At 67.0% G+C, this 57,671-nt stretch carries 41 protein-coding genes and 1 pseudogene; 22 read left to right on the top strand and 20 right to left on the bottom strand.

What is annotated here, in order from left to right; translation table 11 throughout:
* Positions 1-295 precede the first annotated feature (295 nt).
* From GLA29479_RS14910 to GLA29479_RS14900, 3 genes are all read left to right on the top strand, one after another.
* Complete coding sequence (locus tag GLA29479_RS14910; protein ID WP_057918896.1) at positions 296-796, top strand: disulfide bond formation protein B; 501 nt, start codon at positions 296-298, stop codon at positions 794-796.
* A gap of 60 nt (positions 797-856) precedes the next feature.
* Positions 857-2,245 carry a class II 3-deoxy-7-phosphoheptulonate synthase gene (locus GLA29479_RS14905; protein WP_031373809.1) on the top strand — a complete coding sequence of 463 codons (1,389 nt, stop codon included), beginning with the start codon at positions 857-859 and terminating at the stop codon, positions 2,243-2,245.
* Positions 2,246-3,299: 1,054 nt separating this feature from the next.
* Entirely contained in the window at positions 3,300-4,169 is an 870-nt protein-coding gene (locus GLA29479_RS14900) for an alpha/beta fold hydrolase (protein WP_169795671.1), read from the top strand.
* A 71-nt stretch (positions 4,170-4,240) separates the two neighbouring features.
* On the opposite strand, the gene GLA29479_RS14895 is transcribed toward GLA29479_RS14900, so the two are convergent.
* The 8 genes from GLA29479_RS14895 to typA all read right to left on the bottom strand — a co-directional run bounded on the left by GLA29479_RS14895 (position 4,241) and on the right by typA (position 12,307).
* The gene (locus tag GLA29479_RS14895; protein ID WP_082638707.1) at positions 4,241-5,875 is read right to left on the bottom strand and encodes an amidase; all 1,635 of its coding nucleotides are present in this window, start codon (positions 5,873-5,875) and stop codon (positions 4,241-4,243) included.
* Positions 5,876-6,023: 148 nt separating this feature from the next.
* Complete coding sequence (gene pqqE, locus GLA29479_RS14890; RefSeq protein WP_169795670.1) at positions 6,024-7,190, bottom strand: pyrroloquinoline quinone biosynthesis protein PqqE; 1,167 nt, start codon at positions 7,188-7,190, stop codon at positions 6,024-6,026.
* On the bottom strand, positions 7,187-7,483 hold the full coding sequence (gene pqqD, locus GLA29479_RS25770) for a pyrroloquinoline quinone biosynthesis peptide chaperone PqqD (protein WP_057918893.1): 297 nt from the start codon (positions 7,481-7,483) through the stop codon (positions 7,187-7,189). Before pqqD ends, pqqE begins: the two co-directional genes overlap by 4 nt.
* Positions 7,480-8,292, bottom strand: coding sequence for a pyrroloquinoline-quinone synthase PqqC (gene pqqC, locus GLA29479_RS14880; protein WP_057972062.1), 813 nt, complete (start codon positions 8,290-8,292; stop codon positions 7,480-7,482). The genes pqqD and pqqC overlap by 4 nt, the downstream gene beginning before the upstream one ends.
* A 13-nt stretch (positions 8,293-8,305) precedes the next feature.
* The gene (gene pqqB, locus GLA29479_RS14875) at positions 8,306-9,238 is read right to left on the bottom strand and encodes a pyrroloquinoline quinone biosynthesis protein PqqB (protein ID WP_057973213.1); all 933 of its coding nucleotides are present in this window, start codon (positions 9,236-9,238) and stop codon (positions 8,306-8,308) included.
* A gap of 65 nt (positions 9,239-9,303) precedes the next feature.
* Positions 9,304-9,387: a pyrroloquinoline quinone precursor peptide PqqA gene (gene pqqA / locus GLA29479_RS26135; protein WP_036111709.1), complete on the bottom strand. Its 84-nt coding sequence runs from the start codon at positions 9,385-9,387 to the stop codon at positions 9,304-9,306.
* 253 nt (positions 9,388-9,640) lie between these two features.
* Positions 9,641-10,114: a DUF2127 domain-containing protein gene (locus GLA29479_RS14865; RefSeq protein WP_057918892.1), complete on the bottom strand. Its 474-nt coding sequence runs from the start codon at positions 10,112-10,114 to the stop codon at positions 9,641-9,643.
* Positions 10,115-10,477: 363 nt separating this feature from the next.
* Positions 10,478-12,307: a translational GTPase TypA gene (gene typA, locus GLA29479_RS14860; protein WP_057918891.1), complete on the bottom strand. Its 1,830-nt coding sequence runs from the start codon at positions 12,305-12,307 to the stop codon at positions 10,478-10,480.
* A gap of 329 nt (positions 12,308-12,636) precedes the next feature.
* Here typA and GLA29479_RS14855 point away from each other — a divergent pair, with 329 nt between their 5' ends.
* The 5 genes from GLA29479_RS14855 (at position 12,637) to GLA29479_RS14835 (ending at position 17,265) form a co-directional block, all read left to right on the top strand.
* Positions 12,637-13,143 (top strand): peptidylprolyl isomerase, encoded by a 507-nt coding sequence (locus GLA29479_RS14855; RefSeq protein ID WP_031373212.1) that lies wholly within the window; start codon positions 12,637-12,639, stop codon positions 13,141-13,143.
* A 403-nt stretch (positions 13,144-13,546) separates the two neighbouring features.
* Complete coding sequence (locus tag GLA29479_RS14850) at positions 13,547-14,752, top strand: pyridoxal phosphate-dependent aminotransferase (protein WP_057972061.1); 1,206 nt, start codon at positions 13,547-13,549, stop codon at positions 14,750-14,752.
* A gap of 44 nt (positions 14,753-14,796) precedes the next feature.
* On the top strand, positions 14,797-15,174 hold the full coding sequence (locus GLA29479_RS14845) for a glutaredoxin family protein (RefSeq protein WP_031373214.1): 378 nt from the start codon (positions 14,797-14,799) through the stop codon (positions 15,172-15,174).
* 117 nt (positions 15,175-15,291) lie between these two features.
* Positions 15,292-16,278 carry a malate dehydrogenase gene (locus tag GLA29479_RS14840; RefSeq protein ID WP_057918889.1) on the top strand — a complete coding sequence of 329 codons (987 nt, stop codon included), beginning with the start codon at positions 15,292-15,294 and terminating at the stop codon, positions 16,276-16,278.
* 318 nt (positions 16,279-16,596) lie between these two features.
* On the top strand, positions 16,597-17,265 hold the full coding sequence (locus GLA29479_RS14835) for a LuxR C-terminal-related transcriptional regulator (RefSeq protein ID WP_057918888.1): 669 nt from the start codon (positions 16,597-16,599) through the stop codon (positions 17,263-17,265).
* Between the two features lie 241 nt (positions 17,266-17,506).
* Here GLA29479_RS14835 and GLA29479_RS14830 read toward each other — a convergent pair whose 3' ends face one another.
* The 4 genes from GLA29479_RS14830 to GLA29479_RS14815 all read right to left on the bottom strand — a co-directional run bounded on the left by GLA29479_RS14830 (position 17,507) and on the right by GLA29479_RS14815 (position 24,331).
* Positions 17,507-20,173, bottom strand: a complete 2,667-nt coding sequence (locus GLA29479_RS14830; protein WP_057920166.1) for a hybrid sensor histidine kinase/response regulator — start codon at positions 20,171-20,173, stop codon at positions 17,507-17,509.
* A gap of 124 nt (positions 20,174-20,297) precedes the next feature.
* Entirely contained in the window at positions 20,298-21,500 is a 1,203-nt protein-coding gene (locus tag GLA29479_RS14825; protein WP_057972060.1) for an OprO/OprP family phosphate-selective porin, read from the bottom strand.
* Between the two features lie 120 nt (positions 21,501-21,620).
* Positions 21,621-22,943, bottom strand: a complete 1,323-nt coding sequence (locus GLA29479_RS14820; RefSeq protein WP_057918886.1) for a dicarboxylate/amino acid:cation symporter — start codon at positions 22,941-22,943, stop codon at positions 21,621-21,623.
* A gap of 59 nt (positions 22,944-23,002) precedes the next feature.
* Positions 23,003-24,331, bottom strand: coding sequence for an MFS transporter (locus GLA29479_RS14815; protein WP_237051678.1), 1,329 nt, complete (start codon positions 24,329-24,331; stop codon positions 23,003-23,005).
* Between the two features lie 483 nt (positions 24,332-24,814).
* Here GLA29479_RS14815 and GLA29479_RS14810 point away from each other — a divergent pair, with 483 nt between their 5' ends.
* The 6 genes from GLA29479_RS14810 to GLA29479_RS14785 all read left to right on the top strand — a co-directional run bounded on the left by GLA29479_RS14810 (position 24,815) and on the right by GLA29479_RS14785 (position 34,396).
* Positions 24,815-27,124 (top strand): TonB-dependent receptor, encoded by a 2,310-nt coding sequence (locus GLA29479_RS14810; protein ID WP_057973212.1) that lies wholly within the window; start codon positions 24,815-24,817, stop codon positions 27,122-27,124.
* A gap of 973 nt (positions 27,125-28,097) precedes the next feature.
* Positions 28,098-30,008, top strand: coding sequence for a propionate--CoA ligase (gene prpE / locus GLA29479_RS14805; RefSeq protein WP_057972059.1), 1,911 nt, complete (start codon positions 28,098-28,100; stop codon positions 30,006-30,008).
* 117 nt (positions 30,009-30,125) lie between these two features.
* Positions 30,126-31,178, top strand: coding sequence for a suppressor of fused domain protein (locus GLA29479_RS14800; protein ID WP_057972058.1), 1,053 nt, complete (start codon positions 30,126-30,128; stop codon positions 31,176-31,178).
* A 131-nt stretch (positions 31,179-31,309) separates the two neighbouring features.
* Positions 31,310-32,197, top strand: a complete 888-nt coding sequence (gene prpB, locus GLA29479_RS14795; protein WP_057918882.1) for a methylisocitrate lyase — start codon at positions 31,310-31,312, stop codon at positions 32,195-32,197.
* Between the two features lie 239 nt (positions 32,198-32,436).
* On the top strand, positions 32,437-33,588 hold the full coding sequence (gene prpC, locus GLA29479_RS14790) for a bifunctional 2-methylcitrate synthase/citrate synthase (protein ID WP_057972057.1): 1,152 nt from the start codon (positions 32,437-32,439) through the stop codon (positions 33,586-33,588).
* Positions 33,589-33,880: 292 nt separating this feature from the next.
* On the top strand, positions 33,881-34,396 hold the full coding sequence (locus GLA29479_RS14785) for a hypothetical protein (RefSeq protein ID WP_057918880.1): 516 nt from the start codon (positions 33,881-33,883) through the stop codon (positions 34,394-34,396).
* Between the two features lie 288 nt (positions 34,397-34,684).
* Here GLA29479_RS14785 and GLA29479_RS14780 read toward each other — a convergent pair whose 3' ends face one another.
* From GLA29479_RS14780 to GLA29479_RS14770, 3 genes are all read right to left on the bottom strand, one after another.
* On the bottom strand, positions 34,685-35,296 hold the full coding sequence (locus GLA29479_RS14780) for a glutathione S-transferase N-terminal domain-containing protein (RefSeq protein ID WP_057972056.1): 612 nt from the start codon (positions 35,294-35,296) through the stop codon (positions 34,685-34,687).
* A gap of 162 nt (positions 35,297-35,458) precedes the next feature.
* Complete coding sequence (locus tag GLA29479_RS14775; protein WP_051885222.1) at positions 35,459-35,956, bottom strand: cell wall hydrolase; 498 nt, start codon at positions 35,954-35,956, stop codon at positions 35,459-35,461.
* A 700-nt stretch (positions 35,957-36,656) separates the two neighbouring features.
* Complete coding sequence (locus tag GLA29479_RS14770; protein WP_057972055.1) at positions 36,657-38,705, bottom strand: NADPH-dependent 2,4-dienoyl-CoA reductase; 2,049 nt, start codon at positions 38,703-38,705, stop codon at positions 36,657-36,659.
* 319 nt (positions 38,706-39,024) lie between these two features.
* On the opposite strand from GLA29479_RS14770, the gene GLA29479_RS14765 reads away from it, so the two are divergent.
* The 4 genes from GLA29479_RS14765 (at position 39,025) to fusA (ending at position 46,907) form a co-directional block, all read left to right on the top strand.
* Entirely contained in the window at positions 39,025-40,338 is a 1,314-nt protein-coding gene (locus tag GLA29479_RS14765; protein WP_144436535.1) for a hypothetical protein, read from the top strand.
* Positions 40,335-41,321 (top strand): hypothetical protein, encoded by a 987-nt coding sequence (locus GLA29479_RS14760; RefSeq protein WP_144436534.1) that lies wholly within the window; start codon positions 40,335-40,337, stop codon positions 41,319-41,321. Before GLA29479_RS14765 ends, GLA29479_RS14760 begins: the two co-directional genes overlap by 4 nt.
* Positions 41,314-44,115 carry an AAA family ATPase gene (locus GLA29479_RS14755; protein ID WP_057972053.1) on the top strand — a complete coding sequence of 934 codons (2,802 nt, stop codon included), beginning with the start codon at positions 41,314-41,316 and terminating at the stop codon, positions 44,113-44,115. Before GLA29479_RS14760 ends, GLA29479_RS14755 begins: the two co-directional genes overlap by 8 nt.
* 728 nt (positions 44,116-44,843) lie before the next feature.
* Positions 44,844-46,907 carry an elongation factor G gene (gene fusA, locus GLA29479_RS14750; RefSeq protein ID WP_057972052.1) on the top strand — a complete coding sequence of 688 codons (2,064 nt, stop codon included), beginning with the start codon at positions 44,844-44,846 and terminating at the stop codon, positions 46,905-46,907.
* A 90-nt stretch (positions 46,908-46,997) separates the two neighbouring features.
* Here fusA and GLA29479_RS14745 read toward each other — a convergent pair whose 3' ends face one another.
* Genes GLA29479_RS14745 through GLA29479_RS14735 form a run of 3 tightly spaced genes read right to left on the bottom strand, consistent with a single transcriptional unit; the run spans position 46,998 to position 50,367 of the window.
* The gene (locus GLA29479_RS14745) at positions 46,998-48,014 is read right to left on the bottom strand and encodes a zinc-binding alcohol dehydrogenase family protein (protein WP_057972051.1); all 1,017 of its coding nucleotides are present in this window, start codon (positions 48,012-48,014) and stop codon (positions 46,998-47,000) included.
* 50 nt (positions 48,015-48,064) lie between these two features.
* Complete coding sequence (locus GLA29479_RS14740; RefSeq protein WP_057918873.1) at positions 48,065-49,096, bottom strand: aldo/keto reductase; 1,032 nt, start codon at positions 49,094-49,096, stop codon at positions 48,065-48,067.
* A 26-nt stretch (positions 49,097-49,122) separates the two neighbouring features.
* The gene (locus tag GLA29479_RS14735; RefSeq protein ID WP_057972050.1) at positions 49,123-50,367 is read right to left on the bottom strand and encodes an SGNH/GDSL hydrolase family protein; all 1,245 of its coding nucleotides are present in this window, start codon (positions 50,365-50,367) and stop codon (positions 49,123-49,125) included.
* A gap of 135 nt (positions 50,368-50,502) precedes the next feature.
* On the opposite strand from GLA29479_RS14735, the gene GLA29479_RS14730 reads away from it, so the two are divergent.
* Complete coding sequence (locus GLA29479_RS14730; RefSeq protein WP_057973211.1) at positions 50,503-51,408, top strand: LysR family transcriptional regulator; 906 nt, start codon at positions 50,503-50,505, stop codon at positions 51,406-51,408.
* Between the two features lie 105 nt (positions 51,409-51,513).
* On the opposite strand, the gene GLA29479_RS14725 is transcribed toward GLA29479_RS14730, so the two are convergent.
* Positions 51,514-52,767 (bottom strand): MFS transporter, encoded by a 1,254-nt coding sequence (locus GLA29479_RS14725; protein ID WP_057972049.1) that lies wholly within the window; start codon positions 52,765-52,767, stop codon positions 51,514-51,516.
* Between the two features lie 101 nt (positions 52,768-52,868).
* Here GLA29479_RS14725 and GLA29479_RS14720 point away from each other — a divergent pair, with 101 nt between their 5' ends.
* Positions 52,869-53,783, top strand: coding sequence for a LysR family transcriptional regulator (locus tag GLA29479_RS14720; protein ID WP_057972048.1), 915 nt, complete (start codon positions 52,869-52,871; stop codon positions 53,781-53,783).
* A 743-nt stretch (positions 53,784-54,526) separates the two neighbouring features.
* On the opposite strand, the gene GLA29479_RS14715 is transcribed toward GLA29479_RS14720, so the two are convergent.
* Complete coding sequence (locus tag GLA29479_RS14715; protein WP_057918869.1) at positions 54,527-55,318, bottom strand: DODA-type extradiol aromatic ring-opening family dioxygenase; 792 nt, start codon at positions 55,316-55,318, stop codon at positions 54,527-54,529.
* Between the two features lie 226 nt (positions 55,319-55,544).
* Here GLA29479_RS14715 and GLA29479_RS14710 point away from each other — a divergent pair, with 226 nt between their 5' ends.
* Together GLA29479_RS14710 and GLA29479_RS14705 are read left to right on the top strand one after the other, a co-directional pair.
* Positions 55,545-57,002, top strand: coding sequence for a bifunctional 2-methylcitrate dehydratase/aconitate hydratase (locus GLA29479_RS14710; RefSeq protein WP_057918868.1), 1,458 nt, complete (start codon positions 55,545-55,547; stop codon positions 57,000-57,002).
* Positions 57,003-57,232: 230 nt separating this feature from the next.
* Positions 57,233-57,670, top strand: a pseudogene (locus GLA29479_RS14705) (outer membrane beta-barrel protein); the annotation flags it as partial.
* Position 57,671 lies beyond the last annotated feature (1 nt).

The following is a 57,671-nucleotide window of genomic DNA, read 5'->3' as shown; positions in this document are numbered from 1 at the left end:
GGCGACCGGCGCTGCGATACGACATGCAAGCCCCAGGCAGGCGACCGGCGATGGTCGCTCGCCCAGCTAGCGAAGCCCCGGCCCCGGCCGGGGTTTTTGCTTTTCGGCGACGGTTACTTCGGCAACGGTTGCGGCGGTAATGATTATGGGAGACGGGTTTCGAGGGGCAATCGGTTTCGCGACGCAACTTTTCCGGCCCGGCGCAGTCGATGTTGCTGCGACGAAACGCCACGTTGCGTAGCGACATGCCTATCCGACATTGGCACGACCCGACCCAGACCCGTATGGTGTGAACATGAACCCCTTCAAAGCCTCTTTCCGGACCCAGTACCTGCTCGGCTTCCTGGCCTGCACGGGCCTGCTTGCGTACGCGTTCTACCTGCAGCTGTACCAGCACCTCGAACCCTGCCCGCTGTGCATCTTCCAGCGCGTCGCCTTCTTCGCCCTCGGCCTGGTATTCCTGGCCGGCGCCCTGCATGGCCCGAAAAAGGCCGGCGGACGCCGCAGCTACGGCGTGCTGGCCCTGCTGGCCTCGCTCGCCGGCATCGCCGTCGCCGGCAACCACGTACGTCTGCAGCACCTGCCGCCGGACCAGGTCCCGGCCTGCGGCCCGGGGCTGGACTACATGCTCGATGCGATGCCGATCGCCGGGGTGATCCGCAAGGTCATGACCGGTTCCGGCGAATGCGCCGCGGTCGACTGGAGCTTCCTCGGCCTGGCCATGCCGGCCTGGAGCCTGATCTGCTTCATAGTCCTGGCGGTCTGGGCGGCCTATGCCGCGTTCCGCCGTCGTTGATTCAATAGAGTCCCCGCCTCACTCGATCCCCACCGCTGTCCCCAACTGGAAACCAAGGAAATGAGCGCCTCCGATCGCAACCTGCGTGCCGTCAACCTTCCCGCCGACTGGACGCCGACGTCCTGGCGCGAGCGCACCGCACTGCAGTTGCCGAATTATCCGGACGCGGCCGAGTTGGAATCCGCGTTGCAGGAACTGCGTCATCTGCCGCCGCTGGTGACTTCGTGGGAGATCCTCTCGCTCAAGCAGCAGCTCGCCGAGGCGCAGGAAGGCAAGCGCTTCCTGCTGCAGGGCGGCGATTGCGCCGAGAGCTTCGACCAGTGCTCCTCGGACGTGATCTCCAACCGCCTGAAGGTGCTGCTGCAGATGAGCCTGGTGCTCGTGCACGGCATGCGCAAGCCGGTCGTGCGTGTCGGCCGCTTCGCCGGCCAGTACGCCAAGCCGCGTTCGGCCGACACCGAGACCATCGACGGGGTGACCCTGCCGAGCTACCGCGGCGACATGGTCAACGCGCCGGCCTTCAACGAGGCCGCGCGCAAGCCCGACCCGCGCCGCATGATCAAGGCGCATGCGCGTTCGGCGATGACGATGAACTTCGTCCGCGCCCTGATCGACGGCGGTTTCGCCGACCTGCACCATCCCGAGTACTGGAACCTGAGCTGGGTCGGCCACTCGCCGCTGGCCGACGAGTACCGGCGCATGGTCAACGCCATCGGCGATGCGGTGCGCTTCATGGAGACGCTGTCGGGTTCCGAGGTGCACAACCTCAACCGCGTCGACTTCTACACCTCGCACGAAGCCTTGCTGCTGCCGTACGAAGAGTCGTTGACCCGGCAGGTGCCACGTCACTGGGGCTTCTTCAATCTCAGCACCCATTACCCGTGGATCGGCATGCGCACCGCAGCGGTCGACGGCGCCCACGCCGAATACTTCCGCGGCATCCGCAACCCGATCGCGCTCAAGGTCGGTCCGTCGGTGACGCCGGACCAACTGCTGCGCACGATCGACCTGCTCAACCCCGAGGACGAGCCGGGCCGCCTGACCTTCATCCACCGCATGGGCGCGAGCCACATCGCCGAGAAGCTGCCGCCGCTGCTCGACGCGATGCGTCGCGACGGCCGTCGCGTGCTGTGGGTCTGCGACCCGATGCACGGCAACACCGAGAGCACCAGCAACGGCTACAAGACCCGTCGTTTCCGCAACATCCGTGCCGAGATCGAGACCTCGTTCGAGCTGCACGCGGCGGCCGGAACGCGCATGGGCGGCGTGCACCTGGAGCTGACCGGCGAAGACGTGACCGAATGCCTGGGCGGCGCGCGCGAACTGACCGAGAGCGATCTCGACCGCGCCTATCGCTCCACGGTCGACCCGCGCCTGAACTACGAGCAGGCGCTGGAAGTGGCGATGCTGATCGTGCGCAAGCAAGCGCAGATCGCCGCGCCGGCCTGAGATTTCGCTTCAGGTTCGGTCGATCCACCGCAAGACAAAAGCCCGCCGCAAGGCGGGCTTTTTGTTTGGCGATGTGGCGGTGGATGGAGAGATGTCCGCGACGTGGCGCACAAGGGGAGATTGCCGGCGCCGGCGCCGGTGCCGTTGCCGTTGCCGTTGCTGTGCGTAGCCTCGTACTAGCGAAGGCAATCGAAGACCCGGAGGGCGGCGCGCATGGATGCGCGCCGTTTTTCATCGGGACAGGGATGTCCCGTATGAAAAATCCCTGCGGACGCACCGCGCGCGCGGGCCTGTGATTCAAAGAAAAGCATTTTTCTTTGGTTACCTTTCTTTTGTTGCTTATGACAAAAGAAAGTAACCCGCCGCTTTAGTGGCGGAAGCTTTTGGCGTTTGATCTGGATCTTGCTTTAAAGATGCGCCGCGAGACTGCGACGGCGTGGTCGCGGCTTGTGACCGAAGGAAATCCAGTAGGACGCCGCTCCTACCCTGACGGGCTGCGGTTGGTAGCGGCGCGAGATTGATGCGTCGCAGTCGCGACTTATGTCGCTCCTACAGGGGTGGATCGCGGTACTGCGTGGCTCAAGCAAGTGCAGAGCTTCCGCCCCCTAAAGGGTGCGGGTAACTTTCTTTTGGCCAAAGCCCCAAAAGAAAGTCACCAAAGAAAAGTGCTTTTCCTTGACGAAGCTCCCCTGCGAGCACGCAGCCCGCGCCGGGATTTTCCGATAAGACGTCCCTGTCTTATCGGAAAACGGCGCACGTCCTGTGCGCCGCCCTCCGGGTCTACGATCGCATCGCTAGTTCGAAATTTCGCCAAGCTCTTTACGGCAACGGCAACGGCAACCTTACGCTTCGCTGCCGGCCGAATCGTTCCGACGATGCGATGCGCACAATCGCGCCATCTTCCTATGCGATGGCTGCGATGAAACGACGCGATCTGATGACCTGGCCGCTATCCGCGATGGCGTTGTCGATGTTGCCGCTGCCGGCGATGGCAGCGGGCGATCGGTCTGCGCGCGAACGACGCTCGGCCGCATGCGCCTTGGATGGTGAAATCTTGCGATTGTCGCTCGTGCGGGAGCCGGGTACCGGCCCGGTCGTGCTGTACGTTCACGGCGCCACGTTTCCCTGCGAGCTATCGATCGGCTGGCGCATGGACGGCAGGTCGTGGCTGGACCATCTGCAGGCGCAGGGCTTCGATGCCTGGGGGCTGGATTTCGCCGGATACGGCTACTCGCAGCGGCCCGAGGTGTTCCGCGCCGCTGCGGACTCGGCGCCGCCCTGGGGCGACTACCGCATGGGCGCGGCGCAGATCGCCGCCGCCATCGCCGCGATCCGGCGCGAGCGCCCGCACGCGCCGATCCATCTGCTCGCGCATTCCTGGGGCACGTTGCCGGCGCGGCAAGCGGCGATCGAGCATCCCGACGCGGTGAGCAAGCTGGTGTTGTTCGGGCCGGTTTCGACTCGCGAAGGCCCTCCAGGCAATGAGCCTAAGCCGGCCTGGACGCTGATCGGCGCGGCCGATCAACGGCCGCGCCAGCGCTCGGGGCTGCCCGCGGACGCGGCCACGCCGGTAGGTGCGCAAGAGCTGGAGCGCTGGTGCCGGGCGTATCTGGCCAGCGATGAAGCGTCGGCCACGCGCAACCCGCCGTCGGTACGGATTCCGACCGGGCCGATGGCCGATATCGACCGGCTCTGGGCCGGGCAAGCCTTGGTCGACAATACGCGCCTGCGTCAGCCGACTTTGATCGTTCGCGGCGAGTGGGACCACGTCACCACCGATGCCGATGCCGCGCGACTGTACGCCGAACTCAGCGGGGCGTCGGAGCGGCGCGACGTCAAGATTTCAGGCGGCAATCATTGGCTGCATCTGCAACCGCGGCGCACGGCGCTGTGGTCGACGACCGCGGCCTTCCTGCGCGATTGATCGCTCGCGAATCGAGGCCGTGGGGCGTCGACAAAGCGAGCGAGCTCAGCGTCTCCGCCGCCGCTTGCAGCTCAGGGATTCAACGTCGCCCGATAGCGCGGTGCGGTGCGCGCCTGGGTCAGTTGCTCGAAGGCATAACCCAGCGACAACAGCTTCGCATCGCTCCAGCGCCGGCCCATGAAGACCATGCCGACCGGCAGACCCGAGGCTTCGCCCAGCGGCACGGTCAGGCTCGGGTAGCCGGCCACCGCGGCCGCGCCCCAACTGGCGCCGCCGAAGGGGTCGCCGTTGACCGCGTCGACCATGAAGGCCGGGGTCGTCGCCACCGCGATCAGGGCGTCGAGCTTGTGCCGCTTCATCACCGCATCGATGCCCTGGGCACCGGCGAGCTGGCGCGCGCGGGCCGCGGCCTTGCGATAGGCCGCGTCTTTGAGGCTGCCTTTCTTGTTGGCCTGTTCGAGCAGTTCCTGGTCGAAGTAAGGCATCTCGGTGGCGGCGTTGGCGCGGTTGAAAGCGATCAGCTCGCTCAGCGTTTTGACCGGCGCATCGTGTTCGCGCAGGTAGCGCTCGACGCCGTCCTTGAATTCGTACAGCAGCACCTGGAACTCGGCCGCGTCCCATTGCCCGGCGGTCGGCATGCGCACCTCGACGATGGTCGCGCCGGCATCGCGCATGCCCTTGAAGGTGCGTTCGAGCACCGCGTCGATCGATGGAGGCGTCTTGACCCCGGCGTCGCGGATGAAACCCAGGCGGGCGCCGCGCAACGACTCGGCATCGAGCGTCGCGACGTAGTCGTCGATGCGTTTGCCGGCGGCGGCCTGCGCGGCGGCGTCGCCGCCGGCGTCGGCCGCGGCGAGCACGCTCAGCAGTCGCGCGGCATCGGTGACGTTGCGCGCCATCGGGCCGGCGCTGTCCTGGCTGTGCGAGATCGGGATGATGCCGGCGCGGCTGACCAGGCCGACGCTGGGCTTGAAGCCGACCAGACCGTTCATGGCCGCCGGGCACAGGATGCTGCCGTCGGTTTCGGTGCCGACGCCGAGGGTGGCCAGACTGGCGGCGATGGCGGCGCCGGTGCCGCTGCTGGAGCCGCAGGCGGTGCGGTCGAGCGCGTAGGGATTGCGGGTCAGGCCGCCACGGCCGCTCCAGCCGGAGATCGAGCGGGTCGAGCGAAAGTTGGCCCACTCGCTGAGGTTGGTCTTGCCGAGGATCACCGCGCCGGCCTGGCGCAGCGCGGCGACCAGCGGCGCGTCCTGCCGCGGGCGGTGCGCGGCCAAGGCCAGCGAGCCGGCCGAATTGACCATCGGCGTGGCATCGATGTTGTCCTTGATCAGCACCGCGATGCCGTGCAGCGGGCCGCGCAATTTGCCGGCCTTGCGTTCTTCGTCGAGTGCGCGCGCCTCGGCCAGAGCGTTCGGGTTGAGTTCGATCACCGCATTGAGCCTCGGCCCGTCGTCGTCGAGCGCGGCGATGCGGTCGAGGTAGGCCTGGGTCAGTTTGGAGCTGCTGAAGTCGCCCGCGGCCATGCGTGCGGCCAGGGTCGCGCTGTCGGTTTCGGTGAGGCGCAGCGGGTCGGCGGGCAGGAAACCGCGCGGCAGGTCGGCCGGCACGGCCGGGCGGGTCGGGCGCGGCGTGCCGCTGCTCGCGCAGCCGGCGACGGCCAGGACGAGCGCGACGGCGCTCAGGCGCAGCGCGGGCGTGGCGGACATGGCGGATTCCTGCGGGGAGTCGGCCGAGTATGCCCGCGCGGACCTGGGTGGGCGAGGCACACTGTTCCGCTTGTACGGTGCAGGTCGCCGTTCGGTCGGATGGCGGTCGTTCTAAGCGCAACGTGCGCGTGTCGCGCCCTGGCGAGGCTCAGGGCGCGCGGTTGCCCGCGGGCCGGATCTTGCGATAGACGAATTCCGGCGCCGGCGCCTGCGATTCGCGCTCGGCCAGTTCGCGCACGCCGGCGTGGTCGGGCGAGCGATCGCAGACCGGGTCCAGGGTGTCGGCGCGTCCGCTCAGGGCCAGCGCCTGGCAACGGCAGCCGCCCCAGTCGATCTCGCGGCGCTCACAGCCGCGGCAGGGTTCCGGCATCCAGTCGGTGCCGCGATAACGCTGGAAGGCGTCCGACTCGCGCCAGATCTCGCCGAGGCCGCGTTCGCGCACCGAATCGAAATGCAGGTCGGCGATGGTCTCGGCGGCATGGCAGGGCAGGACCTTGCCTTCCGGGGTGATGTTGACGAAGCGCTGCGCCCAGCCGCCCATGCAGGCCTTGGGGCGGCGCGCGTAATAGTCGGGGGTGACGTAGTCGATGGTCAGGGTGCCGCGCAGGCGCAGGCGCGCGTCCTCGACCACGGCGGTGACGGCGTCGAGCTGCGCCCGGGTCGGCATCAGCGCGGCGCGGTTCTTCAGGCCCCAACCGTAGTACTGGGTGTGGGCGACTTCGAGCCGGCCGGCACCGAGATCGAGCGCGAGTTCGATCATCGCCGCGACGCGTTCGGCGTTGTGGCGATGGACCACTGCATTGAGGGTCAGCGGTAGGCCCAGTTCGCCGCACCAGCGCGCCAGGGCGAGCTTGCGCCGATGGCTGCCGGCATACCCGGCGATGCGGTCGGCGCCGCGTTCCTCGCTGTCCTGGATGCTCAGTTGCAGATGATCCAGGCCGGCCTGTTGCAGGGCGAGCAGACGTTCGCGCTCGACGCCGACCCCGGAGGTGATCAGGTTGCAGTACAGGCCCAGCGAACGCGCGTGTTGCAGCAGTTCGGGCAAGTCCTTGCGCAGGGTCGGCTCGCCGCCGGAGAAGTGCACCTGCAGCACGCCGAGTTCGGCGGCTTCGCCGAGCACGCGCAGCCAGTCGGCGGTCGCCAGCTCATCGCGCAGACCGACCAGTTGCAGCGGATTGGAGCAATAGGGACAGGACAGCGGGCAGCGATGGGTGAGTTCTAGCAGTACCGCGAGCGGCGGTGCCGGTACGCGTTCGGCGCGCAGTGGCGGCGCCACCGCGGCAGCCGGTGTCGGCGATGGCGTCGCCGCGGTCATGAGGCCGGCGCTGCGACCGCGAGCATGCGCTTGTCGAGCAGGTTGGCGAACAGTTCGAGCACGTCGCCGCGGACCTGTTCGGCATCGGCGCCGTACTCGGCCGCGAGCGCGTCGACGATCGCGGCGATGTCGGCGGTGCCGTCGACGCGCGCGAGCACGGCGTGGGCGATCTCGTCGAGTTCGACCACGCGTTCGGGCGCCAGCAGCACCCATTGTTCGCGCGCGCGGTCGTGTTGCAGGCGCACGCCCGCCGGGAAGCGCGGCACCGCGCGGGCATCGATCGTCGCGCTCATGCGCCGGGCTCCGGGTCCGGGCGGAATGCGCCCGGCGGGATCATGTCGATGCGGCCCTCGCCTGGCGCATTGCCGACATAGGCGAGGTAGAGGGCATCGAGCATCGACCACAGCACCTCGCACTTGAAGCGCAGCGCCGCGCAGACCGCGTCCTGCTGCTCGCGGCTGCGGGCATGCTGTTTGACGTAGTCGAGGGCGAAGTGGGCATCCTGCGGCGCCTGGTGCAGGCGCGAGTCGAAATAGGCCAACGCCGGCTTCGATACGAAGTCGTAGTGGGCGAGCATGCCGGCGACGCGCTGGCCGATGATGTTCGGTGCGAACAGTTCGGTCAGCGACGAGGCGATGGCTTCGAGCAGGCTGCGTTCGCGGACGAAGTGGATATAGGCCTGGACCGCGAAACGCGTCGCCGGCAGCAGGCCGCGACCCGACTCGACCAAGTCGCGGTCGAGGCCGAGCGCATCGGTGAGGTGCAGCCAACGCGCGATGCCGCCGTCGCCGGCGCGTTCGCCGTCGTGATCGACGATGCGCTGGCGCCAGATGCGGCGCAGGTCGGGGTCTTCGATGCGGGCGAGCAGGGCGGCGTCCTTGAGCGGGATGCAGCGCTGGTACTCGAACCGGTTGAGCGCCCAGGCCTGGACCTGGCCGCGGTTGAGGCGGCCGCTGTGCAGCAGCGCATGGAAGGGATGCTTGTCGTGATAACGCTCGGCGCCGATCGCGCGCAGGCGCGCTTCGAGTTGCGCCGGAGTCAGCAGCGCATCGTCGGCGATGCGCTGCTCGGACGGGTCCGCTTCGACGGCGTGCGCGTTCATAGCCTGATCTCCATCAAAGCCTGATCTCCATGCCGTCCTCGGCGACTTCCCAGCCGTGCGCGGCGACGTGCGCGCGTTCGGGAGAGGCCTCGTCGAGCACCGGGTTGGTGGTGTTGAGATGGATGAAGAGCTTGCGCTGCACGTCGAGGTCGGCGAACGCGGCGAGGGTGCCGCCGGCGTCGCCCTCGCCTTGGCCGAGGATGTTCATATGGCCCATGCGCGCACCGGTCTTGTGCCCGACCTCGGCGCGGATCAGCTCGTCGTCGCGCCACAGGGTGCCGTCGAAGAACACCAGTGCCGCGCCGCGCAGGCGTTCGCGCAAGGCCGGCGTCATCGCCGCGCAGCCGGGAATATAGAAACAGCGTTGGCTGCCGTCGGAGATCTCCAGGCCGACAGTTTCCTCGGCCGAGCCGGCGAGGTCGCCGCCGCTGCGCGATTCCATGAATAAGGGCACCTTGCCGGGCACGCTGAACGCGGTCACGCGCAGACCGAACGGAGCGTCGAGGCCGGCGACATCGAGCGGCGCATCGAGCGTCAGCGCTCTGCGCGTTACGTACTCGGGATCGAGCGCGTCGAAGATCGCGTTATCGCGCAGCAGCTGCAGCACGCGCGCGCTGGCCCACAGGTCGAAGCGCTGGCGTTCGCGCATCGACAGCAGGCCGGCGATGTGGTCGATCTCGCCGCTGGTCAGCAGCACCGCCTCGATCGGCGAATGGCGCAGGCCGCGCTGCGGCCACAGCCGCGGAATGGCCAGCACCTGCTGGCGGAAATCGGGCGAGGCGTTGATCAACAACCAGCGTTCGCCATCGGCGCTGACCGCGATGCTGGCCTGACTGCGGCGCTTATGGCCGGGCTCCTGGCGCCAGGCGCGCCGGCTGCCGGGGGTGTTGCAATTCCACTGCGGGTAACCGCCTCCGGCCGCCGCACCGAGCACGACGATATGCATCATCGTGTCGCCATCGGGCCAGCGTTACGACTCGCGCGCGTTGCGACGGCGGAAGCGGGCATGATTCAGAACAGGTCGCCGGAGGAGTACGAATTGATTTCGCAGCCGACCGAGATTTCGCGGATCTGAGGCTTGGACCAGGTCTTCATGTACGTTCCTCGCGTTGGGGAGTGGGGCCTTGCCGGGACGGTGGAGCCGCGGGCGATGGCTTGCGCGCGTCCGCACGGCCTTGCATCGCGCAAGCCGGGATGCGGAGGCCGCGGCTTGCGGTCGGGCCGGGGCCGCGACCTCAAAACGATACACCCGCTCGATGGGCGGCGCCTGTGATTTCGAGCCCGATCGCGATGCGGGCAATACGCTCCGGTGCGCCGCGGCCCTGCCGCCGAACCGAGCAGGCAGGCCTCAGCGACGGCGCTTGAACAGGTCGCGGCCGAGAACCCAAACCACGATCACGTTGATTATGAGAACTGCAATGGCCAGCCAGCCGGGATGGCGATACAAGGCATAGAGATCGAACGGCAGATACAGCGCCGCGCCGATACAGCCGAGCCACGAGGCCCAGGCCTTCGCCTTCCACAGACCCCAGGCTTCGATCAGGTGCAGTAGGCCGTAGGCGAGCACGACGCCGGCGGCCAGGTGCACCGAGTGCGGGCTGATCGCCTGCGCGAGCCAGGCCAGCGAGCCGTGCTCGGGGTCGAGATGGAAGCGTTTGATGAGTTCTTCGATCCAGCGCTGCAACGGCGCCGGGCCGAGCAGTTCCAGCCCGCTCGCGGCCGACAGGGCGAGCAGGCCCTTGATCGCTTCGACCGCGGCGATCAGGTGCAGACCCGGATGAGCCTTGGGGTCGCTGTCGTAATCGGGATCGGTCGGCGTCATCGCGGTGCGCCGGATGCGGATTGCAGGCGAGGCCGTGCGTGTCGGTTCGACGCGAACCGGCAGGAATCGAACGGGCTTGGATCGAACCGGATTGGATCGAACCGGATAGGATCGAACCGGATAGGGTCGAACCGGATAGAAGCGGACATGATCAGATCGTGCATGGACATGCGGCGTTCGATCCCGGTTGCGCGTCAGGGTTCCCGGCCTGCGCCGTCGAGCATGGCCGTCGACTGTGCCGGTATGGGCCGTAGAAACCGGAACGCGCGCCATCGGCGCGCGTTCCTTGGCCCCAACGCTCTCCCGCGGGCGGGAGAGCGTTGGGGCGATGCCGCCTTGCGGACAAGGCGACGGTGGTGCCGATCAGGCCGCGCGCGAGGCGCGCTTGCGATCGCTTTCGGTGAGGAACTTCTTGCGCAGGCGGATTTCCTTCGGGGTGACTTCGACCAGCTCGTCGTCCTCGATGAAGTCCAGCGCCTGTTCCAGCGTGTACTTGATCGCCGGGCTGAGCTGGATCGCATCGTCCTTACCCGAAGCGCGCATGTTGGTCAGCGGCTTGGTCTTGATGGCGTTGACGGTCAGATCGTTGTCCTTGGAGTGGATACCGATCAGCTGGCCCTCGTAGACGTTGTCGCCCTCGGCGGCGAACAGGCGGCCGCGCTCCTGCAGCGGGCCCAGCGAATAGGCCGGGGTGGCGCCCGGCGCATTGGCGATCATCACGCCGTTGATGCGCTTGGCGATCGCGCCCTGTTCCTTCGGGCCGTAATGGTCGAACACGTGGAACAGCAGGCCCGAACCCTGGGTCAGGGTGCGGAACTCGTTCTGGAAGCCGATCAGGCCGCGCGCCGGGATCATGTAATCCAGGCGCACGCGGCCCTTGCCGTCGGGCTCCATGTTCTTGAGCTGGGCCTTGCGGGTGCCGAGCTTCTCCATGACGCCGCCCTGGTGCTGCTCTTCGATGTCGACCACCAACTGCTCGACCGGCTCCATCTGCTGGCCGTCGATTTCCTTGATGATCACTTCCGGACGCGACACGGCCAGCTCGAAGCCTTCGCGACGCATGTTCTCGATCAGCACCGACAGGTGCAGCTCGCCGCGGCCCGACACCAGGAACTTGTCCGGGTCGGAACCTTCTTCGACCTTCAGCGCCACGTTATGCAGCGTCTCGCGCTCCAGGCGCTCGCGCAGCTGGCGGCTGGTGAGGAACTTGCCGCCGCTGAGCTCTTTATTGCCGGCGAACGGCGAGTTGTTCACCTGGAAGGTCATGCTGATGGTCGGCTCGTCCACCGTCAGGGCGGGCAGGGCTTCCGGGGTGTCGAGCGCGCACACGGTGTCGGAGATCGACAGCTCGGCGACGCCGGAGATGGCGACGATGTCGCCGGCCTCGGCTTCCTCGGTCTCCAGACGCTCCAGGCCCATGAAGCCGAGCACCTGCAGGACCTTGCCCTGGCGCTTCTTGCCGTTACGGTCGACCACGCTGACCGGCATGTTGCGGCGGACCTTGCCGCGCTGGATGCGGCCGATGCCGATCAGGCCGACGAAGTTGCTGTAGTCCAGCTGGCTGATGCGCATCTGGAACGGGCCGTCGAGGTCGACCTGCGGCGGCGCCACGTGCTTCATGATCGCTTCGTACAGCGGGGTCATGTCGCCCGAGCGCGCAGCGTCGTCGAGGCTGGCGTAGCCGTGCAGCGCCGAGGCGTACACGATCGGGAAGTCGAGCTGCTCGTTGGTGGCGCCGAGCTTGTCGAACAGGTCGAACACCTGGTCGATGACCCAGTCCGGACGGGCGCCCGGGCGGTCGATCTTGTTGACCACGACGATCGGCTTGAAGCCCATCGCGAAGGCCTTCTGGGTAACGAAGCGCGTCTGCGGCATCGGGCCGTCCATCGCGTCGACCAGGATCAGCACCGAGTCGACCATCGACAGCACGCGCTCGACCTCGCCGCCGAAGTCGGCGTGGCCTGGGGTGTCGACGATGTTGATGCGGTTGCCCTGCCAGGTGATGGCGGTGTTCTTGGCCAGGATCGTGATGCCACGTTCCTTTTCCTGGTCGTTGCTGTCCATCGCGCGCTCGGCCAGCACCGTGCGTTCGGACAGGGTGCCCGACTGCTTGAGCAGGCAGTCGACGAGGGTGGTCTTGCCATGGTCGACGTGGGCGACGATGGCGATATTGCGCAGGCGTTCGATGGACATGCGATTGGACGCCGGAAGGCGCTATAGCTGAGGAAGTAAGCCGATCATTATAGCGGGCAAAGATGGCAAGTGCCTGCGGGGCGAGGATTTATTCGCCTGCGGGCCAGTTTTATGAACGGGGCAGGGCGATCCGGGCCGGCAGGCTGCGCGGCGGAGGCCGTCGGCGCCGGATTTCCCGCAGTTCCCTGCTGACCGCCCCAAGCCGAGCCAGGGGGCGGCGGGCCGGCCGAATCGCCCATCGGGTACCCTTGTGGATGGCCCCGGGCGCCGCCATGTCGGCTGCCGAACGTCCGTTGTCCCATCCCCTCGCACCATCTGGAGTCCGCTGTATGAGCCTGATCGCCACTTTCGACACCGACCGCGGCCCGATCCGCGTCGAACTCGCCGCCGACAAGGCGCCGCTGACCGTCGCCAACTTCGTCAATCTGGCCCAGCGCGGCTTCTACGACGGCCTGAACTTCCACCGCGTGATCCCGAACTTCATGATCCAGGGCGGCTGCCCGCAGGGCACCGGCACCGGCGGCCCGGGCTACCGTTTCGAAGACGAGACCCGTAACGGCCTGGGCCACCAGCGCGGCGTGCTGTCGATGGCGAACGCCGGCCCGGGCACCAACGGCAGCCAGTTCTTCATCACCCACATCGTCTGCGACTGGCTCGACGGCAAGCACACCGTGTTCGGCAAGGTCCTCGAAGGCCTGGACGTGGTCGATGCGGTCAAGCAGGGCGACAAGATCAAGTCGGTCAAGATCGAAGGCGATGTCGCCGGCGCCCTGGCCGCCAAGGCCGAGCGCGTCGCCGACTGGAACAAGGTCCTCGACGAGAACGCCCGCGCCTGAAGCTGCGGGCCGCGGCGGCCACCGCCGCGGCCCTCTCCAAGGCGGGACAGGAAAGACGGCCGCAAGGCCGTCTTTTCGTTTCTGCAGCGCCGCCGCCGGCATTCGTCGCGGCGGCGACGCCAGGGCCGCGCCGAAGCGGCCGCCCGGGCAAAGCGGCGCGGCCGATCGGGCACCGCGAACGGCGGCGAAGACGCCGATCCGGGCGCGTAAACAGGCGTAGTCGAAGCCGGCGTGGCGGCGACGCTGTGCTACCATTTTGCGGCTCGAACCAGTGGTTCCGGCAGGCGTTCCCCGAGCACTGCTCTTCAGCTGCCGGGCACGCCGGCGCGCCGCCACTGCCGTCTCGCGCACGCTCCTCTCCCGCACCAGCTCCGTCGTACACCACCCCACGAGGTTCAAGACGATGCCCCAGCTCGCCCGGCGCATCGGTCGCGCCAAGCCCAGCGCGATCATGCAGGTTGCCGAAAAGGCCAAGCGGCTCAAAGCCGAAGGCCGCGACATCATCAGCTTTTCGATCGGCGTTCCCAACTTTCTGCCCGGCGACCATGTCTACGCCGCCGTGCGCGACGCGCTGGCCAAAGACAGCGGCCAGTACGGCAGCAACCGCGGCGCCGACGCATTGCTGGATGCCTTCATCGAGCACATGGGCAAGATCGGTCTGACCGGCTACGGCCGCGTCAACGTCGCCACCGGCATCGGCGCCAAGCACGTGATCTACAACATCGCCGAAGCGCTGCTCGACGAAGGCGACACGATCGCGTTCCCGACCCCGTACTGGACCAGCTATCTCGACATCGCCGAGATCGTCAACGCCCAGATCGACCTGCTGCCGTGCCCGGCTTCGCAGGACTACAAGCTCACCCCCGCGCAGCTCGACGCCGCACTGGCGAAGAAGCCGAAGGTGTTCTTGTTCAATAACCCGTCCAACCCGACCGGCATGGTCTACGGGAAGGAAGAAATCGACGCGCTGGCCGACGTCGTGGCGAAGTATCCGGACACCTGGATCATCACCGACGACATCTACAACCGCATGGTGTTCGACGGCCTGGGCTACCACAACTTCGTCCATGCCCGTCCGGAACTGCGCGACCGCGTGATCTTCATCGACTCGCTGTCCAAGACCTACGGCATGCCGGGTTGGCGCGTGGGCTTCATGGCCGGGCCGGAATCGGTCGCCCAGGCCGTGACCACGATGAACTCCAACCACATCACCAACGTGCCGGAAGTCGTCACCGCCGCCGCGGTCGCCGCGCTGTCGGGCCCGCAGGACGTGCCGACGCAGAAATGCGCCGAGTTCCAGGCCAAGCGCGACCAGGTCATGGCGGTGATGAACGCCATTCCGGGCGTGGTCTGCCCGCGTCCGCAGGGCGCGTTCTACGTGTTCCCGGACATCAGCGTCGCCTTCGGCAAGACCCATGTGCCGAGCGGCCTGAAGATCGGCAACGACATGGATTTCTGCAGCGCGCTGCTGGAAACCAAGGGCGTCGCCTGCGTGCCGGGTTCGGCGTTCGGCGAGCCGCGCGCGTTGCGCATCAGCTACACCTGCCCGACGCCGCAGCTCGCTCCGGGCCTGCAGCGGTTCCAGGAGTTCTTCGCCGAGCTCGTCTGAGCCCGGCGCAGTCCCATCACTGACGTAGCCAAGGAAAGCCTCGCATGCGCGTACTCACCGTCCTGCTGATCCTGGGTCTGGCCGGTGGCGCGTATGCGCTGGCCTACAAGGGCGATACCGCCTGGTTCGCCACTCGCCAGGCCGAACTGAAACCCGACGACCCGCGTCACCAGACCGGCGACAAGCGCATCGTGATGCTGGCCGCGGAGTGGTGCGGCTATTGCGAAAAGCTGCGCAAGGATTTCGAACTCGCCGACGTGCGCTACAGCATCATCGACATCGACACGCCCGCCGGCCAGCGCGCCATGAGCGCGGTCGGCGCGCGAGGCGTGCCGGTGACGATCGTCGGCCAGGAGATCGTCTACGGCTACGACATGGACGAGATCAAAGACCGGCTGAAACCGCTGGGCTATCGACTCTGAACGCGCCTGGCGCTGCTATCGACTGCGAAAGCGCCCGACGCTTTCCACCCTTATTCACGATCACCTTGGCGGGCTCCGCGCCCGCACCATCGATCAACTAGCGAAGGAAACACCCCGATGAAGACCCCCGTCCGCGTTGCCGTCACCGGTGCTGCCGGCCAGATCGGCTACTCGCTGCTGTTCCGCATCGCCTCCGGCGAAATGCTCGGCAAGGACCAGCCCGTCATCCTGCAGTTGCTCGAACTGCCGCTCGAAAAGGCCCAGGCCGCGCTCAAGGGCGTGATCATGGAGCTCGAGGACTGCGCGTTCCCGCTGCTGGCCGGCGTGATCGGCACCGACGACGCCGAAGTCGCGTTCAAGGACGTCGACGTGGCCCTGCTGGTCGGCGCGCGTCCGCGCGGCCCGGGCATGGAGCGTAAGGACCTGCTGCTGGAAAACGCCAAGATCTTCACCGCCCAGGGCGCGGCGCTGAACAAGGTCGCTTCGCGCGACGTCAAGGTGCTGGTGGTCGGCAACCCGGCCAACACCAACGCCTACATCGCGATGAAGTCGGCTCCGGACCTGCCGGCGAAGAACTTCACCGCCATGCTGCGCCTGGACCACAACCGCGCGCTGAGCCAGCTGGCCGCCAAGGCCGGCGTCGCCGTGGGCGACATCGACAGCCTGATCGTGTGGGGCAACCACAGCCCGACCATGTACCCGGACTACCGCTTCGCCAAGGCCGGCGGCGTGTCGCTGAAGGACAAGATCAACGACGCCGCCTGGAACGCCGACAGCTTCATCCCGACCGTCGGCAAGCGCGGCGCGGCGATCATCGAAGCGCGCGGCCTGTCCTCGGCAGCTTCGGCGGCCAACGCCGCGATCGACCACATCCGCGACTGGGTGCTCGGCAGCAATGGCAAGTGGGTGACCATGGGCGTGCCGTCCGACGGCAGCTACGGCATCCCCGAAGGCGTGATGTACGGCGTGCCGGTGATCACCGCGAACGGCGAATACACCCGCGTGGAAGGCCTCGAAATCGATGCCTTCAGCCGCGAGCGTATGGACAAGACCCTGGCCGAGCTCGAAGAAGAGCGCGCCGGCGTGGCCCACCTGCTGGGCTGATCGCGCTGCGATCGCGATGCATGAACGGGGCGGCCTTGGCCGCCCCGTTTTTGTTTGGGGCTGGATGGCCGGATGCCCCGATGCTTCCGCGCGGCGATCGCCCTGGGTCCCGCCGACGGTTGTTCCTTCTCCCGCTTGCGGGAGAAGGTGGTCCGCAGGGCCGGATGAGGGCAGCGGGATGGCGATTCGCATCGTCGGCGCATTGCGGCGCTGCGACAACCTTCCTTAAGCGCGACAAGGGCCGGGTCTACTGCCGCCGGACCGGCCGCGAGCGTGTAGCATCGATCCCGCTCCGAAGTCCGAGGGGGACCCTGTCCGATGAGCGAGACCCTGCGCCTGCTGATTGCCGACGACCACCCGATGTTCCGGGCGGCGTTGCGTTATGCCCTCGGCGAGATCGCGCCGGGCGCGAGCATCGTCGAGGTGTCGAGCCAGAGCGCGCTCGAGGCGGCCATCGCCAGCGGCGAGGAATTCGACCTCGCCATGCTCGACCTGATGATGCCGGGCGCGATGGGTTTCTCCTCGCTGGTATACGCACGCGGCGAGCGGCCCGAGTTGCCGGTGGTGATCATTTCCTCCAACGAACACCCGCGCACGATCCGTCGTGCCCAGCAGTTCGGCGCCGCCGCCTTCGTGCCCAAGTCGGCGCCGACCACGATGCTCGGCGAAGCGGTGAAAGCGGTGCTGGCCGGCGACATCTGGTTTCCGCCGCAGAAGGCCGAACGCGACGAACACGATGCCCAGCTCGCGGACAAACTCGCGTTGCTGACACCGCAGCAATTGCGCGTACTGATGCGCCTCGCCGACGGTTTGCTCAACAAACAGATCGCCTACGAACTGTCGCTGGCCGAGAACACGGTGAAGATCCACGTCACCGCGATCCTGCGCAAACTCGGCTGCCACTCGCGCACCCAGGCGGCGGTGCTGGTGAAGGGCCTGTCGCTGGAAGACGAAGGCGCGGACCTGCACGGCTCGACGACGCAGTAGCGGAAGAAGGCGTTGAGACCCATGTGCGGCTCCCCCCTTTGCAAAGGGGGCAGGGGCTGCTTTTGGCTTTGCAGTGAGCGCTGAAGCAAATCCCCCGCGCCATTGAGCCGAGTTCAGGCCTCGTACCACGCAAGGCGCAGCCCCCTTCTCAAAGGGGCGATTTCGACGGCGGCTTTTTTGCTGACGATGCGGCGCGGGGAAATCGGGTGTTCGGAGCGAGCCCTTGATCGAAGCCAAGTCTCTACCCTTCAACCGCGCCCCGGCCCAACAATCGCATCGACAGCGCGCGCAGCGCGGCGGGTTTGAGCGGCTTGGGCAGGAAGCTCCAGCCGCGTTCGGTAGCGCGCGGGCGCAGGGTGGGGTCGGCGTCGGCCGACATCAGCACCACCGGCGGCATGCGCTCCCACTCGGCTTCCAGTTGGACGGCCAGTTCGAAGCCGGTGCTTTCGCCGAGACGATAATCGAGCAGCAATAGTTCCGGCATGCTCAGCGACGCGGCCATGTGCAGGGCGCCGGCCGCGTCGGCGGCAGTGTCGACATGGCAGCCCCAGTCGCTGAGCAGCCTTTGCGCGGCTTGTCGCGAATGCGGGTCGTCGTCGATCACCCATACGCGCCGACCGCGGAGCAGCGGGTCGAGGTCGAGCACCGCATCGCTGTCGTGGGTTTGGTCCGAGGCCGCGGCCGCGACCGGTTCGGTTTGCGTAGCCGAATACGGCACTTCCACCGAGAACACGCTGCCGCGGCCCGGCCACGATCGCACTGCGATACGGTGGCCGAGCAATTGGGCGACACGACGTACGATCGCCAGGCCCAGCCCGGCGCCGCGCGCCGGCGCCTCGACGCCGAGGTCCAGGCGCTGGAATTCCTCGAAGATCAGCTCGAGTTTGTTGGCCGGAATGCCGGGGCCGGTGTCCCAGACCTCGATGCGCAGGCTGTCGCCCAGGCGCCGCGCGCCGAGCACGATGCGGCCGTCGCGCGGGGTGAATTGCAAGGCGTTGGACAGGAAGTTCTGCACGATCCGGCGCAGCAGCACTTCGTCGCTGTCGACCACGGCGCTGGACGCGATGCAGTGCAGGCGCAGGCCGCGCGACTCGGCCAGGATGCGGAACTGACTGTCGATGGTGGCGAACACGCGCGCCAAGGGCAGGGCGCCGCGGCGCACTTCCAGCGCGCCGGATTCCAGGCGCGAGATATCGAGCAGGCTCGACAGAATGTCGTCCTGCGCCGCCAGCGCGGCCTCGATATGGTCGGTGAGTTCGCGGCCTTCGTCGTCGACGCGGCGGCGCAGCGACGACAAGTACATGCGCGCCGCGTTCAAGGGCTGCAACAGGTCGTGCACGGCCGCGGCGACGAAGCGGGTCTTGGAGCGGTTGGCGCGTTCGGCTTCGCCCTTGGCGGTCTGCAGGTCGCTGGTGCGCTGTTCGATACCGCGTTCGAGACTGTCGGCGAGCGTGCGCAGATCGCGCGCGGCCTGTTTGTAGGCGGTGATGTCGGCATAGCTGGTGACGAAGCCGCCGTCGGGCATGGGATTGCCGCGGATCTCGATGACGGTGCCGTCGGGGCGCTCGCGTTCGTGCAGATACGGCTGGCCGCGCTGCAAGTGATCGAGGCGGCGGCGGATCGCGTCTTCGGGATCGCTGCCGAGCAGGCCGCGGCGGGCGTTGTAGCGGATCAGGTCCTCGATCGGCCGCCCGACCTGCAGCAGCTCGGGCGGGTAGCGGAACAACTCGGCGTAACGCTGATTCCAGGCGACCAGGCGCAGTTGCGAATCGACCACGCTGACGCCTTGCGGCAGATGCTCCAGGCTGTGGCCTTCGCCGAGACTGGCCTGGCGTGCGGCCTGGACGACGCCGTCCTGCGCCGTGCGCAAGGCCTCGGCGTGGTGCTCGACCATCTTTTCCAGTTCCTGCCGGCTGCGCAGGCGCAGGGTCGCGATGCGATGACGCTGCAGAATCAGCAAGGCCAGCGAGACCAGCAACAACCAGCCGCCGGCGGCGACCGCGCGCGCGATCCAGGCGGTGCGCAGGCTCGGCGTGGTGTCGCGCAGTAGGTGCAGGGTCCAGTTCTCGCGCGGCAGGTGCAGCGATTGCCACAGCATCGGCTCGCGCATGGCCGGGTCGCGCAGGCGCACTACGCGCGCGCCGCCGCCGATGTCGCGTTCGAGGCGGATCGAAGCCAAACGTAGCGATTGCCCCTGGTATTGGCGGGTGAGCTGCAGTTCGCGGCGTTGCGCCGCGGTCGGCGGTTCCAGCATGCGATAACGCCATTGCGGTTTCGCGCTGAGGAACACCACGCCGTTGGCGTCGCTGAGCAATACCAGGTCGCCGCGCTCGCTCCAGTCCGAACGGATGTCTTCGAGTTCGACCTTGACCGCGACTGCGCCGACCGCGCCGCCGCGTTCGTCATGAATCGCGCGGGCGATGAAATGGCCGGGCACGTGGGTGGTCACGCCGATCGCGTAGAACTCGCCGGTGCCTTCGGTCATCGCCCTTTGGAAGTACGGACGGAAAGCGTAGGAATGGCCGACGTTGCTGTTCGACCCGGCCCAGTTGCTCGCGGCGATGCCGATGCCGTTGCCGTCGATCAGGGTCAGGGTGCTGGTGCGGTTGGCGAAGTTGAGCTGGACCAGGCGTTCGTTGGCGCGCTGGCGCTGCAGCTTGTCGTCCGGGTTGGCGAGGGTGGCGCGCAGCTGCGGATCGAGCGACAGCACCGCCGGCATGATCCGGTAGCGGTCGATGTGCTGTTCGATGACCTGGGCGCGCTGATCGAGCAGGGCGCGCGCTTCGGTGGCCTGGCGCTGCAGCGCCTGCGAATAGGCCACGCGCCCGGCGACCAGCATCGCCAGCAACAGCACGGCCAGGATCGCGGCGATCCATAGCGCGGTCTTGAGCTGGCGGGGGCGGGGAATCAAGGTGGCGGGGCTCGTTGGGGCCTCGGTGCAAGACTAACCGGTTTGGGGTGGAGGCCGGAGTGGCGCCGACTGCCGAAGCCAAGACCACATCGACGCAAGCTGCCGACAACTCTGCGTTCCCTCAGAAATGCACCTGCGCCCGCACCTCCAACACGTCCGGGTCCGCCGACAGCACGCCCTTGTCGTCCGACACGCGCACGTAATTGGCCTGGAACTTGAAATGCGTGGTCAGGTACCAGTTCACGCCGAGGGTCAGGTCGCGCTGGCGGCCGCCGGCGATGCCGCCGTCGTCGAGGTCCACTTCGCCGTAGCGCGCGAGCAGTTCGACCGCGCCATAGCCGTGCGCCGGTTTGATGTTGGCGACGTTGTTGTTGCTGTAGGGTCGCGTTTCGCCGGTCAGCACCCAACTGCCGGTGACGTAATAGCCCTTGGCGGTGAAATCGCGCGCGCCGTTGTCGCGTTCGGCGCTGGCGCGCAGGTATTCGGCCTGCAGCGACCAGGGGCCGTCGATCCACAGCGCTTCCAGGCCGTTGCGCACGATGCGGTCGGTGTTGCGCAGGCTGCCCGAGTCGACCAGGCGTACCGCCGTGAGTCCGTTCTCCGGGCGCGCGCGGAACCGCGCCGACGGGCCGAAGTAGGCGCCGCGTCCGTCGCGGAAGCCGTGCGGGTTTTCGACCGAACCGGTCAGGCCCAGGTGCACGACGCGATTCTTGTCCTTGACCGGCGTCCACACCGCGCGTGCCGCGGCGGTGGTGCCGGGGTTGTCGCCCTGCAGATCGTGACCGAAAAAGTAGGCGGTGCTCACGGCATAGCGCGGCCGCTCCAGCGACCACTCCACGCCGGTGCGGCGGCCCTGGAACATCGCCTGCGAGGCTGCCGACAGTTCCATCATGCTGGCGGTGCGCGAAGCCGCCACGCTTTCCATGCTGACCGGCGTCTTGAAATAGCCGACCCGCAATTTGCCGTAATCGGCGCCGAACAAGGCCTTGGTTTCCAGGCGCAGGGCGACGTCGAGCCAGAGCTTGGATTCGAAGTCCATCACCGCGGTGAAATCGTAGACGTCCTTTTTCTTCAGGCCGATTCCGAATTCGCGGCGACGGTAGTGGCCGTCGTCGCTGAGCGCGGTCGCTGCCGTGCCGTAGCCGCGGTCGCCGGAAAAATCGACCACGTCGTAGGCGAAGTTGCCGGTGGCCGACACCTCGGTGCCGTTGCCGAAGCTGTACTTGGTCGGCCAATCGTCGAAACCGGCGGCCTGGGCGGCGCAGGCGGCGGACGACAACAACACGGCGGACAGGGCGAGGGCGAGATGATCGGGACGCGGCATCGAGGCGGGCTCCAGGGTCGTGCGGCAGCCGTCCTGGCAGCAGCGTGCCGTGCCGGACGCGATGCGTCCGGCTGCGGCGATGGCTAGGGAGGGGGTGTTGCTAAGGGGGGTACTGAGGGCTCAGGCGGTCTTGTCGGCCAACGGCGCGTGGCTGTCCGAGGGCAGGGCGGCGTCGAGCTCGATCGCGCTCGGCGGGTTGAGCAGCTCATGGTTGAGCTTGTCTCGGTCGAGCTCGTTCTCCCAGCGCGCCACCACGATGGTGGCGACGCCGTTGCCGATGAAGTTGGTCAATGCGCGCGCTTCGCTCATGAAGCGGTCGATGCCGAGGATCAGCGCCAAGCCCGCGACCGGCACCGCCGGCACCACGGTCAGGGTCGCGGCGAGGGTGATGAAGCCGGCGCCGGTGACGCCGGAGGCGCCCTTGGAGGTCAACATCGCCACCGCGAGCAGGGTCAGTTCCTGGGTCAGGGTCAGGTCGACGTTGAGCGCCTGGGCGATGAAGATCGTCGCCATCGTCAGGTAGATGTTGGTGCCGTCGAGGTTGAAGGAATAACCGCTCGGCACCACCAGGCCGACCACCGGCTTGGAACAGCCCAGGCGTTCGAGCTTGCGCATCAGCGGCACCAGTGCCGACTCCGACGACGAGGTGCCGAGCACCAGCAGCAGCTCGTCGCGGATGTAGCGGATGAAGCGCAGGATGCTGAAGCCGGTGAAGTGGGCGATGGTGCCGAGCACGACCAGGATGAACACCGCGCAGGTCAGGTAGAAGCTGCCCATCAGGCGCGCCAGCGGGCCGAGCGAGTCGACGCCGTACTTGCCGATGGTGAAGGCCATCGCCGCGCCGGCGCCGATCGGGGCCAGCTTCATGATCATGCTCATCATGCCGAAGAACACCTTCGACACCGACTCGAACAGGTCGATGACTTTCTCGCCGGTCTTGCCGATGTGCAGCAGGGCGAAGCCGAACAACACCGCCAGCAGCAGCACCTGCAACAGATCGCCGTTGCCGGTGAAGGCGTCGGTGAAGGTCTTGGGAATGATGTGCAGGAGGAACTCGACCGTGCTCTGGTCCTTGGCCGCGGCGGCGTATTTCTCGACCGCGCTCGCGTCCAGGGTGGCCGGGTCGGCGTTGAAGCCGGCGCCGGGCTTGAGCGTGTTGACCACGATCAGGCCGATCACCAGGGCTATCGTCGAAACCACTTCGAAATAGAGGATGGCCTTCACGCCGACGCGGCCGACCTTCTTGACGTCGGAGACGCCGGCGATGCCGAGCACCACGGTCAGGAAGATGATCGGCGCGATCAGCATCTTGATCAGCGAAATGAAGCCATCGCCCAGCGGTTTGAGCTTGACCGCGAAGTCGGGGAAGAAGTGGCCGACCACGCCGCCCAGGAGAATGGCGCCGAGCACCCAGAGGTAGAAACGCGAGCCGGACTTTTTCATGGCGGGTACTCAGGCGAGGAACGAGTGGAGAGGAACGAGCGACGAGCGAAGCGGGGGGCTCAGTCGCGGTCGATGTGGGAGTGCTTGCGGGTGTCGGGCATCAGGGTGTAGACCAGCAGCGAGCAGGCGATGCAGGCGCTGACGTACCAGAAGAAGCCGGTCTCCATGCCGATCTTCTTGAACCACAGCGCGACCGGCTCGGCGGTGCCGCCGAACAGGGCGACGGTGAGCGCATAGGGCAGGCCGACGCCGAGCGCGCGGATCTCGACCGGGAACAGCTCGGCCTTCACCACCGCATTGATCGCGGTGTAGCCGCTGACCGCGCTGAGCAGGATCATGATCAGCCAGAACGCCTGCATCGGCGTCTGCGCGTCCTGGATCAGGTGCATCACCGGCACCGTCAGCACCGTGCCGAGCACGCCGAAAGCGATCAGCAGTGGGCGCCGGCCGATGCGGTCGGACAGGGCGCCGACCAGCGGCTGCATCAGCATGTAGACGAACAGGGTCGCGGCGTTGATCAGCGACGCGGTTTCCTTGTCGAAGCCGGTGCTGATGGTGAGGAACTTCAACATGTAGTTGGTGTAGGTGTAGAACGCCAGGGTGCCGCCCATGGTCAGGCCGATCACCGTCAACACCGCGCGCGGGTGCTGCATCAGGGTGCGCAGCGAGCCTTCCTTGCGCAGCGGGGTGTCGCTGGCCTTGAGCTTGGTGAAGGATTCGGTTTCCTGCATGTTGCGGCGCAGGTACAGGGCGATCACCGCGGCTAGGGCGCCGATCGCGAACGGGATACGCCAGCCCCAGGACTTGAGCTGCTCGTCGTCGAGCACGAACTGCTGCAGCACGATCAGCACCATCAGGGCGAGCAACTGGCCCATGATCAGGGTGACGTAGAGGAAGCTCGACCAGAAGCCGCGATTTTCGCGCGAGGACATCTCGCTGAGGTAGGTCGCCGAGCTGCCGTATTCGCCGCCGACGCTGAGCCCCTGCAGCAGGCGCGCGAACACCAACAGGATCGGCGCGAAGATGCCGAGGGTCTCGTAGCCCGGGGTGAAGGTGATGATCAGCGAGCCGGTGCACATCATCAGCACCGATAGCATCAGCGCCGCCTTGCGGCCGCGGCGGTCGGCGTAGCGGCCGAACACCCAGCCGCCGAGCGGGCGCATCAGAAAGCCGACGGCGAAGATCGCCGCGGCATTGAGCGCTTGCGAGATACTGTCGCCCTTGGGGAAGAACACGTGGGCGAAGTACAGCGAGAACGCGCTGTAGACGTACCAGTCGTAGTACTCGACCAAGTTGCCGATCGATCCGGAGAAGATCGACTTCAGGCGCTGGCTGGGGCTCATGGCCGGTGCGCTGGCAAGGAAGGTGTCGGCGGTGGTAGCGCTCACGGCGGCTCCTGGTTGGGTAGGGACGGCGCCGGATCGTTCGATGCGGAGGCATCGCGGAACGGCCATGGCACGACGGCGGCACGTCCCTGCGCCCGTTGCCGATGGTGGGCGCGCGGCCGGCCGCGACCAATAGCACCTTAGGGTTAGGGCCGGCCGAGGCCGTGCCAAAGGCCGGAAATGCAGGCGATCCGGTGCATTCGGCCTATGCGGATCGACCGCGGCGAGGGGCTTTGGCGTCGTGACCGCGGTCGATGAATCCGCGGACCGCGCCATCGGGGAAATGCAGGCGATAAGACCGGATCGGCGTCGCGGCGCAGCCGCACTCGCGCCTCGCAGCGGCATCGCGGGCGCAGCCTCGCCATCTTCGCGTCATCTGCGACCGCCATCCTTGCCGGCTGTGATCGATGCCCCTTTGGAGATGTGCGAATGAAACGAGCCCACGCAACGCCGACCCTGGTGCTGGCGATCTGGTCGGCGCTGGCGATGCTGCCGGTCCAGGCCGCCGCTCTCGAAACCGCCGGTCTCGATACCGCCGCCCTCGATGCTGCGGCCGATGCCGCCGCCGACAGCGACGCGACCACGCTCGACGCGGTGTCGGTGATCGGCATGGGCGAAACCCGCCAAGTCCAGCGCATCAAGCGCGCCGACATGGAGCTGCCGGCCCCGGGCACCAGCGCACAGAAGATCCTCAACAAGCTGCCGGGCATCTCGGTGCAGTCCAACGACGTCTACGGCGCCAACGAGGAATCCCAGACCATCAGCCTGCGCGGCTTTAATCAGCGCCTGCTGGGCTATACGCTCGACGGCATCCCGCTCGGCGACAACAGCTACGGCAATTACAACGGCCTGGGGATCAGCCGCGCCCTGATCGGCGAGAACCTCGCCGGCGCCGAACTCGCCGCTGGCGTGGGTTCGCTCGGCACCGCCTCGACCAGCAACCTCGGCGGCACCCTGCAGTATTTCTCGGCCGACCCCGAGGCCGAGTTCGGGCTGCGCCTGGCTCAGACCTTCGGCAGCGACAAAACCCGCCGCACCTATGCGCGCCTGGACACCGGCGAGCACGGCGGCTTCTCGATGTATCTGTCCGGCTCGATCCTCAGCGCCGATATGTGGTCGGCGCCGGGCGACAACCAGGACCAGAACCAGGTCAACCTCAAGGCGGTCTACAACTTCGGCGACGGCCACCGCATCAGCGCCTACCTCGCCAGCGCCGAGACCAGCCAGGCCAACTTCGCCTATCTGTCCAAGGGTCTGCTCGCGCGCGGCGCCGGATGGGACTGGAACCTGTACAAGCCCGATTGGCAGCGCGCCCTGGCCGCGGCCTATTGCGCGCCGCGCCCGTGGCCGGCGCGCCAGCACCTCGCTGGCGACAAACGCTGCGCCTTCAGCGGCCCGGCCAACAGCATCGACGACGCCTACTACGCCAGCCGAGCCCTGCGCACCGACCACCTCGCCGCGATCGCCGGCGAGTTCAATCTCGGCGAAGGCGTGCAGCTGAAGTCGCAGGCCTACTACCACGACAACCGCGGCCAGGGCCATTGGTGGTCGCCGGGCAATTACTCCTATCCGAACACGTCCAAGGCGATCCCGATCTCGATCCGCAGCACCAACTACGGCATCAACCGCTACGGTGCGATGGCCTCGTTGAACTGGGAGATCGGCAACCACCGCATCGAAGGCGGCTTCTGGTACGAGAGCAACCACCACGACGTACAGCGCAATTTCTACTTCATCGAAGGCCCGGTCAACGACGACCGCTATCTGCGCGACCCGGATCGCCGCCTGTTCTTCCAGAAGTACCGCATCAACACGCGCCAGGCCTATCTGCAGGACACCATCAGCCTGCTCGACGGGCGCATGACCCTCGACATCGGCGCCAAGAGCACCCGGGTCGACATGCGTGCGCGCCAGGTCGCGCCGTCGACCATGGAAGTGCCTAACGCGACCGGTCGCCTGAAGACCGACAAGAGCTTCCTGCCGCAGCTGGGCATCGGCTACAAGCTCGGCGAAGGCCAGGAGCTGTTCGCCGCCTACACCCGCAACGTCGCCGCTTTCGTCGGCGGCGGCGCCGGCGGCCCGCTGGCGATCAACCAGGCCGCGTTCGATGCGCAGAAAGACAGCCTCGACCCCGAGGAGTCGCGCACCATCGAAGCCGGCTACCGCCGCGTCGGCGAGACCTACCAGGCTTCGTTGAGCCTGTACGCGGTGCGTTTCGACAACCGTCTGCTGTCGTTGAACCCTTGTTCGAGCATCGAAGCCGGTACCCGCCCGGAGTGCATCACCAAGTTCTTCAACGTCGGCTCGGTCGACAGCGTCGGCAGCGAGCTGGTCTTCATCTGGAAACCCAGCGAACAGTTCCAGTGGTACAACGCCTTGTCGTGGAACAAGTCGACCTACCAGGACAACTACATCGACGCCGGCCGCGAGATCCAGACCCGCGACAAGCGCGTGGTCGACGTGCCCGACAAGATGCTGTCGAGCGAAGTCAGCTACCGCAACGGCCCCTGGCTGCTGAGCCTGAGCGGCAAGTACACCGGCAAGCGCTACTACACCTACACCAACGACAACGGCTTCGGCGGCTCGACCACCTTCGACGCTTCGGCCCGCTACACCTTCGGCGCGATGGGCCCGTTCCGGCAGTGGTCGGTGGCGCTCAATGGCAGCAACCTCACCGACAAACGCACCGCGAGTAATTTGACCGCGTTCAGCGCGGCCGACCCGCAGGGCAAGACCTTCGCCTTCCATGCGAACGCGCCGCGGCAGGTGTTTTTGACGATCGACGCGAGGTTCTGATCCGCTTTGCTTTGTTTTGCTTCTGTACTGTTTCCGCTTGGCTCTAGCTCTAGCGGTGTAGCTTTAGCTGTGCGTCGTCTAAGATTTGCGAAGGCAAAGGACACCCGAAGGGCGACGCGCATGGATGCGCGTCGTGCAACACCGGGACAAGGATGTCCCGTGTGTTGCATGCCTGCGTATGCGCCGAACATGCGGGCTTGTGATTCAAAGAAAAGCATTTTTCTTTGGTTAGCTTTCTTTTGTTGCTTATGACAAAAGAAAGTAACCCGGCCGCTTTAGCGGGCGGAAGCTCTGCACTTGCTTGAAGAAAGGAGCACAGCGAATCCTCCCCCGTAGGAGCGACGTGAGTCGCGACTGCGACCTCTCACTCGCGCCGATGCGGGCCGTAGCCCGTCAGGGTAGGAGCGGCGCGAGCCGCGACCGCGTTGTGGTGGTCTTGCGGCGCAACGCTCAAGCAAGATCTAGATCCAGATCCAGATCCAGATCCAGATCAAACGCTAAGAGCTTCCGCCACTAAAGCGGCGGGTTACTTTCTTTTGTCATAAGCAACAAAAGAAAGCTAACCAAAGAAAAATGCTTTTCTTTGAATCACAAGCCCGCACGAGCGGTGCATCCGCGGGGATTTTTCATGCGGGACATCCCTGTCCCGATGAAAAACGGCGCGCATCCCTGCGCGCCGCCCTTCGGGTCTTCTATTGCCTTCGCGAGTCTCAGGCTACGCACAGCTACAGCTACAGCTACAGCTACAGCTACGGCCAAGGCCACAGCCAAGGCCAAAGCGGAGGGGAGGCCACAACTAAGGCAGGGGCCGCGGCACTCCCGGGGCGAGCCTCCCGACCGGATCGCCAACGCCAAATCCCACCCATTCACACCCCACCAACACCCCTCCCTCTAGACCATGGTCGTAGCGCCACCCGCCGGCCGCTTGGTCTAGCCTGCGAGCGGTAGCCCCCAGGTCGCACGAGGCAGCCGCATGCGTGACGAGGTCGAGTCCTACGAAGCGTTCCACCGTCGCTCGATCGAGCAGCCCGAGGCGTTCTGGGCCGAGCAGGCGCAGGCGATCCATTGGCACAAGCCGCCGCAGCAGATCCTCGACTACTCGCGGCCGCCATTCCGGCGCTGGTTCATCGGCGGCGAAACCAATCTTTGCTACAACGCGGTCGATCGCCACCTGCAAGCGCGCGGCGAGCAGGCCGCCCTGATCGCGATTTCCAGCGAAACCGGATCGACGCGCGAGGTCAGTTACGCCGAATTGCATCGCGAAGTGAACACCTTCGCGGCGATCCTGAAGTCGCTCGACGTGGGGCGCGGCGACCGCGTGGTGATCTACATGCCGAACATGGCCGAGGCGGTGTTCGCCATGCTCGCCTGCGCGCGTATCGGCGCAGTGCATTCGGTGGTGTTCGGCGGCTTCGCCGCGCACAACCTGGCCCTGCGCATCGACGACGCCACGCCCAAGCTGTTGATCTGCGCCGACGCCGGCATGCGCGGCGGCAAAGTTATTCCCTACAAACCGCTGGTCGATGCCGCCTGCGCCGAGGCGCAATCGCCGCCGTCGCGGGTGTTGGTGGTCAGCCGCGGTCTGGACCCGGCGCTGACCCTCCTCGCCGGGCGCGACGTCGACCATGCCGCTCTGCGCGCCCGCCACGACGGCACCCAGGTCGAAATCGAATGGCTCGAATCCAACGAGCCCAGCTATCTGCTCTATACCTCCGGCACCACCGGCAAGCCCAAGGGCGTGCAACGCGACGTCGGCGGCTACGCGGTGGCGCTGGCCTTGTCGATGTGGTCGATCTACGACATCCGCGCCGGGCAGGTGATGTTCTCCACCTCCGACGTCGGTTGGGCGGTCGGCCACTCCTATAACGTCTACGGCCCGCTGATCGCCGGCGCGACGTCGGTGTTGTACGAAGGGCTGCCGACGAATCCGGACCCGGGCATCTGGTGGCGCATCTGCGAGCAATACGGCGTGCGCACCATGTTTTCCTCGCCGACCGGCATCCGCGTGCTGAAGAAGCAGGACGCGTCGTGGCTGAAGAAACACGACCTGTCGAAACTGCAATGGCTGTTCCTCGCCGGCGAACCGCTCGACGAGCCGACCGCGCACTGGATCACCGACGGCATCGGCAAGACCATCATCGACAACTACTGGCAGACAGAAACCGGGTGGCCGGTGCTGTCCCTGATGCCCGGGCTCGAGCTCAAGCCCGTCAAGTTCGGCTCGCCCGGGTTGCCGACGCCGGGCTATCACCTGCGGGTGATCGACGAGGCCACCGGCGCCGACGTCGGCCCGCGCGAGAAGGGCGTGCTGGTGATCGTGCCGCCGCTGCCGCCGGGTTGCATGACCACGGTCTGGAACGACGACGCCCGCTTCCTGTCGAGTTATTTCAGCCACTTCAAGGAGCTGCTGTACAGCTCGCTGGACTGGGCGATCCGCGACGAGGACGGCTACACCTTCATCCTCGGCCGCACCGACGACGTGATCAACGTCGCCGGCCATCGCCTCGGCACGCGCGAGATCGAGGAGTCCGTCGCCAGCCATGCCAGCGTCGCCGAGGCCGCGGTGATCGGCGTGCACGACGAGCTCAAGGGGCAGGTGCCGGTGGTGTTCGCGACGCTCAAGCAGTCCGCCGACCAGGACCCCGCCGGGGCCGCGGCCGGCATGCAGCGCTGCGTGGTCGAGCAGCTCGGTGCGGTCGCGCGGCCGGCGCGGGTGTACGTGGTCAATGCCCTGCCCAAGACGCGTTCGGGCAAGTTGCTGCGGCGCTCGATCCAGGCCCTGGCCGAAAGCCGCGACCCCGGCGACCTGTCGACCCTCGACGACCCGGCCGCGCTCGACGAGGTCCGCCGCGCCCTGGCGCGCGGGGCCGATGCCGGTAGTTGAGGGCAGGGGAGGATGGCGATAGGCTTCTTGACAGAACTTTTTCCGCAGTCGCGTTAGCATCGGCCCCAGTGTGCGGGTACGTCCGCTCTCATCGCCAAAAGCGAGGCAGAACGCGTAATGGATGCACTACAGGACAGCGCGCCAGGTTGGGATGCGATCGACCGGGCCTTGAGCCGGTTGTATCTGCGCCAGGAGCCCAAGCACTACGGTCCCCTGGTCGGCGACGGCAGCGAACCCTTGGCGGGCATCCGCGCCTACAAACGCATCACCCCGGTGCCGCACTGGCACTTCATCACCTACGGTTTCAGCGAGCTGTATCGCAAGACCTCCGACGATCCGCAGGTCAGCGGTTTCGGTTTCGAACTGACTTTCCGCCTCGCCAACCCGGACGACGCCGAAGCGCCGCCGGCCTGGGTGCCGGATTTCCTGCAGAACCTCGCCCGCTACGTGTTCGAGAGCGGCAACGCGTTCCACGCCGGGCATTACCTCAACGCCAACGGCCCGATCGCCGCCGACACCGCGACCCGCATCCAGGCGGTGGCGTTCGCGCCCGATCCCGAGCTGCCGGCGATCGAGACCGAGAACGGCCGGGTCGAGTTCCTGCAGGCGGTCGGCATCACCAACGAGGAAGAGTTCGCGCTCAAGCGTTGGTCGACGCTGCGGGTGCTGGAGGTCTTTCTCGATTACCTGCCGCTGTGGGTGACCGAGCTCGATCGCGAATCCCTGCTCGACGAGGTGCAGATCGCCGAGCGCCTGCACGAAGGCTCCATCCACGAAGGCTCGAGTTCGGCGATGGTCTATACCGAGCAACTGGAGTGGCGCCAGCAAAAACGCCTGCTGCGCCGGCCGATCACCGAAATCGCCCTGGACTCGCGCCAGGTCGGTGAGTTGCTCGCCTTGTTGCCGCTGCGTCTGCCGTTCGGGAAGCCCTTCAGCCTGATCGGCCCCACGGCGCGGATCGTGTTCGAGCCGGCGCAGCGCAACAGCGCGCAAGTCGCCGACGAAGCCCTGCATCTGCGCCTGAACGAGGCGACTTTGCGCAATCTGGTGGCCTGCCTGCGCACCCAGGAAGGGCGTTACCAGGTCGAAGGGCTCGACTCGGTCGAAGTGGTGGTGCGCAAGAGCGAAGGCCACGGCCACCACGACCGGGTGGAGCCGAAGCTCGGCTGAAGCCCCTGAGAGCCGGTCTGGGACCGCTGTCGCGGGCGTGGCCCGGGCGACTGTACGGGGCCGTCATCGGCGGGTCGGCGGGGCGGGTTAAAATGCCGGATCGCCCCGCCCGGGCCATCCGGAGTTCCAAGATGACGCTACTGTCCGCTGGCGCGAAGTTCCGCGCCGCGCTCGCCGAAGAATCGCCGTTGCAGGTGATCGGCGCGATCAACGCCAATCACGCGCTGCTCGCCAAGCGCGCCGGTTATCGCGCGATCTACTTGTCCGGCGGCGGCGTCGCCGCGGGTTCGCTGGGCCTGCCGGACCTGGGCATCAACACGCTCGAGGACGTGCTGATCGATGTGCGCCGCATCACCGATGTCTGTGACTTGCCGTTGCTGGTCGACATCGACACCGGCTTCGGCCCGAGCGCGTTCAACATCGAGCGCACGGTCAAGTCGCTGATCAAGGCCGGCGCGGCCGGCTGCCATATCGAGGACCAGGTCGGCGCCAAGCGCTGCGGCCACCGCCCGGGCAAGGAAATCGTGTCGGCCGACGAAATGGTCGACCGGGTCAAGGCCGCGGCCGACGCCAAGACCGATCCCGCGTTCTTCCTGATCGCGCGTACCGACGCGATCGCGGTCGACGGCGTCGACGCCGCGATCGAGCGCGCGATCGCCTGCGTCGAGGCCGGCGCCGACGGCATCTTTGCCGAGGCCGCCTACGATCTGCCGACTTACCGCCGCTTCGTCGATGCGGTCAAGGTGCCGGTGCTGGCCAACATCACTGAATTCGGCCAGACCCCGCTGTTCACCCGCGACGAGCTGGCCTCGGCCGGCGTCGCCATCCAGCTGTATCCGCTGTCGGCGTTCCGGGCCATGAACAAGGCCGCCGAGAACGTCTACCAGACGATCCGCCGCGACGGCCACCAGAAGAACGTGGTCGACACGATGCAGACCCGCGAAGAGCTGTACGACCGCATCGGTTACCACGCCTTCGAAGGCAAGCTCGACGCGCTGTTCGCCAAGAAGAACGGTTGAGACTACCGACTCCCTTCTCCCGCGAGCGGGAGGAGTATTTGATTTTCCTTCTCCCGCAAGCGGGAGGGGTATTTGATTTCCCTTCTCCCGCAAGCGGGAGAAGGGGGCCGACAGGCCGGATGAGGGCCAGCGAACTTCCAGCCACGATGTAGCCGGACGTCGCGCGCCCTCACCCTTGCCTCTCCCACGAACGGGAGAGGGGATAGGGAAGAGAAGACCATCTATCTAGAGGAAGGACCATGAGCGATACGCAACAGACCCTGCCCAAGCCCAAGAAATCCGTCGCCCTCAGCGGCACCGCCGCCGGCAATACCGAGCTGTGCACCGTCGGCCGCAGCGGCAACGACCTGCACTACCGCGGCTACGACATCCACGACCTGGCGACCAAGTCGACCTTCGAGGAAGTCTCGCACCTGTTGGTGCACGGCGCGCTGCCGACGGCCTCGCAGCTCAAGGCCTACAAGATCAAGCTCAAGCGCCTGCGCGGGCTGCCGGCGATCGTCACCGACGCGCTGGAACTGGTGCCGGCCAATGCGCACCCGATGGACGTGCTGCGCACCGGTTGTTCGGTGCTCGGCACCGTGCTGCCCGAGCGCGAAGGCCACGTCGCCTCCGAGGCGCGCGACATCGCCGATCGCCTGATCGCCAGCTTCGGCTCGATGCTGCTGTATTGGTGGCACTTCACCCGCAACGGCCGCCGCATCGACTGCGAGACCGACGACGACAGCGTCGCCGCGCACTTCCTGCACCTGCTGCACGGCGAGCCGCCGAGCGCGCTGCATGCCGATGCGCTGGACAAGTCGCTGATCCTGTACGCCGAGCACGAGTTCAACGCCTCGACCTTCACCGCGCGCGTCATCGCCGGCACCGGTTCGGACCTGCATTCGTGCATCACCGGCGCGATCGGCGCGCTGCGCGGCCCGAAGCACGGCGGCGCCAACGAAGTTGCGATGGACATCATCTCGCGCTACGGCGACGCCGATGCGGCCGAGGCCGACATCCGCGCCCGCGTCGAGCGCAAGGAAATCGTGATCGGCTTCGGCCACCCGGTCTATACGGTCGGCGATCCGCGCAACCCGATCATCAAGGAGCTCTCGCGCAGCCTGTGCAAGGACGGCGGCAACCAGACCCTGTTCGACGTCAGCGAGCGCATCGAGAACCTGATGTGGGACCTGAAGAAGATGTTCCCGAACCTGGATTGGTACTCGGCCTCGGCCTATCACATGATGGGCATCCCGACGCCGATGTTCACTCCGCTGTTCGTGATCGCGCGCACCACCGGTTGGAGCGCGCACGTGATCGAGCAGCGCGAGGACGGCAAGATCATCCGCCCGAGCGCGAACTACACCGGCCCGGAAGACCGCGCCTACGTGCCGATCGAGCAGCGCTGAGCGCGCGCCGCCGGCTTCGCGCCGGCGGCATAAACGCAGGACGGCCACGCAAAAGGCCAGGCTTCGTGCCTGGCCTTTTGCGTTTGCGCTCGCGGCGCCCAGCGTAGCGATTGCTGCATACGACTAACGTCGAATAGGACACAGAAACGTCATGGTGCGACATGGCATAGTCCCGGACCAGCCGGGAGGACAACGGCGCGGCCGCGCGCATACGCGCACGGCTTGGGGAGCAGACGCCGCGCCTCCGGCCTCGGACATCCGTCGTGCGACGGGATTCAACACGGGGAACACCATGCGCGACAGCGATATGCCGGTTAAGACCAACGACGGTCGAGACGAAATCCAGAACCGCTCGCGCAAATTGCCGCCGGTCTTGCGTTCGATCCTGCTGATCGTCGACGGCGATCGCAGCGTGCGCCACCTGCGCGATCTGATTGCGAGCCTGCACGGCCCGACCGATGCGTTGGAGCAATTGGAAAGGATGGGGCTGATCGCCTCGTCGGCGGCCGTGGCCGCGACGATGACCGCGCATGCGCCGACGCCCGGCATCGCCTTCGCCGCGGTGGTGCCGCCGCCGGTTTCGCCGGCCGATGCCGCGCAGCGTTACCAGACCTTGTACACCTTGATGACCGAAACCGTGCGCGAGCATCTGGGGCTGCGCGGTTATTTCCTGCAGCTCAAGATCGAGCGCTGTGGCAACAGCGAAGAACTCGCCGAGTTGCTGCCCGACCTCAGTGCCGCCTTGGCCAAGGTGCGCAAGGACAACATCGCCGCCGAGATCGAAGATCGCTTCGCGGCCGGCGTTTGATCGCAGCCTGCATCGGATGCAAAGGGTAGGAGCGGCGCGAGCCGCGACCGCGATCTTTCGATCGATGACGATATCGGCTCGTGCGTATCGCTGCAGACCGCGCGCCGATGCCTTGTTCCTGTGCGTTCTATCTTGAGTTGAGGCCGCACCGCTTCGTCTGTCGCGGCTCGCGCCGCTCCTACCCAAAAGCGATGTCGCCGCTCCTACAAACCCGATGCTGTTGTTGCGTTCGCACTAGAACGACGCATCCATCGATGCGTCGTTCTGCAATGCATGCAGCAGACCTCTTTAGAGCAGGCCTTCGGCCTTCAACGCCGCCTGCACGCCGGCGTCGGCTTCCATGCGGCGCTTGAACGCGGCCAGATGCTCGTAGCCGGACAAGTCGACCTTGACCGAGTCGGCCCAGCGCAGGGTGATGTAGAGATAGGGATCGGCGTAGCTGCGGAAGCCGGCGATCCATTCGCGATCGGCCAGGCGCTGGTCGGCGCTCGCATACAGGCTGCGCAAACGCTCGCGCGCGTGCTGGCGCATCGTATCGGCCTGGGCGGGGTCGGGATGGAACCTGCCGGGCGCGAAGATAGGCAGGAACGCCGGGTGCACGTCGGAGTTCACGAAGGCCAGCCAACGCGCGGCTTCGGCGTGCTGCTGCGCGCTGCCGTCGCCGGTCAGCTGCGCCTGCGGAAAGGTGTCGGCGATGTAGCCCATGATCGCGGCGTTCTGAGTCAGCACGAAGTCGCCGTCGACCACCGCCGGCACTGCGCCGGCCGGATTGATGGCGAGGAAGGCGGGCGCCTTGATCGAGTCCTTGTCCATCACTTCGACTTCGAACGCGCCGCCGGTCCATTGCAGGGCGATATGGTCGGCCGTCGAACACGCACCGGGCTTGCTGTAGAGCTTCATGCTTAACGCCTCCATGGAAAGAAAAAAACAGGTCGGCGACTATCACCGACCTGCTTCGTATCCTCAAGGAGGAGACTGCAACGGAGCGTTACGACATCGGCGCTATGCGGATGCCATGAACGCGGCATCAGCCTTTGCTGATGCTTCAGCCCTTATGAGGCATCAGCCTTTGCTGACGCCTTTGGGCAGCTCGGCCTCGGCGACGACGCGGCGCGGCTTGAGCTTCTGCACCTTGTAGAAGGTGTGATCGCCGATGGTCGCGACCTGATAGGCGTTGCGCCAGGACGGGCTGGCGATCGCGAGGGCGGCGAAGTGGCTCGCGCCCGGCACGATTTCCTTGCGCTGACCGGCCGGCAGGGCCCAGTTGCGTTCGGCGGCCAAGGCGACGTTGACCGACTCGGTCCAGGCCTCGCTGTTGTTCAGACGGGTGCCCGGCGAGACCAGGCTCGGGGCGAACTGCTTGTTGGCGGTGACCACCTGGCAGACCGTCGTGCCCCACAGGCCGCTGTCGCGACGGCGCAGGGCGACCTCGGCGACGGCTTGCTGGCCGCGCAGGGACTGATCGCGGGCTTCCAGGTACACGGTGGTGCTCAAACACAGCGAATCGGCGGTTTGTGGCGGCAATACAGAGGCCAACCACAGGATCCAGGCCAGTTTCATCGTTGACTCCTTGCTCCGTTGCGCTGGCCGCACTCCGTCTTCCATCTCCATGAATCGGGAGATGGCGACAGCGGTGAGGCCGCATGGCGTACTGGGGAGGGCGGCGGCTCTACGGCGCGCTTTGCCCCGTCACCGGGAACCGTGTCTTGTCCGACGCGGGCGGTGTGGGATGCCACCTCTGCAGGGGTGGCGGAAAAGTTGGCGCAAGGTAGCGACGGCTTGCCAAACAAACCCTGAACGACAATTTCTAAGTTTCTAAATTAGTTGGAGTTTTTATTCTGAATAGGGCCTAGACCCTTGGTTTCATTGGGCTTCAGCCCGGCACGAACCGTGCCCGGCCCGTCTCAGTCCTCGTTGAGCCAGCCTGGTCGACGGAGCCGGCAGCGTGGATTTGGCGTCTCCGGGCCCAGGTGGACTCGGGAATCGGCTGGATTCGGGACTGTCCGGCCACTCCGGACCCCAGGGGTGGGAGTGGCGCAAGCTCCGACCACGACACCTGGGGTGCCGCGTGGCCATCAAGGCGAGCGTTCCTGGCCTGCATCGAGCCGGCTGCGGCCGCGAATCGTTACGCCGCAGACATATATATGTATGCCTGCAGCGCTGCGCCGACTCGGCGGCTGCGAGTAGTCATCGCAGCGCAGCCGCAAGCCGGCTGCTGCGTGTCGTCATAAGGCAGCCGCAAGCCGGCTGCTGCATGTCGTTACAAGGCAGCCGCAAGCCGGCTACCTTGGTCGATCGCGCGTTTGGCGTCGAGTTCGGCGGCGACGTCGGCGCCGCCGATTACGTGCACCGGCTTGCCGTTGTCGGCGAGCGCCGCGGCGAGCGGCTTGAACGGTTCCTGGCCGGCGCAGATCACCACCTGGTCGACCGGCAGCAATTGCTCGCTGCCGTCTACGCGGATGCGGAAGCCGTCGTCGTCGACGCCGATGTATTCGACCCCGCCGATCATGCGCACCTGCTTGGCCTTGAGGGTGGCGCGGTGGATCCAGCCGGTGGTCTTGCCGAGCTTCGCGCCGGGCTTGCCCGGGCTGCGCTGCAGCAGCCAGACCTCGCGTGCCGGCGGTTCCGGCCGCGCTTCGACCAGGCCGCCGCGGTTGTCGCCGTAGCTCAGGTCGACGCCCCATTCGGCGCGCCAGCGCGCCGGGTCGAGGCTGACCGAATGACCTTCGTGGACCAGGTACTCGGCGACGTCGAAGCCGATGCCGCCGGCGCCGATGATCGCCACGCGCTTGCCCGGCACTACGTGGCCCTTGAGCACGTCGAGATAGGAACAGACCTTGGGGTGATCGGCGCCGGGGAAATTCACCTGGCGCGGAGCGATGCCGGTGGCCAGCACGACCTCGTCGAAACCGGCCAGCGCGGCCGCGTCGGCGCGCGTGCCCAGGCGCAGCTCGACCCCGGTCTGCTCGATCTTGCCGCCGAAGTAGCGCAGGGTTTCGTGGAACTCTTCCTTGCCGGGAATCTTCTTGGCCAGGTTGAACTGGCCGCCGATTTCGTCGGCGGCGTCGAACAAGGTCACGCGATGGCCGCGTTCGGCCGCGACCGTGGCGCAGGCCAGCCCGGCCGGGCCGGCGCCGACCACGGCGATGCGCTTGGGCGCGCGGGTCGGCAGGTAGTTCAGCTCGGTCTCGGCGCAGGCGCGCGGATTGACCAGGCAGCTGGCGTGCTTGTTCTGGAACACGTGGTCCAGGCAGGCCTGGTTGCAGCCGATGCAGGTGTTGATGTCGGCGCTGCGCTGCGCGCGCGCCTTCGCCACCCAGTGCGAATCGGCGAGCAGCGGCCGCGCCATCGACACCATGTCGGCCTCGCCCGCGGCGAGGATGCGCTCGGCCACGTCGGGCATGTTGATGCGGTTGGTGGTGATCAGCGGCAGGCCGACCTCGGGCTTGAGGCGCGCGGTGATGCCGGTGAAGGCGCCGCGCGGCACCGAGGTGGCGATGGTCGGCACCCGCGCTTCGTGCCAGCCGATGCCGGTGTTGATCAGGGTGGCGCCGGCGGCTTCGATGGCCTTGGCCTGCACCACCACGTCGGCCCAGCTCGAGCCTTCGTCGACCAGGTCGATCATCGACAGGCGGTAGATGATGATGAAGTCCGGCCCGCAGGCCTCGCGGATGCGGCGCACGATCTCGACGCAGAAACGGATGCGCTGGGCGGTGTCGCCGCCCCAGGCGTCCTTGCGCTTGTTGGTGCGCGGCACGGTGAACTGGTTGAGCAGATAGCCTTCCGAGCCCATCACCTCGACGCCGTCGTAGCCGGCTTCGCGGGCGAGCCTGGCGGTGCGCACGAAGGCCTTGATCTGGCGTTCGACGCCGCCGGCCGACAGCGCGCGCGGGGTGAAGGGGTTGATCGGTGCCTTGAGCTTGCTCGGCGCCACCTGCAGCGGGTGATAGCCGTAGCGCCCGGCGTGCAGGATCTGCATGCAGATGCGCCCGCCGTGCTCGTGCACGGCGCGGGTCACCTGGCGGTGCTTGGCGGTTTCCCAGGGCCAGCTGAGCTTGCCGCCGAAGGGCTTGAGCCAGCCGACGATGTTCGGGGCGAAGCCGCCGGTGACGATCAGGCCGACCCCGCCGGCCGCGCGTTCGCCGAAATAGGCCGCCAGCTTGGGGAAGTCGGCGGCCTTGTCTTCCAGGCCGGTATGCATCGAGCCCATCAGCACGCGGTTGGGCAGGGTGCAGAAGCCCAGGTCCAGCGGTGCGAACAGCTGCGGATAGAGCGGATGCGGGGCGGAGTTGCTGGCGGCCGTGGACATGCTGGGCTGGATACGCTGGCGTATGGATTGTGCACGATGCCGGGAAAGCCGTGCTAATTCAAGGTCCCCGTCAAAGCCGCGCGAGGACAGGCACCGAACGCGGCGGATTGCAACGGTTGTCACGGACCGGACCCATCGCCGAACATGCCCGACCTTCCGTAGTCCCGAGTCCATGGACGTCGCCCCAGACCACAGCCTCCAGGATTACCTGCGCGCCGACATCGTCGCCGCCGATCTGCCCGACCTGTAGCCGCTGCTGGGCGCGCGCGATCTGCTGCGCGCGTTCTCCACCTTGTTCCACGGCGGCGAAGAGTCGGTGATGGTGCGGCTGCTGGTGCTGCGCGCCATCGGCGAGCGCGGCCAGGCCCCGGACTGGACGCCGCAGGAGTTGCGCGAACACTTCGGCTACCTCGACCCGGTCAAGTTCGACACCGTGATCGGCCGCCTGCGCGAGAACGACCTGTTGCTGTGGGACGGCGAAACCCAGCGCTACCGGATCAGCCCGGTCGGGCGCCAGGCGCTGGCCTCGATCGGCCTGCTGCTGCAGTTCAACCGCGAAGGCGACGAACTGGCCTACGTCACCGCCCAGATCGCCGCCGGCCAGGCGGTCGGCCGGGTGCGTTCGGACGATCTGCAACATTTGTTGTCGCGCCTCAACGAATTGCGCGAGGACTTCGACCAAGCGGTGCTCAGCGGTTCCGAACACCGCATCCAGCGCGCCGCCGGCACCTTGCAATCGGCCTGGCGCTGGATCGAGAAGGGCACCGAGATCGTCGAGGAGATTTCCTCGGACGTCGAACTCGACAGCCACACCCATCGCGTCGCCCAGCAGATCGGCCGCGCCCAGAGCGCGATGCTGCGCCAGGCCTCGGTGTTCCAGCGCGCGCTGAGCCAGCTCGACCGTCATCGCGTGCACCTGGGCGCGAGCGGTCTGTCGTCCTCGGACGTCAACCGCTATTTGCGCGGGCTCGACATCGAGGCGCTCGCCGCGCATGCCGACGACGTGCTCGCGCGTTCGGCGATTCCGGCCTTCATGCTGGCGCCGATCGCGCTCGACGTCGCCGAGTACGAACTGGTCGAACGCGAACGCGAAGCGCGCGAAGACCAATCCCTGCCGCCGGCGCAGGCCGCGCCCGACACCGACGCTTCGCCAGCCGCGGCCACCGACTTCCAGTTCGCCGAGCGTTGGCTGGACGAGTTGATGTCGCTGACCGGCGATGCTTCCGAATTGATCGACGTGGTGCCGCAGGACAGCTTCTCGATCAGCGCCTATCGCTTGTCCTTGCTCGGCCTGATCGGCGATCCCGGCGCGGAGAACCGCAACGGCGTCAGCGCCTCGATGGCGCGGCTGCCGCTGTCGTGGCGGGTCGAGCCGGAATTCGAAATCGTCGATCGTGCCGGCGTGGCCTACATGAGCCGCGGCCGCCTCGAAGCGGTCAGCGAGGAAATGCGACTGGCCGCGCGCGCGCCGCGCAAACGCGCGGCGAAGCACGAAACCCCCGACGGCGGCGAAGCGTCCCAGGACGAACGCAAGGCCGAGGCCAAACCCAAGCACAAGACCGCCTCCGGGCGCGGCGCCGCGCCCTCGGGCAAGCGCGCCAAAGCGACCAAGGACACCGCAGACACCCGATGAACGATCCCATCGCCTCTTTGATCGCGCGCCTGATCGCCGAGCGTTGGCTGCCGCGCGACGACGCAGCGGTCCGCGAACTGCTGACCGACGCCGAACAGCGCAACGACCTCGACCGCCGCCTCGCCGCGGCCGGCCTGCGCCTGCTCGAACATCCTTACGCCGCCAACATCGCCGTGGGCATCGCCCGTCCGCAGGAATCGGCGGTGTTCGGCAGCGCCAAGGCCTGGTCCTCGACCAATCTGCAACTCGACCGCGACGCCGTCGCGCTGTTGGTGGTGTTGTGGGCGCTGTTGGTGCTGCCCAAGCGTCAGCGCCAGATCGCGCGCCAACAGGCCGACCGCGATCAGGACCAGGAGCAGATGTTCGCCGAGCTCAAGCCGATTCCGGTCGGCGCCGAAGTGGTCGAACCGATCAACGAGCGCACCTTGCTCGCCGACTTCGGCGAGAAGCTCGGCGGCAAGACCCGCATCCAGTTCAACCTGGGTTCGCTGGCCCGGCAGGGGTTCATCGTCCGCCGCAAGGAGCGTATCCATGAGGGGCCGTTGCTGGATTTGGCACTGGATTACGAACGCATCGCCGGCCGGGTCATGAACGGTGCCTTGTCTTTCGTCGTCGCCGAAGCGCGCCACTACAGCGCCGAGAGCGCCGAACCCGAAGGCGAGAGCGCGGCCGAAGCCGAGGCCGATGCGGCCTTGCTGGCCGACATCGAGGCCGGCATCTATTCCGACCTCGATACCTATGCCGAGGCGAACGCCGAATACGAATCCGCGATGGCGCCAGACGCCGACGCTGCGGAACCGTTGCCGGAGGTCGCGACGGATGAAGCCGATGGCGTCGATGCAGATGCAGATGCAGATGCCGATGCCGATGCGGATGCAGAGGCTGCCGCAAGCGACGAAGCGGCCGACGCAGTCGACAGCGACGACGAAGCGGCTACTTCCACCGAACTGAAGCACGACGAGGAGGCCGCGGCCGATGTTTGAATTCCGCTCGCTCGAAGTCGTGCACTGGGACTATTGGCAGCGCTTCCAACTGCCGCTGGATGCGTCCATCGTCACCGTGGTCGGCCCCAACGGTTCGGGCAAGACCACCTTGCTCGATGCGCTGCGCACCCTGCTCGCGATCGAGGATCGCGACACTGCGCGCGACTACAAGACTTATCTGCGCCACAACGGCAAGCCGTATGCCTGGTTGCGCGCGGTGGTCAGCAATCGCCCCGACCGGCGCGGCGGCCGGCCGTTCTTCCCGATCAAGGACGACGTGGTCACCCTGGCCTGCCGCATCCGCAAGCGCGGCGGCGACTGGAGCCGCGACTACCAGATCGTCGCCGGCGACACGCCGGTGGAGACCCTGGAGCAAGGCGGCGAATGGCTGGGCGTGCGCGACTACCGCGTGCGTCTGGCCGGTGCCGGCCTGACCCGCGCGATCTGCCGCGTGTTGACCCTCGAACAGGGCGCGACCGACAAGCTTTGCCAGTACTCGCCGCGCGAACTGCTGCAGCTGATCTTCGACGTGTTCGAAGACAAGGCCGTGCTCGATGACTACCAGCGCGCCCGCACCGAGCAGTTCGACGTCGAGAAGGAACTGCAGCAGCTCGGCCAGGACCTGGCCGGCCTGCATCTGCGCCTGGAATCGGCCAAGGCCGACGTGCGTTCGTTCGAGGAAGGCAACGCCCTGCGCAATCAGCGCCAGCGCCTGGAAAGCGAAATCGCGCCGAAGGTCGAACTGGCCGATCAGCGCGCCGTGATCGACGGCGCCAAGCCGCGCCTGACCGGTCTGCGCCGCGCTTTGCGCGAACGCGAGCGGGTGCTGGAAGAGATGCGCGCGCAGGACGCCGTCGCCGCGACCGGCCGCGACGTGCTGCAGGAAGCGATGCGCGAAGCGCGCCGCCAGGTGACGGCCAGCGAACAGGCCTTCACCCAGGCCCGCGATGCCGCGCGCGACGCCGAGATGCTGGTCAAGCGTCGCGATGAGCTGGCCAAGCTGCAGGCGCAGCGCGGCGCTATCGACGTCGAAGCGCTTAGCGCCAGCGTCGAGAGCGGCCGTCGCCGCCAAGCCGAACTCAAGCTCGAAGCCGAGCGCGACCGCAAGCGCAGCGGCGAGATTTCCGCGCAGATCGCCGCCCTCAGCGGCGGCGGCCGCGTCGTCGAGCCGTTCGAGCGAGATTTCCGCGCCGGCCTCGACCAGGCCGGCATCAAGCACCATGTGCTGACCGAACTGGTCGAGATCACCGACCCGCAATGGTCGGTCGCGATCGAGGCCGTACTCGCGCCGTACCGGCATCTGCTGGTGCTGGAGAACCCCAAGGACGCCCGCGTCGCCTGGAAGCTCGGCGAAAGCCAGCAGTACCGCCACTTCATCGTCGCCGAACGCGCGCCGGTGCCGAAGGCCGGCGCCGGCACCTTGCTCGAAGTCGTGCGCTTCTCGGCCGATCCGCCGGCGTGGTTGCCGCGCCAGCTCGACCGCATCCGCCGCGTCACCGACATCGAACACGGCTCGCGCCTGCCGGCCGGGCAGGACTGGATCACCCAGAAGGGCTATCTGCGCGAAAGCCGCGGCGGCCGCCATATCGGCGGCACCCAACACCACTTCGGCACCGGCGCACGCCAGTCGCACCTGGCCGAGTTGCGCGCCGAACTCGCCGCGATCACCCAGCGCACCCAGGCGCGCGAAGCCGAGCTGCAGGAACTGAGCCAGCGCGTCGACGCCGAGCAATCGCGCCTGATGGGGCTCGACGCCGCGCAGGAACTGGTCACCCGTGCGGCCGAATTCGCCGATGCGCAAGCGCGGCTGCCCGGTCTGGCCGAAGCGGCCGCCGAAGCCGCCGCAGCACTGGCGCAAGCGCGCGCCAAGATCGACGAAGCCGCCGAGCAGGACAAGGCCGAAGGCATCGCCGCGGCCAAGCGTCAGGGCCAGATCGACGCGCTCGCCCGCGAGCTGCGCGAACGCGCGCAACAGATCAACGGCGAACGCCAGAGCCTGATCCAGCGCATCCTCGACTACCGCCGCAAGCGCGCGATGATGCCGGAGGCCTGGCGCAGCGCCGTCGCGCTCGCCGCCGCCCGCGAGGAATACGAAAGCGCTTCGGCGGTGCGTCGCGAGATCGAGCGCATGGACGACCGTCTCGCCCGCGGCGGTTTCGTCGACGACGAGTCCTGCATCCCGCTGCGCGACAAGATCGCCGCCGATCACGGCGAACTGGAGAACTCCATCGGCCGTCGCGAATCGCATCTGGAACGCGCCAAGCGCCTGACCCAGGAAGCACGCGGCGCCTACATCAACGTCTTGCGCGCCACCGTGCGCCGCTACAAGAAGAACCTCGCCGCGCTCGGCGAGCTCGCCGGCATCGGCGTCGACGCCGACATGCCCGAACTGGCCAACGACGACGTCGCTCTGGCCCAGGCCGGCCTGTCGGTGCGCTTCGATTTCGACCGTAAGGGCTGGATCGGCCTCGACGACGGCGAAGCCTCGGGCGGACAGCAGGTGATGAAGTCCTTGTTGCTGTTGGTGGCTTTGTTGCGCGACGAAGACCAGCCGGGCGGCTTCGTCTTCATCGACGAACCCTTCGCCCACTTGGACGTGTTCAACATCGAGAAAGTCGGGCGCTTCCTGCGCGCCACCGATGCGCAGTACATCCTGACCACGCCGATCACCCATAACCTCAACGTGTTCGAGCCCTCGGACCTGGTGTTGGCGACCAGCAAGCGTCGCGGCGGTAATCCTTGGGCCGAAGCCGTGGCCGTGCTCAAGCGCAAGCTCGAAGACAAGGCGGCGTAATCGCGAGGCGGCGTGCCGCCTCGTTCCGTTACACCTCTCACCAGTTCCTGCAGTTCCCTCCTTTGACAAAGGGGGGCAGGGGAATTTGCTTTCGCTCTTGCTACAGCCAAAGCCCAAAGCAAATCCCCCCGCTCTGCGAACGTCAGTCAGCAACGAAGCCCGCGCCGGGCGCTCGCCCCCTCTGCAAAGGGGGCAGAAGTTTGTGCGCCCGCTGAGCCTCAATGGGGAGAAACGGTTCGCACGCCCACGAATCCTCGGTTGACCGCTAACACGCTCCGCCTTTGTGCATCAGGTGGAACGATAAATCCCACGGATTCCGGGCTGGACCCGATTGACTCCCGCCGCGCCGGCCTTACTCTATGCACACCCAAAACCGCAGTCGCACCGCATCCATGAAGTCGTTCCCGCTACTGATATCGCTGCAAGCCCAGCGCGAGAGCGCGGGCCGGGTGCGCCTGCCTCCTGTGGTCTTCGGTTCCGGGTCGATGTAATCGACCGATCGAAGCCACACCAGAACAGAGCACCCGCAAGGGTGCTTTTTTATTGCCCGCTGTTTTTCGCCGGACCGGACCGAACCGGTTCCCGCGTCGGATTCCCTTCACCGCAATACCCGGAAAACCAAGGAGAACGTGCCATGAATTCCACGGCCGAAACTCAAACCTAGCCGCGCGCCCCGTAGCCAACAGGGACGCGCGGCCTCCCGTGTTGGCAACAAGGCAAGCATTCTCATGAACACCACGCTTCGTAGCGTTTCCACCCCCTCCCGCTGGCGCAACCTCGGCATCATCGCCCACGTCGACGCTGGCAAGACCACGCTGACCGAACGTCTGTTGTGGAAAACCGGCGCCATCCATCGCGTCGGCGAAGTCCACGACGGCGCCGCGACCACCGACTACACCGAGATCGAGCAACGCCGCGGCATCACCATCGGCGCGGCCGCGGTGCAGACCTTCTGGACGCCGCAGGACCAGGCCGAACACCGGCTGACGATCATCGACACCCCGGGCCATATCGATTTCGCGATCGAAGTGGAGCGTTCCCTGCGCGTGCTCGACGGTGCGGTCGCCGTGTTCAGTGCGGTGGACGGCGTGCAGCCGCAATCGGAAACCGTATGGCGCCAGGCGCGCCGTCACGGCGTGCCGCTGGTCGCGTTCGTCAACAAGATGGACCGCGTCGGCGCGTCGTTCGATCTCGTGCTCGCGCAGATGCGCGATAAGCTCGACGCGACGCCGTGGCCGATCGGTTGGCCGCTCGGCGCGGAAAGCGAATTGCGCGGTTGGGTCGATCTCGTCGATCGTAGCGTGGTGCTGTGGGACGACGCCGGTGCGAGCCTGCGGCGCGCCTGGAGCGACGATGAGGACGCCGAGTACGCGCCGCTGCGTAACCGCCTGGTCGAACAAGTCGCCGACCACGACGACGAACTCGCCGAGGCTTTCCTCGATGCGCGCGCCATCGATGCCGCGCTGCTCAAGGCGGCGTTGCGACGCGCCACTCTGAAAGGCGCGGGCACGCCGGTGCTGGCCGGCTCGGCGTTCAAGAACAAGGGCGTGGAAACGCTGTTGGACGCGATCGTCGATTACCTGCCGTCGCCGCTGGACCGTCCTGCGGTCCAGGCCGAAAGCGAAGTCGGCGAGGTGACCCTCGCTGCCGACGCGGCCGGCCCCCTGAGCGGTCTGTTGTTCAAGATCGTGCACCAGGAGCACGGCGCGCTGTCGTTCATCCGTTTGTACTCCGGCACCTTGCGGGTCGGCGACACGGTGTGGGCCTCGGGCCGTGGGCGCGCGCAACGCGTCGGCCGTCTGCAGGTCGTGCAGGCCAATCGCGGCCAGGACGTCGAGGTGGCCTATGCCGGTGAAATCGTCGCGGTGGCGGGTTGGAAGGACGCGGTCAGCGGCGAAAGCCTGAGTGGCGTCGAGCGCAAGCTGGTGCTGGATTCGATCCAGGCCCAGCCGGCGGTGTTGTCGTGGCGTCTGACGGCCGGCAAGGCCAGCGACCTGATCCGTCTCGGACAGGGCCTGGCGAGCCTGGCCCAGGAGGACCCGTCGTTCCGCGTCGGCACGGATGCCGAGACCGGCGAAACGCTGGTGTGGGGCATGGGCGAGCTGCATCTCGACGTCATGGTCGAGCGCCTGCGCCAGGAGTGGAGCGTCGAGGTGCGCACCGGTTCGCCGCGCGTGGCCTATCAGGAAACACCGAGCAAGCCGGTGGCGGGCGTGGAAGGCAAGCTGTCGAAGCAGAACGGCGGTTCCGGCCAGTTCGCGCGCGTGGTGATCGATGTGACGCCGCGCAGCGACGGTCAGTTCGAGTTCGTCGACCGCACCAGCGGCGGCGTGGTGCCGAGAAACTTCGTCGCCGCGACCGAGAAAGGCCTGCGTGCGGCGCTGGCGGAAGGCCCTCGCGGTTACCCGGTGGTCGGCCTCAGCGTGAGCCTGGTCGACGGCGAGACGCATGCGGTGGATTCGTCGGAACTCGCGTTCCAGCGCGCCGCCTCGGATGCGCTGAAGACGGCGTTGGCCTTGGCCGGCACGACCTTGCTCGAACCGGTGATGGCGCTGGTAGTCGATACGCCGGCGGGCAACGTCGGCGACGTGGTCGGCGACCTGCAGCGGCGTTCCGGACGCGTGTTGTCGATCGAGGACAAGGGCAGTCGCACCGACGTCACCGCGCGCGCGCCGCTGGCGCAGTTGTCGGGCTATACGACCACCTTGCGTTCGTTGACGCAGGGCCGGGCCTCGGCCTCGATGGTGTTCGACAGCTACGAAGAAGCGCGCAGCGCGCCTAAGGCGGCGTGAGTCGTAAGCGATATAGAGGAAAGGAAAGGGGCCGGCATGCCGGCCCCGACAGACTTCAGAGTCATGCCTCGGTGATGCAGGAACGCTCCCTCACCACCCGGCCAATACCACCTTGCCGATCGTCGTACCCGACTCGAGACGCCGATGCGCTTCGCGCAAGGTCTGGGCATCGATCTTGCCCAAGGTTTCGGTGTGCGTGCCCTTAAGTTCGCCGGCATCGATCAGTTCGGCGACGCGGTCGAGCAAGCGGCCTTGTTCGATCATGTCGGCGGTGCGGAAGCGCGGGCGCGCGAACATCATTTCCCAGTGGATGCCGATGCACTTGGCCTTGTACGGGTCGCCGATCTTCAAGGCGCCGCTCGGTTCGACGATCAGACCGACGTGGCCCTGCGGCGCCAGCAGCTCGCCGAGCACGTCCCAGTAGCGATCGGTGTCGGCCAGGTTCAGCGCGGCATCGACCTGTTCGATGCCGAGCGCCTGCAGCTGCGGCGCCAGCGGTTGACGATGGTCGACCACCTCGTCGGCGCCCATGCGCCTGCACCACTCGACCGTTTTGGCACGCGAGGCGGTGGCGACGACGTGGAAGCCGGCGCGCTTGGCGATCTGGATCGCGATCGAGCCCACCCCGCCGGCGCCGGCGATGATCAGCAAGCTCTTGCCGCGGCCGCCGTGCTCGCTGTCGTAGGGCATGCGCTGGAACAACAACTCCCAGGCGGTGATCGCGGTCAACGGCAGGGCCGCGGCTTCGGCCGCGCTCAGCGACTTCGGTGCCGCGCCGACGATGCGTTCGTCGACCAGATGCAACTCGCTGTTGGTGCCGGGACGGGTGATGTCGCCGGCGTAGTAGACGCGGTCGCCGACCTTGAAACGAGTGACGGCTTCGCCGACGGCCTCGACCACGCCGGCGGCGTCGTAGCCGAGCACGCGTGGCTGTGCTTCGACCTGCGGCTTCGGCGAGCGCAGCTTGGTGTCGACCGGGTTGACCGAGACGGCCTCGACCCGCACCAGCAGGTCGTGGCCGCTTGCGTTCGGCGCGGGCAGTTCGACGTCGAGCAGCGACTGCGGATCGTCGATGGGCAGGTAGCGGGTCAGGGCGACGGCTTTCATGAGGACTCCAGGACAGGACGAAACGAGACGAGGGGGGAGGGAGAGTGGGTTCAGACCGGTGCCGGATTACGTTCGGCGAATTGTCCGTTCCAATACGGGTAGTAAGGGTAGGGCGGCGTGACGGCGCTGGCTGCGTCGAGTTTCGCGATCTGCGCCGGATCGAGGTTCCAGCCGATCGCGCCGAGGTTCTGCCGCAGTTGCTCCTCGTTGCGCGCGCCGATCAGCACGGTCGATACGGTCGGCCGCTGCAGCAGCCAGTTCAGGGCGATCTGCGGCACGCTCTTGCCGGTCTCGGCGGCGATCTCGTCGAGCGCATCGACCACGCGGTACAAACGCTCCGGGTCGACCGGCGGGGCGAAGCCGGCGGTATCGTGCAGGCGGCTGCCTTCGGGCAGCGGCTGGCCGCGGCGGATCTTGCCGGTCAGGCGGCCCCAGCCGAGCGGGCTCCACACCACCGCACCGACGCCCTGGTCCTGGCCCAGCGGCATCAGCTCCCATTCGTAGTCGCGGCCGATCAGCGAGTAATAGGTCTGGTTGGCGACGAAGCGCGAGTAGCCGTAGCGGTCCGCAGCGGCCTGCGATTTCATCAGCTGCCAGCCGGAGAAGTTCGACGCGCCGATGTAGCGCACCTTGCCGGCGCGGACCAGATCGTCGAGCGTCGACATCACCTCTTCGACCGGCGTCATCGCATCGAAGTGATGCAGTTGCAGCAGGTCGATGTAGTCGGTATCCAGGCGCTTGAGCGCCTTGTCGGTGGCGCGCAACAAATGGTGACGCGAGGCGCCGACGTCGTTCGGGCCGTCGCCGGCGCGCAGGGTCAGCTTGGTCGACAACACGACTTCGTCGCGGCGGCCCTTGATCGCGGCGCCGAGTATCGATTCGGAGGCGCCGTCGGAATAGACGTCGGCGGTGTCGAAGAAGTTGACCCCGGCATCGAGGCTCAGGTCGACCAGGCGGCGTGCCTGGTCGGTGTCGGTATTGCCCCAGGCGCTGAACAGCGGGCCTTTGCCGCCGAAGGTGCCGGCGCCGAAGCCGAGTGCGGAGACCTTGAAGCCGGAGCGGCCGAGTGTGCGGTAATCCATGGTGGTGTCCTCGTGGGTAAGGGGAATCAGCGGCCGAACAGCAGGGCTTCGTCGATGGCTGCGGCCATCGCGCGGTAGCCGGCGTCGCCGGGATGCAGGTGGTCGCCGGAGTCGTAGGCCGGCAGGAAACGCGCGGGGTGCTGCGGGTCGCGGACGACCGCATCGAAATCGACCACTGCGTCGAACTCGCCGCTGCTGCGGATCCATTCGTTCACCGCCTGGCGCACGCGGTCTTTGTCGCGGTCGTAATAGTTGTGGATCGGCGAACCTTCGAGTGCGCCTTCGAACGGCGTCAGCGTCGCGCCGACGATGCGCAGCGATTGCGTGCGGGCGCGGGCGATCAGTTGCCGGTAGCCGGCGATCAGGCGTTCGGCGGTGATCGCCTCGCGCTGGGGTTCGAAGCTGCTGCCGGGCCAGGCGATGTCGTTGATGCCCAGCAAGACGATCGCGGCATCGGCCTTGCGCCCGAGCACGTCGCGCTCGAAACGGGCGAGGGCGCTGACGCCCATGCCGTCGTTGAGCAACTGGCCGCCGGAGATGCCGGCATTGAGCACGGCGACGTCGCGTTGCGCCAGGCGCGCGGCGAGAACGTCGGGCCAACGCTGGTTGCGGTTCGGGGTCGAGCCGGCGCCGTCGGTGATCGAATCGCCCAGCGCGATCACGCTGCGGGTCGGGCGTGGTGCATCGACGATCACGCCGCTGAGCAAGGGACGGGTCTGCAGCACTTGCCCTTTCGCCAGGGTGACGTCGGCGACACGGTTGCCGGCGACGAGGTAGGCGTCCTGGCGGCCTTCCCAATGGAAGGTCTTGAGCGGCGTGGTCTGCGGCAGGTACAGGCTGACCGCGACCTCGCCGAGCGCGGCGATCTCCAGTTCGACCGGATCGCTGAGCACGGGGGCGCCAGGCGGGATCGTCACCGACGGCTGGCCGCCGAAGCTCAGGGCGCGGTCGCTGCCGGTTTCGATGCCGGCGCCGCCGGTGCTGCGGGCGATATGCGCCGCGCCGATGGTCACCGGGCGGTCGCCGTAGGCGTTCGACAGCTCGATGCGGACCCGCGTGCCGCCGACGCTGACCCGGGCGACCTGGCGCAGGGTCTGGTCGCGCAGCTCGGCCGGGGCGCCGTTGGGCAGGACGAAATCGGCGTCCCAGGTCGGCTGCGGGCTGGCGGCCCAGGTGGCGACCGAGCGGCCGGTCTCGGCGGCCTGGGTGGGGGCGATGAAAGCGACCGCCAACAAAGCGGCGGTCAGGGGCTTGAACAGGAAAGTCTTCATGGCTTTGGGTTCGGTAGGCGTCGCGGATTCGACGAGGTTCAAATTAGGTTCTTCCGAATCGGGCCGGTAGAAGGCAAAATCGCATATAGCCCATTCCATATCGGAATGACCCTTCAAAGCGACCGCGAGGCTCCCGTGGACACCCTCCGCTCCATGCAGACCTTCGTGCGCGCGGTCGAACTCGGCAGCCTGTCGGCGGTCGCGCGCGAACAGCACACGACCCAGCCGACGGTCAGCAAGATCGTCGCCGCGCTCGAACAAGACCTCGGTGTGCGTTTGTTGCAGCGGAGCACCACCCACCTCGCCCCGACCGAGCAAGGCCGGCGTTTCTACGAACGCGCGCGGCGGGTGCTCGAGGAATACGGCGAGGCGGTCGCCGACGCGCGCGGCTTCACCGAGACCCCGGCCGGCCTGCTGCGGGTCAGCGCGCCGGTCAGCATCGGCGTGCTGCGCATGAACCGCCTGGTGCAGGAGTTCCTCGCCCTGTACCCGCAAATCGAGATCGAGCTGATCCTCAACGACCGTTTCGTCGATCTGGTCGAAGAGGGCATGGACGTCGCCTTGCGCCTCGGTGCGACCTTGCCGCCGAACGTGGTCGCGCGTCGCGTCGCGGTATCGCCGCGTGGTTTGGTCGCATCGGCCGACTATCTGCGCACCCATCCCAGGATCGAGCGGCCCGAGGACGTCCTGGCGCACAACTACCTGAGCTTCGCCTGGGCCAGCGAGCACTACGAGCTGCACGGCCCCGATAGCGAGACGGTCAAGCTCAGCGCCAACGGCCGCTACCGCATCAACAATTCGCTCGGCATCCGCGAAAGTTTTCTGATCGGCAGCGGCCTGGGGCTGGCGCCGGCCTGGCTGGTGCAGGACCTGATCGACAGCGGCGAGCTGGCCTGGGTGTTGCCGCAATGGAAAGCCTCGCCGCACGAAGCCTTCCTGTTGTATCCGTCGCGGCGTTACCAGCCGCTGCGCACGCGTGCGTTCCTGCAGTTCCTCAGCGAACGCCTGACGCAGTCGCCGGGGTTCTTCGCGGTGGAGTGAGGGCTGCGGAATCGCGCATTCTCCACCGTCATCCCCGCGAAGGCGGGGATGACGAGCAAAAGCAAAAGCACGCATACGTTCCAGTCCGCGCGCAAAGCCAGCCACTCAACCCGCCGCGCACGCGGCAACCGCGTCGTCGCTTTCCTTGCCCACGGCCATCGCCGTCGGCTTGGGCGCATCCAACCGCGCCGCCCACACCGCCAACACCAGGCCCGATACCGTCACCAAGGCCGCGACCCAGGTCACCGCACCGAGGCCAGGGCCGTATTCGATCACCGCGCCGCCGAGCCAGGCGCCGAGCGCGTTGCCGAGGTTGAAGGCGCCGATGTTGAGGCTGGACGCCAGGTTCTGCCCGGCCGGATCGGTCTTCTGCAGCACCCACAACTGCAGCGGCGACACCGTCGCGAACGCGGCCACGCCGAGCAGGCCGACGAAGGCGATCGCGGCGATCTGGTTGTGCAGGGCGAAGGTCATCAGGCCGAGCACCGCCGCCAGCGCGATCAAGGTCGAGATCAAGGCCGGGGCGAGGCGTTTGTCGGCCAGGCGTCCGCCGAGGATGTTGCCGAGGATCATGCCGACGCCGAACACCAACAGGATCGGCGACACCGCGGCCTCGCCGAACCCGCTGATGCGGGTCAGGATCGGCTGGATGAAGGTGTAGACGGTAAACACGCCGGCGAAACCGAGCACCGTCATCGCCAGGCCGAGCAGCACCTGCGGATGCACGACCGCTTTCACTTCCTTGCGCAGCGCGACGGGTTCGGGTGCCTTCTTGTCTTTCGGCACCAGGGTCGCGATGACGACGGTCGCGATCAGGCCGATCACGGTCACGGCCCAGAACGTCGAGCGCCAACCGTGGTGCAGGCCGAGCCAGGCGCCGGCCGGCACGCCAAGCAGGGTGGCGACGGTCAGGCCGGTGAACATGATCGAGATCGCCGAGGCTTTCTTGTCGGCCGGCACCAGGCCGGTCGCGACCACCGCGCCTACGCCGAAGAAGGTGCCGTGGGCGAGCGAGGTGATCACCCGCGCGATCATCAGCACGGTGTAGTTCGGCGCGATCGCACAGACGATGTTGCCGATGGTGAAGATCACCATCAGCGCGACCAGCACCGCCTTGCGCGGCATGCGCCCGGTGGCGATGGTCAGCACCGGCGCGCCGACGAACACGCCCAGGGCGTAGCCGGAGATCAGCAGCCCGGCCGCGGCCAGGCCGACCTGCAGGTCGGCGGCGACCTGCAGCAGCAGGCCCATGATCACGAACTCGGTGGTGCCGATGCCGAAGGCGCCGACGGTCAGCGCGTACAGCGCGACCGGCAGGCCGCGGCGGGCGGCAGGCGTAGCGGGGGAGGAAGCGTGCATGGCGGCGTGTCCGCGGAAACGATGCGGCAGCCTAGGCCGTTGCATCTTGTGGAAAAACGCCCAAGATGACGAATCACTATCAACGATTCGTTGAGAATGCCATGGACCGCGTCGCCGACCTCAGCCTGTTCCTGCGCGTGCTCGACCTCGGCTCGATCAGCGCCGCTGCCCGCAGCCTCGACCTGTCGGTCGCGGTCGCCAGCCAACGCCTGAAGCGGCTCGAACGCGACCTGGGCGTGCGCCTGCTGCACCGGACCACCCGGCAACTGCACGCCACCGCCGAGGGCACGGCTTTGGCCGAACGCGGCCGCGCCGTGATCGAAGAGCTCGAAGCACTGACCGCCGACCTGCGCCAGGCCGGCAGCGAACCGAGCGGCACCCTGCGCGTGACCACCTCGGCCTCGTTCGGGCGCATGTACATCTCGCCGTTGCTGCCGGAGTTTCAGCGTCGTTATCCGGCGGTGCGGCTCAGCGTCAACCTCAACGACGAGCGCCTGGACCTGATCGGTTCCGGCATGGACCTGGCGATCCGGATCGGCCCGCTCGACGACTCCAGCCTGGTCGCGCGCAAGCTCGCCGACAACCGCCGCGTGTTGGCCTGTTCGCCCGACTACCTGCGGCGTCGCGTCGCCCCGCGCGTACCGCAAGACCTGGCCGACCACGAATGCCTGCTGCTGGTCGGCGCGCAAGGGCGCATGGAGTACTGGAGTCTGCTCGACCGCGACGGCCATGCCTCCAGCATGCGCGTCAACGGCCACCTCGAAAGCAACTTCGGCGAAGTCCTGCGCGACGCGGCGATCGCCGGACTCGGCATCGCCCACTTCTCGGTCTGGCACGTGCACGAGGATCTGCGTAGCGGGCGATTGGTGCGCGTGTTGCCCGATTACACCTTGCCCGACACCGCGATCAGCGCAGTGATGCCGCAACGTCGCTTCGTGCCGACGCGGGTGCGCGTGTTCGTGGATTTTCTCGCCGAGTGGTTCGGCGAGGTGCCGCCTTGGGAGCGGGGTGGTTGAGGGGGCGATTCAAGGGGGCGTCTTCGCTTGGCCGAAAAATCCAGGGCGCGGCTCCTGCCTTGAGGGTTGCAGGCGGCATCGGCGCGAGATCGAGACACCGTGGTCGCGACTTGCGTCGCTCCTACCCCCAAGTCCGCGGCGTTGCGAAGCAGTAGCTGTAGCCGCTGTCGTTGCCGTTGCTATGGCTGTTGCTGTTGCTGTTGCTGTGCGCCGATTCGCACTAGCGAAGGCTAAAGAAGACCCGGAGGGCGGCCCGCATGGATGCGGGCCGTTTTTCATCGGGACAGGGATGTCCCGTATGAAAAATCCCCGCGGATGCATCGCGCGTGCGGGCCTGTGATTCAAAAGAAAGCATTTTTCTTTGGTTACCTTTCTTTTATTGCTTATGACAAAAGAAAGTAACCCGCCGCTTTAGTGGCGGAAGCTTTAGGCGTTTGATCTTGTTTCTTTAGAGGCTTGAGCAAGAGCAGAGCTTCCGTCCGCTGACGCGGCCGGGTTACTTTCTTTTGCTGGCCCAAAAGAAAGCTAACCAAAGAAAAGGCCTTCCTTGCAAGGGCACAGGCCACGAGTGCGATGCCTGCGCCGGGATTTTTCGATAAGACGTCCCTGTCTTATCGAAAAACGGCGCACGTCCTGTGCGCCGCCCTACGGGTCTACTGTTGACCGGCAAAGCGGCAAAGCGGCAAAGCAGATCAAAATCACGTCAACGTCAACGTCAACGTCAACGTCAACCGACTCATCCCTCAATCGAACGCAAACGCATCCAATGCCAACGACCCCATCTCATGCGAACGATGGATCGTGCGCACCCTCGGTTCGTCGCCGGCCGCGCCCATCGCCACGAACAGCGGCATCAGGTGTTCGACGGTCGGATGCGCATGACGCGCGTGCGGGGCCTGTTCCTGCCAGTCGAGCAGGGCGGCGTGGTCGCCGCTGGCGAGCTTGTCGTGCATCCAGGCGCTGAACTCGGCCGCCCACGGCGGCATCGGTGCATCGCGGTGGCGCCAATCCAGGTCGCCGAGGTTGTGCACGAAACCGCCCGAGCCGATCACCAGCACGCCTTCGTCGCGCAACAGCGACAAGGCGCGGCCGACGGCGTAGTGCTCGGCGGCGGTGCCATGGGGCATCACCGACAGCGGCACTACCGGGATGTCGGCCTGCGGGTACATGCGTCGCAACGGCACCCACACGCCATGGTCGAGGCCGTGGTGATCGCGCAGCTTGGCCGGAAGGCCGGCAACGACCAGGCGATCGAACACTTCCTCGGCCAGGTCCGGCGAGCCGGCGGCGGGGTAGTGGATCTGGTACAGCGGCTCGGGGAAGCCGCCGAAGTCGTGCACGGTGTGCGGGCGCACGTGGCCGCCGACCATCGGCCGGTCGGTCATGAAATGCGCCGAGGCGATCACGATCGCGCGCGGCCACGGCAGTTGCTGGCCGAGGTCGTCGAGAAAACGCCCGGCGGGCGTGTCCTCGATCGCCAGCATCGGCGAGCCATGGGAAAGGAACAGCGTCGGCAGGCGGGTCGGGATGTCCATGGCCCCAGGGTGATCCCGCTTGCGCTGTTTTCCAAGTTGGCCCGCTGCGCCTGATCGTTCTGCCGCTGTGCGCAATGCCCGGAATGAGGCTGCATTGTTGAGGACGCTTGCGCGAGGCAAGGGCGTGCGCCACAGAACCGTAAGCGTGACAGGCGGGAGGTCGACCCCGCCGCGTCGCCCGGGTCTGGCAAAATAGCGGGCTCACTCACCCGCAGGCCCCTTGCACATGAGCCACTTCGATATCCGTTCGACCGTCCGTCCCGACCCCGACAAGCCGATGGTGGACATCGCCGACTACGTCGCCGATTACAAGATCGATTCGAAAGAGGCTTACGACACCGCCCGCTACATGCTGCTGGACTCGCTGGCCTGCGCGGCGCTGGCGATGGACCACAAGGAATGCCTGAAGCACCTCGGCCCGCTGGTGCCGGGCGCCGAGATGAAGGGCGGCGCGCGCGTGCCCTACACCGGCTACGAGCTCGACCCGGTCCAGGCCGCCTACAACATCGGCGTGCAGATCCGCTGGCTCGACTTCAACGACACCTGGCTCGCCGCCGAATGGGGCCACCCCTCCGATAACCTCGGCGCCATCCTCGGCGTCGCCGACTACCTGGGCCGCAAGGCCGAGGCCGAAGGCGGCAAGGCCATGACCGTGCGCGACGTGCTCGGCCACGCCATCAAGGCCCACGAGATCCAGGGCGGCTACGCGATCAAGAACTCGTTCAACCGCGTCGGCCTGGACCACGTGATCCTGGTCCGCCTGGCCTCCACCGCCGTCACCACCCAGATGTTCGGCGGCAACAAGGAAGCGATCGTCACCGCGGTCTCGCACTCGTGGATCGACAACGGCGTGCTGCGCACCTACCGCCACGCCCCGAACACCGGCCCGCGCAAGAGCTGGGCCGCCGGCGACGCCTGCCGTCGCGCCGTCACTCACGCCCTCAACGCCGTCAAGGGCGTGGTCGGCTACCCGAGCGCGCTGTCGGTCAAGACCTGGGGCTTCTACGACATCGCCTTCAAGGGCAAGCAGTTCGAGTTCGAGCGTCCGTTCGGCAGCTACGTGATGGAGAACGTGCTGTTCAAGATCAGCTTCCCGGCCGAATTCCATGCCCAGACCGCGGTCGAGTGCGCGATGAAGCTGCACGAGCAGGTCAAGGACAAGCTGGACCAGATCGAGCGCATCGAGCTGGAGACCCAGGAAGCCGGCGTGCGCATCATCGACAAGACCGGCCCGCTGGCCAACTACGCCGACCGCGACCACTGCCTGCAGTACATGGTCGCCGTGCCGCTGATCTTCGGCCGCCTGACCGCCGACGACTATGTCGACGCCATCGCCGCCGACCCGCGCATCGACGCCCTGCGCGACAAGATGACGGTCAAGGAGAACGAGCAGTTCACCAAGGACTACTTCGACCCCGACAAGCGCTATATCGGCAACTCGGTGCAGGTGTTCTTCAAGGACGGCAGCTCGACCGACAAGGTCTCGATCGACTACCCGATCGGCCACCGCAAGCGCCGCGCCGAGGGCATCCCGGTGCTGATGGCCAAGTTCGAGGCCGCCGTGCGCGCCAAGCTGCCGGCCGCCCAGGCCGACCGCCTGCTGGCCCTGGCCAACAACCCGGCCGAGCTGGAAGCGCTGCCGGTGACCGAGTTCATGAGTCTGTTCGCCCAGCCGGCCCGTTAATCAACACCCTAGATGTGCACAACCATCGTTTGGATTCGGTACGCCCAAACTGAATGGACCGCGACCCGGTTCCATAATTCATGGAACTTGGTCGAATGTTAGACGGTTGTTAACACCGCTTTCACGTTGGCAAACCTACTCTGCGCGGGATGGCGTCATCAGGCGGCCGTCCTGAACGGTAGAAACCTCGCAGACGCGGTTTCCATATTTTTGAACCAAGGAGCTACAAGATGAATAAGAAACTCCTCTGCGCCGCCCTGCTGGGTGGCCTGAGCCTTGCCCAGGTCGCCAGCGCGCAGGACTTCGACGATCGTTGGTACCTGACCGGCGCTGCCGGCATGAACATCCAGGACAACGATCGCGGTACCCGCAACGCTCCGTTCGGTGCGATCGGCCTCGGCAAGTTCCTCAACAAGAACTGGTCGCTCGATGGTGAGCTGAACTACCAGAACCCGAAGTTCGACGCCAACCAGGACGCCAACTGGAGCCAGTACGGCATCTCGCTGGACCTGCGTCGCCACTTCGTCACCGACGGCCGCAACTGGAACCCCTACCTGCTGATGGGCCTGGGCTACCAGCGTTCGGAAGAGGAATACCTGATCCCGTCGGTGCTCTCGCCGGCTGACCGCAAGGACGGCAACTTCGCCGCCAAGGTCGGCGTCGGTATCC

This window comes from Lysobacter antibioticus (assembly GCF_001442535.1).
GTDB lineage: Bacteria > Pseudomonadota > Gammaproteobacteria > Xanthomonadales > Xanthomonadaceae > Lysobacter > Lysobacter antibioticus.
This window is presented reverse-complemented; position numbering and strand designations above follow the sequence as displayed.

What these genes read in the sequence shown, in the direction of transcription:
- GLA29479_RS14825 (WP_057972060.1), bottom strand. Translation starts at nt 21,500, where the DNA reads ATGCCGCGTCCCGATCATCTCGCCCTCGCCCTGTCCGCCGTGTTGTTG.
- GLA29479_RS14760 (WP_144436534.1), top strand. Translation starts at nt 40,335, where the DNA reads ATGAACGATCCCATCGCCTCTTTGATCGCGCGCCTGATCGCCGAGCGT.
- pqqD (WP_057918893.1), bottom strand. Translation starts at nt 7,483, where the DNA reads ATGAGCGCGACGATCGATGCCCGCGCGGTGCCGCGCTTCCCGGCGGGC.
- GLA29479_RS14780 (WP_057972056.1), bottom strand. Translation starts at nt 35,296, where the DNA reads ATGAAGCTCTACAGCAAGCCCGGTGCGTGTTCGACGGCCGACCATATC.
- GLA29479_RS14770 (WP_057972055.1), bottom strand. Translation starts at nt 38,705, where the DNA reads ATGTCCACGGCCGCCAGCAACTCCGCCCCGCATCCGCTCTATCCGCAG.
- GLA29479_RS14775 (WP_051885222.1), bottom strand. Translation starts at nt 35,956, where the DNA reads ATGAAACTGGCCTGGATCCTGTGGTTGGCCTCTGTATTGCCGCCACAA.
- GLA29479_RS14745 (WP_057972051.1), bottom strand. Translation starts at nt 48,014, where the DNA reads ATGAAAGCCGTCGCCCTGACCCGCTACCTGCCCATCGACGATCCGCAG.
- GLA29479_RS14840 (WP_057918889.1), top strand. Translation starts at nt 15,292, where the DNA reads ATGAAGACCCCCGTCCGCGTTGCCGTCACCGGTGCTGCCGGCCAGATC.
- prpB (WP_057918882.1), top strand. Translation starts at nt 31,310, where the DNA reads ATGACGCTACTGTCCGCTGGCGCGAAGTTCCGCGCCGCGCTCGCCGAA.
- GLA29479_RS14820 (WP_057918886.1), bottom strand. Translation starts at nt 22,943, where the DNA reads ATGAAAAAGTCCGGCTCGCGTTTCTACCTCTGGGTGCTCGGCGCCATT.
- pqqA (WP_036111709.1), bottom strand. Translation starts at nt 9,387, where the DNA reads ATGAAGACCTGGTCCAAGCCTCAGATCCGCGAAATCTCGGTCGGCTGC.
- GLA29479_RS14735 (WP_057972050.1), bottom strand. Translation starts at nt 50,367, where the DNA reads ATGAAGACTTTCCTGTTCAAGCCCCTGACCGCCGCTTTGTTGGCGGTC.
- GLA29479_RS14755 (WP_057972053.1), top strand. Translation starts at nt 41,314, where the DNA reads ATGTTTGAATTCCGCTCGCTCGAAGTCGTGCACTGGGACTATTGGCAG.
- GLA29479_RS14720 (WP_057972048.1), top strand. Translation starts at nt 52,869, where the DNA reads ATGGACCGCGTCGCCGACCTCAGCCTGTTCCTGCGCGTGCTCGACCTC.
- GLA29479_RS14855 (WP_031373212.1), top strand. Translation starts at nt 12,637, where the DNA reads ATGAGCCTGATCGCCACTTTCGACACCGACCGCGGCCCGATCCGCGTC.
- GLA29479_RS14865 (WP_057918892.1), bottom strand. Translation starts at nt 10,114, where the DNA reads ATGACGCCGACCGATCCCGATTACGACAGCGACCCCAAGGCTCATCCG.
- prpC (WP_057972057.1), top strand. Translation starts at nt 32,437, where the DNA reads ATGAGCGATACGCAACAGACCCTGCCCAAGCCCAAGAAATCCGTCGCC.
- GLA29479_RS14715 (WP_057918869.1), bottom strand. Translation starts at nt 55,318, where the DNA reads ATGGACATCCCGACCCGCCTGCCGACGCTGTTCCTTTCCCATGGCTCG.
- GLA29479_RS14895 (WP_082638707.1), bottom strand. Translation starts at nt 5,875, where the DNA reads ATGTCCGCCACGCCCGCGCTGCGCCTGAGCGCCGTCGCGCTCGTCCTG.
- pqqE (WP_169795670.1), bottom strand. Translation starts at nt 7,190, where the DNA reads ATGACCGCGGCGACGCCATCGCCGACACCGGCTGCCGCGGTGGCGCCG.
- prpE (WP_057972059.1), top strand. Translation starts at nt 28,098, where the DNA reads ATGCGTGACGAGGTCGAGTCCTACGAAGCGTTCCACCGTCGCTCGATC.
- GLA29479_RS14845 (WP_031373214.1), top strand. Translation starts at nt 14,797, where the DNA reads ATGCGCGTACTCACCGTCCTGCTGATCCTGGGTCTGGCCGGTGGCGCG.
- pqqC (WP_057972062.1), bottom strand. Translation starts at nt 8,292, where the DNA reads ATGAACGCGCACGCCGTCGAAGCGGACCCGTCCGAGCAGCGCATCGCC.
- GLA29479_RS14710 (WP_057918868.1), top strand. Translation starts at nt 55,545, where the DNA reads ATGAGCCACTTCGATATCCGTTCGACCGTCCGTCCCGACCCCGACAAG.
- GLA29479_RS14800 (WP_057972058.1), top strand. Translation starts at nt 30,126, where the DNA reads ATGGATGCACTACAGGACAGCGCGCCAGGTTGGGATGCGATCGACCGG.
- GLA29479_RS14905 (WP_031373809.1), top strand. Translation starts at nt 857, where the DNA reads ATGAGCGCCTCCGATCGCAACCTGCGTGCCGTCAACCTTCCCGCCGAC.
- typA (WP_057918891.1), bottom strand. Translation starts at nt 12,307, where the DNA reads ATGTCCATCGAACGCCTGCGCAATATCGCCATCGTCGCCCACGTCGAC.
- GLA29479_RS14740 (WP_057918873.1), bottom strand. Translation starts at nt 49,096, where the DNA reads ATGGATTACCGCACACTCGGCCGCTCCGGCTTCAAGGTCTCCGCACTC.
- GLA29479_RS14910 (WP_057918896.1), top strand. Translation starts at nt 296, where the DNA reads ATGAACCCCTTCAAAGCCTCTTTCCGGACCCAGTACCTGCTCGGCTTC.
- GLA29479_RS14835 (WP_057918888.1), top strand. Translation starts at nt 16,597, where the DNA reads ATGAGCGAGACCCTGCGCCTGCTGATTGCCGACGACCACCCGATGTTC.
- GLA29479_RS14810 (WP_057973212.1), top strand. Translation starts at nt 24,815, where the DNA reads ATGCTGCCGGTCCAGGCCGCCGCTCTCGAAACCGCCGGTCTCGATACC.
- fusA (WP_057972052.1), top strand. Translation starts at nt 44,844, where the DNA reads ATGAACACCACGCTTCGTAGCGTTTCCACCCCCTCCCGCTGGCGCAAC.
- pqqB (WP_057973213.1), bottom strand. Translation starts at nt 9,238, where the DNA reads ATGCATATCGTCGTGCTCGGTGCGGCGGCCGGAGGCGGTTACCCGCAG.
- GLA29479_RS14725 (WP_057972049.1), bottom strand. Translation starts at nt 52,767, where the DNA reads ATGCACGCTTCCTCCCCCGCTACGCCTGCCGCCCGCCGCGGCCTGCCG.
- GLA29479_RS14785 (WP_057918880.1), top strand. Translation starts at nt 33,881, where the DNA reads ATGCGCGACAGCGATATGCCGGTTAAGACCAACGACGGTCGAGACGAA.
- GLA29479_RS14850 (WP_057972061.1), top strand. Translation starts at nt 13,547, where the DNA reads ATGCCCCAGCTCGCCCGGCGCATCGGTCGCGCCAAGCCCAGCGCGATC.
- GLA29479_RS14765 (WP_144436535.1), top strand. Translation starts at nt 39,025, where the DNA reads ATGGTGCGGCTGCTGGTGCTGCGCGCCATCGGCGAGCGCGGCCAGGCC.